Genomic DNA, 54544 nt, shown 5'->3' with positions numbered 1-54544 from the left:
CGCGCTGACCCGGCTGCCGCACTGCGGCGCGGTCGTGGGCCGTAACCAGACCGAGCGGGTGATCCGCCTGGTCAACCGGCTCAAGGGCGAACTCGGCGGCCGTCAGGACCTGTTGGCGGAGAAGGGCTACGCCGACATCGGCGAGCAGCGGGCCGCGGCCCCCGAGGACGAGCGGCTGCCGCACATCGTCGTGCTCCTCGACCGCTGGGAGGGCTGGGTGCCCACCCTCGGCGAGATCGACCACGGCTCGCTGACGGACGAGCTGACGACGATGATGCGGGAGGGCGCGAGCGTCGGCATCCATCTGGTGCTGACCGGCGACCGCACGCTGCTCGTCGGCCGTGTCGCCACGCTCACCGAGGACAAGTACGGCCTGCGCCTCGCCGACCGCAGCGACTTCTCCACGCTCGGCATCCCGGCCCGCAAGGTGCCGGAGGAGATCCCGCCGGGCCGTGCCTTCCGCAACGAGTCCGGTACGGAGACCCAGTTCGCGCTGCTCGCCGAGGACACCACGGGTCAGGGCCAGGCGGCGGCGATCGGCGCGATCGGAGAGGCCGCCACGGCCCGGGACGCGTCCGTGCCGCGCTCCCGGCGTCCCTTCCGGGTGGACAGCCTGCCCAGCCGGATCTCGTTCGCCGACGCCTGGGAGATGCGCGACCCGGAGGCCTCCCGCTCCCGGCTGTGGGCGCTGGCCGGCATCGGCGGCGACGAGATCGTCGGCTTCGGGCCGGACCTGGCCGACGGCGTGCCGACGTTCGTCATCGCGGGCCCGGCGAAGTCCGGCCGCTCGACGGTTCTGATGAACTTCGCCCAGTCCTATCTCTCCCAGGGCATACGGCTGGTCGTCGCGGCCCCGCGTCAGTCTCCGTTGCGCCGGCTCGACGGCACGGAAGGCGTGCTGAAGGTCTTCACCGGCGACGACATCGACGAGGACGACTTCGAGGAGGTCATCGACTCGGCGTCGCTGGAGGAACCGATCGCCGTCCTCGTCGACGACGGCGAGATCCTCGAGGACCTGGACGCCGAGTCCCATATGAAGCGGATCGTCTCGCGCGGCGCCGAACGCGGCCTCGCCCTCGTCATCGCCGGTGACGAGGAGGACGTGTGCAGCGGCTTCTCCGGCTGGCAGGTCGACGCCAAGAAGGCCCGCCGCGGCATCCTCCTCTCCCCGCAGGAGTCGTCGAGCGGGGACCTGATCGGCGTACGGCTGTCCCGGAGCATGGTCGGCGGCCAGGTGGTGCCGGGGAAGGGCATGCTGCACCTGGGCGACGGTGAGCTGCGGACGGTGGTGATTCCCGGGTGAGCGGGGGGTCGGCGAGGCCGGGCCGGGCGAAGGCGGGGCCTGCCTCCCTCCACTACCGGCGGGCACAGGGCCGTACGACCGCCGCGCCCGCCCGCGAGCCACGGCGGCGCCGCTTCGATCGCAACAAGGTGATGCTCGGCGCGGGTGGGTGTCTCCTCGTCGTGGCGATCGTCGGCCTCGCGGCGCTGACGCACTTCTGGGGTCCCCGCATCTGGACCGAGCTCGCCCCCGCCTGGCCCGGCGGCGGATACGGATTCGCCGTCACCGCGGGAGTTCTGGTGCCGTGGACCGCGGCCGCAGCGATCCTGCCCCTGGTCCGCATCGACTGGGACCAGCCCGGCCGACGGTGGATGGTCTGGTTCGCCCGGTCGGTGCCCGGTACGGTGGCAGCAGCCGCCGTCCTCGTAGTGCTCATGGGGGCCAACCGCCCCAAACCCGGTCACCGCGGCGGCTCCTGCTATCGCGTGGGCGGGCCCTGCTGGGTCCACCAGCAGTACCCGCACATCGGGCTCGTCGTCCTCGGCGCCGTCGCCGTCTCTGGCGCGCTGCTGATCCTCTTGCTCAGCGTCTCCGTCAGACGCCGCAGGCAACAGTCGCAGTCGGCTACTTGACCTTGGACATCCGCGAAACCGGATTCCCCTCCGCCGAACTGTCCGACGAGTACTTGAGATCGTCCCCGACCGGCGTCAACTCGACCGAGTGGGGAGCGGGGTTGCAGCCCTCGTGGTTGCCCTTGGCCCCCACCGACGTCGCGACGAGCTGCGTCTTCGTGACCTTCTTCAGGGTGAGGACGTCGGTGCAGACGCCGCCCAGCTGGTCGGTCTGTGTCATACGGCCCAACTCCTGGCCGACGCCTGCCCGGTGGACCGTGAGCCGGAAGGTGCCGATGGGGAGATTGCCGTCGAGGGCGGTGCCCTGGCCCTCCCAGGTGCCGAGGTAGCGGGCAGGGACGGCGGTCGGCGTGCTCGCGGCGTCGCTGGAGGCGGTGCTCGGTGCCCGGGAGTACTCCTGGCCGCTGCCGGCGCCCGAGTCTTCCTCGCCGCCGAGCATCGGGCGGATCACGAAGCCCAGCCCCACGGTCACCGCGGCCAGCGCCCCGGCGACCGCGAGCGCCACCGTGCAGCTCACCCGGCGCCCACGGCCTCCCTCACCCGGAGTGGAGACGGCCGCCACGGAGACGGAGACCTTGCCCGGCCGCTGCTCGGCAGGCACCGCGTCCCGCGGCTCCGGTACGACGGTCGGGGCACCCGGTACGGCGTTCCCCTCCCCCGGCACGAAAGTCGGCGGCCCCGGCGCGACAGCCGAGGACGCCGGCACCGACATGTCCGGTGCCGGTCCGAACTCCCCCGCCGCGGCCGATACGGCTGCCCCCGAATTCCCGCCCACCGACGGACTGCTGAAGCCCACCGGCCCGGACGGCACCGCCTCCGCGGTCTCCAGATTGAGCAGCTGTACGGCGCTCCGGCTGACCTGCTCGACCAGCGTCCCCGGCAGCCACCCGCCGGCAACGAGCCGCGCGGCCCCGTCGGGAGCGAGCCGTCGGCCGACCTCCCCGGGGGTGGGCCGCGCGCCCGGGTCCTTGGTCAGGCAGGCCTCGGCCACCTCCCGCAGCTCACCGCCGAGCGAGCCGAGTTCGGGCTGCTCGTGGACGACCTTGTAGAGCAGGGCGGCCGAGGAGTCCCCGGGAAAGGGCGGCTCCCCGGTTGCCGCGTAGGCCAGGACCGCGCCGAGGGAGAAGACGTCCGCCGCGCCGGTGACCCCCTTGCCCAGGATCTGTTCGGGCGACATGTAGCCGGGCGAGCCGATCGACACGCCGGACGAGGTCAGCGACGCCGTGCCGTCCGTGGCCCGGGCGATGCCGAAGTCGATGAGCAGCGGTCCGTCCAGGGTCAGCAGGACGTTGGACGGCTTCACGTCCCGGTGCACCAGGCCCAGTTCGTGCACCGCCGCCAGCGCCTCGGCGAGGCCCGCGCCCAGCACCCGTACGGAGTGCGCGGGCAGCGGTCCGCCGTCGGTCACGGCGGCCGCGAGGGACGGGCCGGCCGCGTAGGCGGTGGCGACCCAGGGCACGGCGGCCTCCGGGTCCGCGTCCAGGACCGGCGCGGTCCAGGCGCCGCCGACCCGGCGCGCGGCCTCGACCTCGCGGCGGAAGCGGGCGCGGAACTCCTCGTCGAGCGCGAAGTGCGGATGCACGATCTTCACGGCGACCGTGCGGCCGCCCGTGCTCCGCCCCAGGTACACGCGCCCCATTCCGCCGGCACCGAGCCGGCCGAGGAGCCGGTAGGGTCCGACGACGGTCGGTTCGTCGGCTCCGAGCGGCTGCATGGCGTCCCCCTCCCCCTGGGTGCTGTCGTCGTACGACAGGATCTGCGCCTGGCTGCCCAGCAGCGTAGTGATTAGGGCTGGAGCAGATCCACCTTCACATCCGCCGGGAAGCCCGTGGTCGGGCCCACCCGGCGGGCGAACTCCGCGACCGCCGCCAGCTGGGGCTGTCCGAAGCGGAAGTCGAGGGTGGTGAAGTACTGCTCCAGGACCCGCTCGTCGAAGGCCTCCCAGCGGGCCGCCTGCTCGGCGACCTTGCCGACCTCCTCCAGGGAGAGGTTGCGGGAGGACAGGAACGCCTCGTGCACCTGACGGGTGATCAGCGGCTCGCGCTCCAGGTAGTCCCGGCGGGCCGCCCACACCGCGAAGACGAACGGCAGGCCCGTCCACTCCTTCCACAGCGCGCCCAGGTCGTGCACGGCGAGGCCGTAGCGCGGCCCGTCGAGGAGGTTGGCCCGCAGCGCCGCGTCGCCGATGAGCACCGCCGCGTCAGCCTCCTGCATCATCAGGCTCAGGTCGGGCGGGCAGGTGTAGTAGTCGGGCCGTACGCCGTAGCGCTCGGCGAGCAGCAGCTGGGCGAGGCGGACGGAGGTGCGGGAGGTGGAGCCGAGGGCGACCCGGGCGCCGTCCAGTCGCTCCAGGGGGACCTGCGAGACGATCACGCAGGACATCACCGGGCCGTCGCAGCCGACCGCGATGTCGGGGAAGGCGACCAGGTCGTCGGCGTTGCGCAGGAACTCGACGAGGGTGATCGGCCCGATGTCGAGGTCCCCCCGCACCAGCTGCTCGCTGAGCTTCTCCGGTGTGTCCTTGGTCAGCTCGAAGTCGAGGAGGGTGCCGGTTCTCGCGAGCCCCCAGTACAGGGGCAGGCAGTTCAGGAACTGGATGTGACCGACGCGCGGCCGGGTGCGAGAATTGTCCACATCGCGAGACTAGACCCCATGAGGTACGGTGCTGTCTCCGACCCCACGGTCAACCCGGCTCACAGGATCTTCAAACATCCGGGTGACGTGATCTTGACCTCTGTTGCTTTCGGCTGCCTGCATGCTAGGCTCGCCGCAAGTTGCAGTTTGGTTTCCCTTGCAGTACAGAGCCTGCGGAGCATGTGACCGCGGGCTCTCGTCGTTTTCAGACATATGCAGTTGTGCGGCGTTGTTTCACACTTGCAGGTTCTGGAGCAGGGCAAACCCTTTGTGAGCCCAAGGAGGGCTTATGGCTACCGGAACCGTTAAGTGGTTCAACGCCGAAAAGGGCTTTGGCTTCATCGCCCAGGAGGGCGGCGGCCCCGACGTCTTCGTTCACTACTCCGCGATCAACGCCACCGGCTTCCGCTCCCTCGAGGAGAACCAGCAGGTGAGCTTTGACGTGACGCAGGGCCCGAAGGGTCCGCAGGCGGAGAACGTCACCCCCGTCTGATCACTGCCTGACCGCAGAACCTGAGAGCAGTACCTGAGAGCAGTACCCAAGGAGCCCCGCGCCGCAAGGCGACGGGGCTCCTGCCTTTTCCGTTCATTTCCGGTTCACATGTGCTGCATGATCAGTACGAACTTCGTTCCGGCCGTGAGTGCCTCGTAAGCGTGCGGCACGTCCCCGCGGTACGACATGTAGTCCCCGGGCCCCAGTTCGACCGCCTCCCCGCGCGGTCCGGCCTTCACCGTTCCCGCACTGACCACGATGTGCTCCATGGTCCCGGGAATGTGCGGCTCGGAATCCCGTACGGTCCCGGGTTCCAGCCAGACGTAATAGATATCCCTGCGCGCGCCCGGGGGGCTCGCGGACAGCAGCGTGGCCCGATAGCTGGACTGCTCGGAATGCACCGTGGGTCCGGCGCCGGCCCGGATCACCTGCACGGCGGGCGCGGGCGGCTCGACGAGTGCGCTGAAGGGCACCCCGAGGGCCACCGCCAGTGCCCAGATGGTCTCCATGCTCGGATTCCCGCTCGCCGCCTCCAGCTGGGACAGCGTGGACTTGGCGATCCCGGCGCGCTTGGCCAGCTCGGACAGGGACAGCCCGGTGCGGGTGCGCTCGCGCTTGAGGGACGCGGCGATCCACTCCATGGGGAGCCGGGCGGGGGGCTCGGACATGTCGTTCGCTCCATCGGTACGATCGTTCGACTTGACGGACAGAGTGTCTGTTGTTCATTGTAGAAAACATGCGTTCGCCTCTCCGAACACCCGAGTCCGGCTCGCTGGTCCGTGACAGTTCACTCGTCTGGCTGGCCGGCGGAATCGTCGGCGTGTCGTTCGGTGCCATCTCCGTCGCGGGCGGGCTCCCGGTGTGGGTGCCGGTGGTGATGTCGCTGGTGGTGTACGCGGGCTCGGCCCAGTTCAGTACGGTCGGCGTACTGCTCGCCGGGGGCGGCCCGCTGGCCGCGGCGGCCACCGGTCTGCTGCTCAACACCCGCACGGCCGCCTTCAGCCTCGCGGTCGCCGGGATCATCGGCCGGGGCCGGGTGACCCGGTTCCTGGGCGCGCACCTGGTCACCGACGAGACGGTCGCCTTCGCCCTCGCCCAGCCGGATCCGGTACGGCGCCGCAGGGCGTTCTGGATCTCCGGACTCGGCCTGTTCGCCGCGTGGAACGCCGGGGTGCTGATCGGGGCGCTCGCCGGGAGCGCCCTGGGCGACACCGCCCGCTACGGCCTGGACGCCGCCTTCCCTGCCGTACTCGTGGCCCTGGTGCTGCCCGCCCTGCGCGCGGACGCGGCCGTACGACGCTGTGCGCTGCTCGGCGCGGCGGTGGCCCTGGCGGTGACGCCCGCCGTGCCGGCCGGGGTACCGGTGCTGCTGGCACTCGCCGGGCTGCTCCTGCACGGCCGCGGTGAGCGGGCCGCCGTATGAACGCGACCGTGGCCGCGGTCCTGGCGCTGGCGCTGGGCACCTACGCCTTCCGGCTGGTGGGCCCGGTGCTGCACGGGCGGGTGGAGATCCCGGCGCGGGTGCGGGAGCTGGCCTCGGCTGGGGCCGTCGTCCTGCTCGTCGCGCTGCTGGCGACGGGCGCGCTGACCGAGGGCGGGGGCTTCGCGGGATGGGCGCGGCCGGCCGGCGTCCTGATGGGCGGGGTACTGGCGTGGAGGCGGGCGCCGTTCGCGGTGGTGGTGCTCGGCGCGGCGGGCACGGCGGCACTGCTGCGGGCGGCCGGGGTGGCCTGAAGGCGCCGGGCTGTCAGTGCCCTTCGCTACGGTCCCCGTCCATGACCGACGCCGACTTCCTCACCGCCACCCGCACCTTCTACGACGCGATCGCCGACGACTACGCCGACCGCTTCCGGGACGACCTCGCCGCCAGGCCGCTGGACCGGGCCGTGCTCGGCGCGTACGCCGAACTGGTCGGCACCGGCGGCACGGTGGCCGACCTCGGCTGCGGTCCCGGACGGACCACCGCCCGCCTCGCCGCCCTCGGCGTGCCGGTCTTCGGACTCGACCTGTCGGAGTCGATGCTCGCGATCGCCCGCCGCGAGAACCCGGCCATGCGTTTCGTCCAGGGCTCGATGCTGGACCTGGACCTGCCGGACGGCGGCCTTGCGGGGGTCATGAGCTGGTACTCCTCCATCCACACCCCTGTGGAGCTGCTGCCCGCCCTCTTCACCGAGTTCCACCGGGTGCTCGCCCCGGGCGGCCACCTCCTGCTCGGCTTCCAGGCCGGCGACGCGCCGCGCCGCTACGACAACCCGTGGGGCCACCCGGTCTCGCTGGACTTCCAGCGGCGCCGCCCGGAGCGAATGGCGGAACTGCTCGCCGGGGCCGGTTTCGCGCTGCTGTCCCGCACGGTGCGCGAAGCGGACGAGGACCTCGGCGAGTCGTCCCCGCAGGCGTTCCTGATCGCGCGCAAGCCCCTCTAGGGCCTGGGTCCCGTCGTCACATTCCCGTCGTCGCCCGGAGGGCGGCCCTCTCGGCGTCATGGGGGTCCCCCCTGCTCGAGCGAAGCCGAGAGCTTGGGGGAGCGTGCATGGCGTCGCGGGGCAGACGGGAATGTGACGACAGGGCCCAGCGCCACCCGGCGATGTCCAGCGCCGCGACGTACCCGAACGTCATGGCCGGGCCGATCGTCGATCCGGCTCGCGAACATGCCGGGTCCGTCCGAAGCGGGTTTGGGAATCCGGAATGTCGCGCGGGCGGTCCGCCTCGCTGGAACGGGGAGGGGGATCCTCCCGGCGAAGACTCGGATGCACCCTCGTCGGAACCAGGGGGTCAAGAGCTAAGCGTCGGCCAGCACCTCAAGGCAGTCCTGTCGGGCCGGCTCGCTCAGCAGGGCCCGCCAGCGGGTGAAGAGGGCGAGCAGATCGAGGCCGTACTTCGCTCGGAAGGCGGGGTCGCGGCGGGCGAGGTCGAGTTCGTTGGCGGCGGTGAGCTCGGCGAAGTCCCGCAACAGGCTGGAGGCGGGGAGCAGGGTGCCGTGCGTGAAGCGGTCACGGAAGGGGGAGTTGTGGTCCGTGAGGGTCGGATAGGTGGCCTTGCGGTCGCAGCTCGCGTAGAAGTACACGATCGCCTCGGCTTCGGTGCCGATCACCGTCCTGAGCTCGGGACGGCGGTCGAGCGGGAGCAGCGCGGAGGGAAAGCCGTCGGTCCCGTAGGCGGCATGGCACAGGCCGGCCAGCCGGAGGGCGGGGCGGGCGCCCCAGACGGCCAGTCGCTCCCGTACCCGGTCGAGGTGGGCGAGGAGGGTGCCGCCCGGGTGGGCGAGGGTGCCGGCGCCCAACTGCCCCAGGAGTTCCCGTGCTTGTGCCACCGTCCGGTCGTCCATGCGCCGTCTCCCTTCGGTAAGTGCGGTCGGCACCCGCTCCTCTTCCCGGGGGAGGAGCGGGTTGCCGCCTGGGCCCGGAGAAGAGCTTCGTCCTTGCCCCGCATTCCAGTCAATCCTTGGGATTTGTCACCAACTCCAAGTGCTAGCTTGGATGTTGTGACCCTCGACGACCTGCGTGTGTTCGTGGCCGTGTGCCGGGCCGGGAGCCTGAGCGCGGTGGCCCGGGATCTCGGGTGTACGCAGTCGGCCGTGAGCCAGCACGTCAAACGCCTGGAGCGGGAGACCGGAGTGGCCCTGCTGGAGCGGCAGCCGCGCGGGGTCGTGCCGACGCAGGCGGGACGGATACTCGAAGCCGCGGCCGCCGAGGGGATCTTCGGACTCGACCTCGCCGTACGGCAGCTGCGGGACCTGGTCGACGGGCACAGCGGGTATGTGCGCGTGGCGACCGGAGCGACGACCGTACGGCACTTCATGTCGGAGGCGGTGGTCACCTTCCGCCGCCGCCATCCGAAGGTCAACCTGGAGTTCCGGACGGTCAGTTCTGGGCGCGGCAGCTTCGACGCGCTGGCGGACGGCACGCTGGACCTGGCGTGGATAACGCTCGGTGCGCCGGTGCGGGGGATCGAGCAGCGGGCGGTGGTGGAACTGCCGTGGGTGCTGGCGGTACGGGCGGATGATCCGCTGGCCAAACGCTCGTCCCTGGCCGCCGGTGAGCTGGTGGACGTACGCCCGATCCGGCTTCCGCCGAACTCCGCGTCCGCCGCCCATCTGGAGGCCGCGTGCGCGGAGTCGGGGGTGTGCTTCGCCTACGACACCAGCGTCGCCGACTGGGACACGGCGCTCCTGCTGGCGGAACTCGGCGTGGGACGCGCGGTCGTCCCCGCCCTGCCGGGACTCGCCGTCCCCGGCGCCGGCCGGCTCCGGCTGATTCCGCTGCCCGGTCTGCGCCCGCTGCCGGTCGGCTGGGCGGTGCGCCGCTGGGACGCCCTCGGCCCGCCGGCCCGTGCCTTCGCGGACACGGTCGTCGAGAGCGCTCGCGCCCGGGCGGCCTGAGGGGTCCGGGCGACGCGCGCCCCGAACCCCCGCGCCCCGAACCCCCGCCGCCCTCAGCTCACCAGGCCACCGGCAGCTCGATGGGGAACCGCCTGATCGTCTCCGTGTCCCAGCGCACCTCCTCCGGTGCCACCGCCAGCCGCAGTTCGGGGAACCGTGCCAGCAGCCGTCCGATCGCCACCTCCAGCTCCGCCATGGCCAGCGGGACGGCGATGCACCGGTGGCCGCCCCAGCCGAAGGTCATGTGGGGGGCGTTGCGGCCGGGCAGGTCGGGATCGATGACATGGGGTTCCGGATAGCGCACCGGGTCCCGGTTGGCGGCCAGGTACGACACATGGACGAACTCGCCCGCCCGGATCTTCACGCCGTCCATCTCGACGTCCTCCATCGCCACCCGGGGGATGCCGACCCCCTTGCGGAACGGGATGTACCGGAGCATCTCGTGGATCGCGTTCGTCAGGTTGTCCGGGCGCCGCCGCAGATAGTCCGCCAGCTCGGGCCGGGTCAGCAGCAGATACGCGATGTTGCTGATCTGGCAGGTGGCCGTGTCCTGCCCGCTGAGCACCAGGGTCAGGGTCATGACGGCCAGTTCCCTGTCGTTGAGCTGGTCCTCGCCCTCCCGTGCGGCGGCCATCGAGCTGATGATGTCGTTGCCGGGGGTGCGGCGGCGCTGCTCGACCATGGCGCCGAAGTAGTCCGTCAGATCGGTCTTGACCTTGGCCGCCGCCGCCCTGTTGTCCGCGCCGGTGACCAGGAGCCGGTGGACCTGCTCGCGCATCCGGGACCACTCGTCGCGGGGGATCCCGAGCAGATGGAGGATCGTGTGCTGGGGGAACGGGTTCGACAGATGCTGCACCAGGTCCGCCGGCGGTCCCTGCTGTGCCATCTCGTCGAGCAGGGAGTCCGCGAGCAGGACGATCCGCTCCCGCATCCCGTCGACCTGCTGCTGGGTGAACGCCTGGGACGCCAGGCGCCGTACGCGGCTGCTGTGCGGCGGGTCCATGACGTTGATGGACTCGGGGGAGACGATGGGCTCCGGTGTCATCCGGGGATAGTCGTGGCCCATGATCTGCGCCCGGCTGAAGCGCTGGTCGGAGCAGACCTGTTGGACCGAGCGGAAGCCGGTGACCAGCCAGGCGCCGACGTCGCCGTACGGGAGCCGGATGCGGGTGAGGGAGTCGCGTTCCATGATGGCCGCGAGCTCGGGATCGAAGTCGAGGGCGTCGCTGTAGTCGAACGGGCAGGTGATCGACTCGTCGCTCGTGCTCATCAGGCACCTGTCCCCTTCATCGGCGCGACATTGGTGGCGTCCACGACGGGGCGCAGGCGCCGCGCCAGGGTCACGGCGTCGCCGACGGCCCAGTAGTGGACGAAGAACAGGCGGGGCTGGTCGGTGAGGTTGTGGTGGTGGAGCTCGACGAGGTCGGCGCCGCCGCGCCGGAGCCCGGCGAGGACGTCCTGGACCTCGTCGGCGATCACGGCGAAGTCGCCGCTGATCGCGGCCCGGCCGCGGCCGAGCGGCTGGAAGTTGAACGAGGTGGTCGAGCCGAGGCCCGGGGGCAGGAGGAGATGGCCGTCGGTGATGGTCTCCCTGCGGACGAACGTGCTCTGGTAGACGCCGCCGTCGGCGGTGCCCTTCACTCCGAGCGCGGCGTCGATGGCCGCGGTGTCCAGGTCGAAGGGTGGGGCGAAGGGCACGACGGGGGGCACGGCGAAGGCGGCATGGGGCTTCGGGAACGGGGTGGCGGTGCGGTCCAGGGCGGCGCGCAGTCCGCGGGCGACGGCCACCGGGTCGGTGCCGTGGGCGTGGAGGTGACACCACCAGACGTCGGGCCGCTGGGCCAGCAGATGCTTGTGGATCGCGGTCTGCCCGATCCCGTGCTCGTGCAGGGCGTCGCTGAACGGCTGGAGTTCGCGCTCGGTGACCACCGCGTCGCCCATGAGGAGCGAGCTGCCGTCGGCGTACCGGACGAAGGACACATGGGTGCCCAGGGCGAGCGCGGGGGCGACCCTGATGCCCCGGGAGACCACATGGAGGTCCCGGCGCAGCAGGGGCGTGTGGTACATGAACCGCTTCATGCCGCCCGGTGCGCCGAGGGCCGCGCCCACGTCCGCCCAGTCGGCGCGTTCGGTCATCACCGGCGGGATGGGGGTGTGGACCGGCTCGGCCCCCGGGCCGGCGGTCGCGGCGCGGGCGGGGGGAACCGCCCCGATCGCTCCGGTCAGTACGGGCGCGAGGGCGGCGGTGGCCAGCACGCGACGCCGGGACGCTGTCGGTCTGGGGTCGGCATGCTGCTGTCGGTCGTCAGTCATCTCATATGCCTCCTGGCGCGATGGAAGCACGGGAGAACTCCCGGACCCGTGATCTGCACCGGCACATGGGCCCAGGTGGGCTAAGCAGGCTGGAGCGGTCGGATGAGCCCGCCGCACACCGCCGGACGGGCCGGGGACCCTACGCCCTGTCGTACAGCTCCTCGATCTGTGCCGAGAAGTCGCGCATGACCGCCTCCCGGCGCAGCTTCATCGACGGGGTCAGATGGCCCGCCTCCTCCGTGAAGTCGACCGGCAGCACCGCGAACTTTCTGATCGACTCGGGGCGGGAGACCAGCCGGTTCGCCTCGTCCACCGCCCGTTGCAGCAGCGCCCTCAACTCGGGTTCGTCCACGAGGAGTTCCGGCGGGACCGGGTGCCTGCCGTTCATCTGGCGCCAGTGGGTGATGCCGTCGGGGTCGAGGGTGAACAGGGCGGTGACGTAGGGGCGGGCGTCGCCGACGAGCATGCACTGGGAGATCAGGGGGTGGGAGCGGAGCCAGTTCTCCAGCGGGGCGGGCGCCACCGACTTGCCGCCCGCCGTGATCAGCAGCTCCTTCTTGCGGCCGGTGATGGTCAGATAGCCCTCGTCGTCCAGCTCGCCGATGTCGCCGGTCGCCAGCCAGCCGTCGCGGGTCGCGGGGACGACCCCGCCCGCCTGCGGGTCCCAGTAGCCGCGCAGCACATGGTCGCCGGCGATGAGGATCTCGCCGTCCGCCGCGATGCGGACCCTGGTGCCGGGCAGCGGCCAGCCCACCGTTCCCAGCCGGGGCTTCAGGGGCGGGGTCACGGTCGAGGCGCCCGTCGTCTCCGTCAGCCCGTAGCCTTCGAAGATCTCGATGCCCGCACCGGCGTAGAAGGCGGCCAGCCGGCGGCCCAGCGGGGAGCCGCCGCAGATGGCGTACTTGACCCGGCCGCCCATCGCGGTGCGGATCCGGCGGTAGACCAGGGGGTCGTAGAAGGAGCGGGCGGTCTTCAGGGAGCGGCTCGGGCCGTTGCCCGTGCCGGTCTGCCGGGCCTCCAGCGCCTCGCCGTAGCGCTGCGCCACCGACACGGCCCGGTCGAAGGAGGACGCGCGGCCGCCCGCCTCCGCCTTGGCGCGGGCGGTGTTGAAGACCTTCTCCAGCATGTAGGGGATGGTCAGCAGGCAGGTCGGCTTGAAGGCCGCGAGGTCCGGGAGCAGGTCCTCGGCCTTCAGGCTGGGGGCGTGGCCGAGCCGTACCCCGGCCCGGACGCAGGCGATGGCGACCATGCGGCCGAAGACATGGGACATGGGCAGGAAGAGGAGGACCGACACCTCTTCGCCGGACTTCGCCTTGAAGATGGGGTAGAGGAGCTCGATCGCGTTGTCCACCTCGGCGAAGAAGTTGCCGTGCGAGAGGGCGCAGCCCTTGGGGCGGCCGGTGGTGCCGGAGGTGTAGATGAGGGTGGCGAGCGTGTTGGGGACCAACATGCCGCGGCGTACGCCGACTTCGCCGTCCGGCACCGGTGCGCCGAGCTCCGCCAGACGGCTCACATGGCCCTTGTCGATCACCCACATGTGCCGCAGGTCGGGGAGGCGTTCGAGTTCGGGGCCCATGGCGGCGGCCTGCGCCGAGGTCTCCGTGACCAGGGCCACCGCGCCCGAGTCCTGGAGGATCCAGCGGGTCTGGAAGACCGAGGAGGTGGGGTAGACGGGGACGGTGACGAGGCCGGCGGCCCATGCGGCGAAGTCGAGCAGGGTCCACTCGTACGTCGTGTTGGCCATGACGGCGATGCGGTCGCCCGGTACCAGCCCCTCCGCGATCAGGCCCTTCGCCACCGCCAGGACCTCCTGGGCGAACCGGGCCGCCGTCACGTCCTCCCAGTCGCCGCTCGCCGTCTTGCGGCTGAGGACCACGGCTCCGGGTTCCGCCTGGGCGTTGTCGAACGGCAGGTCCGCCAGCGACCCGTGCGTCACCGGCGGGGCGAACGGCGGTACGGAGGCCTCGCGTACGGCTCCGTCCAGGCGGCGTGTCTCGGGCTCCACGAGGATCGGCACGCCGTCGTAGTCGGTCGCCGAGACCGTCGCGCCGGAGGAGAGGGGGGCGTTCGGGTACGGGGTGGACACGGGGCGGCTCCTCGGGCGTGCAGCGGCGGACTGCTTGCTGCATGTCGTACGCGCCTCGCGCACCGAGGCGTTCAGCGGCGGTTCGTCCAAGCATGGGTTACCGCCGGTCAGGCAGGCGATCGTACGGGGCCTCTGTGGCGGGCTTGTGCGCTTTCGGGAATGGTCCGGGGACGGGGCTGTGCAATCTCGCGGGTTGCGTGACGGAGGTTCAGGTTCCTGGCGGGATCGCCGTGACGTAGGCTTACCTCCGGTAACCTTACTCCAGAGTAAGCAAATCCGACCCAGTCTTGCGGGAGTTGGAGACATGGCCGACCGCTATCTCAGCTTCACCGGCACCGCGCCCGGCCGCTTCCTGGCCCGCCGGCTCGGACTTCCACAACCCGCACGACTCTGCCGCCGGTCGACCCAAACCCCTTCCCTGACCAGCCCTTTGCTGCATCACACGGCGGCCAGGTCCGACCTCGACCTCGCGCCGGTCCTGGCCCGCACGGGACTCGCCCCGGGCAGCGACGCCCCCGCCGCCGTCGTCCTCGACGCCACCGGGGTGCGGGACCTCGACACGCTCGCCGAGGTGCACTCCGCCCTCCACCCGGTCGTCCGGTCCGTCGCCCGAAGCGGCCGTGTGCTGGTCCTCGGCGCCCCGCTCGACCCCGCCGACCACCACCAGGCCGCCGCCCAGCAGGCCCTGGAGGGATTCACCCGGTCCCTCGGCAAGGAGATCGGGCGCGGCCGGACCGTCAACCTCGTCCGGCTCACCGACGCGGCCGCCGCCGAGTCCACCCTGTGCTTCCTGCTCTCCCCCGGGTCCGCCTGCATCAGCGGCCAGGTGATCGAGGTCGGCGCGGGTGCGGTCACCGAGCCCGGCGACTGCGACCGGCCGCTCGCCGGACGCACCGCGCTGGTCACCGACGCCGCCCGCGGGATCGGCGAGGCGGTCGCCCGGACGCCGGCCAGGGGGTGTCGTCTGGATCAGGCCGGCCGTGGCCAACGGAGTGGGCCGGCCGACCCGAGCGGGGTCATGGGGGTGCCCCCTGGTCGAGCGAAGCCGAGAGCTTGGGGGAGCGTGCGGCTGCAAGGCGGAGGAGGGCGTCGACGCGATGAGGATCCCCCCTGTTCGAGCGCAGTCGAGAACTTGAGGGAGTCGGCAACCGACGACAACGCCGCTGGGGGGTCCCCCCTGCTCGAAGAGCTTGGGGCAGCGCGTACCAGGGCCCGCGACGCCGGGATGATCCAGACGACACCCCCTGGGGACGGAGCCCAGGTCGTCGTACTCGACGTGCCCGCCGCCGAAGCCGACGTGCGCAGGGTCGCCGAGCGGCTCGGCAGCACCGCCCTCGCCCTCGACATCACCGCGGCCGACGCCGGTGGGCGGATCGCGGCCGCGCTGCCCGACGGGCTGGACGTGCTCGTGCACAACGCGGGTGTCACCCGGGACCGACGGCCGGCCAACATGCCCGCCGAGCGGTGGAGTTCGGTCCTGGAGGTCAATCTCGGGAGCGTGCTCCGTACGACCGACGCACTGCTCGCGAGCGGCACCCCGCGGCCCGGCGGACGGATCGTGGCCACCGCCTCCATGGCCGGGCTCGCCGGCAACGCGGGGCAGACGAACTACGGCGCGAGCAAGGCCGGGGTCGTCGGGCTGGTGCGGTCCCTCGCGCCGCGGGCGGCGGCCCGGCACGGGGTGACCGTCAACGCGGTCGCGCCCGGCTTCATCGAGACACGGATGACCGCCGCGATACCGCTCCTCGTCCGGGAGGCGGGACGCCGGATGAACTCCCTCACCCAGGGCGGGCTGCCCGTCGATGTCGCCGAGACCACCGCCTGGCTCGCCCACCCCGCCTCCGGCGCGGTGAACGGGCAGGTCGTGCGGGTCTGCGGCCAGAGCCTGCTGGGGGCCTGATGTCCGCCGCCGTCGTCCTCACCGGCTCCCCCGCCCTCGCGCCCCTGCTCGCCCGGGGCGCCCTGCGCTCGCCGTTCAAGCGGCCCCGGCCCGACGCCGGCTTCCCGCGCACCCGGCTGGTGCTGCCCGGCGTACGCGTCGACCTGGCCCGGCTGGCCGCCTACGAGCGGGTGTGCGGCTTCGCCACCGGTGACGACTCGCTCCCGGTGACCTATCCGCACGTCCTCGGCTTTCCGCTGACCATGCGGCTGATGAGCCGCCGCGACTTCCCGCTGCCGCTGCTCGGCCTGGTCCACACGTCCATAGAGATCACCCGGCGCTCAGGACTTGCGGCCACCGGGGAGTACGAACTCTCCGTGCACGTCGACGGGTTGGCGCCGCACCGGCGCGGGACGGAGGCGACCGTGGTCACCGAGGTGCGGGGCAGCGGGGAGGTCGTATGGGAGTCACGGAGCACCTATCTCGCCCGGCACCGGACCGGTTCCGGCGCGCCCCGGCAGACCGGCCATGAGCGGGGGCCGCTGCCCGCCGTCGCCGAGTGGCGGATCGCGCAGGACGTCGGGCGGCGGTACGGGGCCGCGTCCGGCGACCGCAACCCCATCCATCTCCACCCGCTCACCGCCCGTCTCTTCGGCTTCCCCCGGGCCATCGCGCACGGCATGTGGACGGTGGCCCGCTGCCTCGCCGCACACGGCACGCCCGGGGCGGTGCGGGTGCGGGCGGAGTTCCGCGCCCCGGTGCTGCTGCCGGGCACCGTGCGGTACGCGGCGGACGACGCGGGCGGCTTCGAGCTGCGGGACGGCGACGGACGGCACCTCCATGTGACCGGCGAGGTGCGCCCGCTCACCGCGTGAACAGGGGGCGAACAGCAGGTGACCGGTCACCGGTGACGGCCGGACACAGCCCGGCAAGCCGGACGGCCTCACGGCCGGCTCAGAGGAATGTGCCGGTCTTCCCATGTTCCTCTCAGCCGGCCCTCATCACCGCTTCCTGTCTTTCCCCTCATGCCTCCCGGACCCCGACGCACCGTCGTGCTCACGGACTCGGACACCCGCTGGAAGTGGGGTGCCTCCGTGGCCCGGCAGATCGCTCCCGAACACGCCCTGGACGCCGTCTTCCTGAACGCCCCCTCCACTCCCACCGAACGGCAGCTGGCCGAGGTCGGGATCGTGCCCGACACCCGGCGCGAACTGTCCGCCGCCGGGCTCGTCGACGACGAGGAGCTCGCGGACCCCGACCTCGTCGTCATGGCGCTCACCGGCGGCGCTGTCCTCGCCCTCACCCACAGCCTGGGCCTGGCATGGGAGGGGCGGGCGCGGCGCCCGATCGTGGTCACCGGATACGTCGGCGTCGTCTACGGATCTATCTCACCGGTCTGCTGGAACAGCACGGCTTCGACGAGCGGGGCCGCCCGCTGCCCGGTGGGGCGGGCACGGCCGGTTCGGGACGCGTGCAGACGGCCGTACGGAGGGTCGCGCGCAGCGGCGCGAAGAGGCTGTACCGGGTGGGGCGTCAGCGGGTGGCGCCGGCGCTGCGGCGGTGGGGAGCGGCGTAGGCCACGGCTAGTCGGCGGTGAGGGGCGGGGACCAGGGCCGGCCCTCCATCAGGTTGCCGAGCCCCGCCCACGCGAAGTTCATGAGGGTCGCCGCGGCCTGGCGGGCGGTGACGCCGGAGGTGACGTTGGCCCAGGCGGCGAGGGACTCGGCGGCGCCGACCAGGGCCTCGGCAAGGCCGGCGACCTCCCGCTCGGGCAGATCTGGGGCCTGGGGGTCCCTCCCCGCTCGAGCGCAGCCGAGAGCTTGGGGGAGCGCGGCACGGGCGGCAACGACGATGAGATGGGTCACAAAAGCGACGAGCTCCTCGCGCATCGCGGCGACCTCGGCGGCGAAGGGCTCGCCGTGGGTGCGGGCCTGGAGGTGCAGGATCGACCAGCCGTCGGGGTGTTCCGCGGTGTGCGCGAAGAACGCCTGGAGCCCGTCCCAGAGTTGGCGGTCGGCGGGCAGCCCCGACCGGACGCCGTCCCGCACCGCCTGTGTCAGCGCCTTGCCCTCACGGCGTATGCACGCCGTGAACAGGTCTTCCTTGGAATTCAGGTACAGATACACCAACGGCTTGGACACGCCCGCCAGTTCGGCGATCTCGTCCATCGACGCGGCCATGTACCCCCGCTGGCCGAAGGTCCGTACGGCGGCGTCGAGCATCTGCTGCTCCCGCACCGCCCGCGGCATCCGCTTGGTCTTCACGGCACCCATGGGGGCAAGCCTAGTTGGGCCCCCGGGCGGTCAACGCGGGGAAGGCGCTAGGAAGTCTGGCCGTGGGCCCGCGCGGTGTCGTCCGCCACGTCCTCCTGGTTGCGGTTGGCCTCCAGGTTCGACTTCATCCGGTCGACCTTCTGGACGATCCGGACGGACGCCCGGTCCCGCTCCTTGCGCAGCACCACCCAGCTGATCGGCGCCGAGAGCACCATGGCGAGCAGGAGGACCCACAGGAAGTTCGAGTCGCCGAAGCCGCGCGGGAAGACGCCGACGTAGACAGCGCCCCAGACGACCAAGAAGCAGCCCGCGAAGATACCGAGCCGCATCAGCGTGTAGCGGAGCATCTCAATCCACACTTCCGTTTCGAACGGTCCTTACGCCACAAACGGGCACCGTCCAGTGAAGCACGTCCGGGACCCGATCTTGCACGGGGGTCGTGCGGACCCCTCACACGAGCGGCAGCAGCATGGTGATCTCGTCCCGGTCGTCCCCGGGGGCGACACGGACCGCGCCCGGCACCCGGCCGACCTCCTTGTAGCCGCAGGAGCCGTAGAACCGCTCCAGGCCGTGACCGCCCCGGCAGCCGAGCCGTATGGCGTCGATGCCCTCGAAGCCACGGGCCGCGTCGGCGGCGGCCGCCAGCAGGTCCCGGCCGTGTCCCTTGCCCTGGTGCCGCGGGTGGACCATCACGGTGCACAGCCACACCCAGTGGTTCATCAGCCGGTGCGTGTTGAAGGCGAAGAACACGGTCGCGGCCACCTCCCCCGCCTCGTCGTGCCCGACGAGCAGCCGGACCCGCCCCTCGGCCATCGCCACGAGGTGCTTCACGAGCTCGGGCCGTATCTCCTCCCGCCCCACCGGCGCCACGAACCCCACGGCGCCGCCCGCGTTGGACACATCGGCCCACAGATCGAGAACCCCGTCACGGAGGGCAGGAGTGACGGAGGGGTCGAGAGTGAACGTAAGGGGCATGCGCGCCGGGCCCTCAGACACGCATGGGCTGCGGGGACTCGCGCCGCGCCGGGTCCGGGCCCTCGTACTCGCGGATGATCTCGTAGCGGGTGTTGCGCTCGACCGGACGGAAGCCCGCGTCGCGGATGAGGTCCAGCAGGTCCTCGCGGGTCAGCTTGTTCGGGGTGCCGTAGTTGTCGGCATCGTGGGTGATCTTGTACTCGACCACCGAGCCGTCCATGTCGTCCGCGCCGTGCTGGAGGGCGAGCTGGGCGGTCTGCACGCCGTGCATCACCCAGAAGACCTTCACGTGCGGGACGTTGTCGAAGAGGAGCCGGGAGACGGCGAAGGTCTTCAGCGCCTCCGCACCGGTGGCCATCTGGGTCCTGGCCTGGAGCCGGTTGCGGATCTTCCCGTCCTTCATGTCCACGAAGTCGTGCTGGTAGCGCAGCGGGATGAAGACCTGGAAGCCGCCGGTCTCGTCCTGCAGCTCACGCAGCCGCAGCACGTGGTCGACGCGGTGGCGGGGCTCCTCGATGTGGCCGTACAGCATGGTGCACGGGGTCTTGAGGCCCTTCTCGTGCGCCAGGCGGTGGATCCGGGACCAGTCCTCCCAGTGGGTCCGGTGGTCCACGATGTGCTGCCGGACCTCCCAGTCGAAGATCTCCGCGCCACCGCCGGTGAGGGACTCCAGGCCCGCGTCGATGAGCTCGTCGAGGATCTCCGAGGCGCTGAGCCCCGAGATGGTCTCGAAGTGGTGGATCTCCGTCGCCGTGAACGCCTTCAGCGACACGTTCGGGAGCGCGGCCTTCAGCTCGCGCAGCGAACGCGGGTAGTAGCGCCACGGCAGGTTCGGGTGCAGGCCGTTGACGATGTGCAGCTCGGTGAGGTTCTCCGACTCCATCGCCTTGGCGAGCTTGACGGCCTCCTCGATGCGCATCGTGTACGCGTCCTTCTCGCCCGGCTTGCGCTGGAACGAGCAGTAGGCGCAGGAGGCCGTGCACACGTTGGTCATGTTGAGGTGGCGGTTGACGTTGAAGTGCACGACGTCGCCGTTCTTGCGCGTCCGCACCTCGTGCGCGAGGCCGCCCAGCCAGGCCAGGTCGTCCGACTCGTACAGCGCGATGCCGTCCTCGCGGGTCAGCCGCTCACCGGAGCGGACCTTCTCCTCCAGCTCGCGCTTGAGCCCGACATCCATGCCCACACCTTTCTACGACAGCCCGACCAACCGTACGCCTACACCTCTTCGGGCAGTTCCCCGACCCGGTTCTCCCACTTCGTGGACAACACGATGGTGGTACGGGTCCGGGAGACGCCCTTGGTCCCGCTCAGCCGCCGGATGGTCTTCTCCAGCCCGTCCACGTCCGTCGAGCGCACCTTGAGCATGAAGGAGTCGTCGCCGGCGATGAACCAGCAGTCCTCGATCTCCGGCAGGTCCTTCAGCCGGCGGGCCACGTCCTCGTGGTCGGCGGCGTCGGAGAGCGAGATGCCGATCAGGGCGGTGACGCCGAGGCCGAGGGAGGCGGCGTCCACCGTGGCGCGGTAGCCGGTGATGACGCCGGCCGCCTCCAGCCGGTTGATGCGGTCGGTGACGCTGGGCCCCGACAGGCCGACGAGGCGTCCCAGCTCCGCGTAGGAAGCCCGGCCGTTCTCTCTCAGGGCCTGGATGAGCTGCCTGTCCACCGCGTCCATGCGATCGAAGCCTTCCGCTGAAGAGTTCCAGAAGTAATGAGAGTTGCTGCGACTTGCTCAGATGGCGATCACGCCGTGCGGGTTCCGCCGCCCAGTTCGCCCGCCCAGCGGCGGTAGAGGCCGTGTGCGACGCCCGCCGCGTCGAGGACCCGTCCGGCGACGAAGTCCACCAGGTCCTGGATGTGGGTCGCCCCCGCGTAGAAGGCGGGCGAGGCGGGCACCACGGTCGCGCCCGCGTCGTCCAGGGCGACCAGGTGCCGCAGGGTCTGGCCGTTCAGCGGGGTCTCCCGTACGGCCACGACCAGCTTGCGGCGCTCCTTGAGGGTGACGCTCGCCGCACGCTGGAGCAGGTCCTTCGAGAGGCCGAGCGCGACGCCCGCCACACAGGCGGTGGAGGCGGGCACGATGAGCATCCCCTTCGTGGGGTACGACCCCGAGGACGGCCCGGCCGCGAGGTCGCCCGCGTTCCAGTACCGCACCCCCTCGACGTCCGCATCGAAGGTCCCGGGCTTTCCGTCCGCCCCACGGGCCAGCCACTCCCGCAGGTCAGCCTGCCAGTGGGCGTCCCGGAAGGAGATCCCCGTCTCGTCGAGCAGGGTGAGCCGCGAGGCCCGGCTGACCACCAGGTCGACGCTCTCACCGGCCGCGAGCAGCGCACGCAGCACAGCGGCCGCGTACGGAGTCCCGGATGCTCCGGACACCCCCACGATCCAAGGCACGCGCTGCGTTTCTCCTGCGTTCACACCTTGAGCGTACCGGTGGGGTGGGGTGTGCTCAGGACCGGTCGGCTGCCTCGGGGTCCACGGGGAGACGACCGGTGTCGACCGTGAGACGCCCGAGCTTCGTGTCCACGTCGAGCTTGTCCCCGTAGGGAAGCGTGTCCCGTCCCCGGTATCCGTCCGGGCCGGGGTTCCAGAGCGTGACGAGATGACCTGTGCGCGGATCGAAGATCAGGTAGTTCGGGATACCGCGAGCCGCGTACTGCCTGTTCTTGATCTCGTAGTCGTTGCGGACGCTGCTCGGAGAGACCACTTCGATGGCCAACTCGATCAGATCGGGCGCGTAGGAGGTGAGATTGCGGTTCTTCTCGACCTCGGGAATCACCGCGAGACCGGGGCAGAACTCGAAGTCGTCACTGAACGGGATGGCGACGTCGCTGATAAAGCCCCACTCCGGGCCCACCTGGGGTTCGAGCTGCGTCCACAACCTCATGATCGTCTCGTTGTGGAACGGCCTGAGTGGACTCATCACGATGTTGCCCTCGACAATCTCCATCCGGTATCCGCGGAACATGTCCTCGTACCGGGCGAGCTGCGAGTGCAGGCGGTCGCTGTCCGAGACGGTCACGTCGGCCTCCCTCTGTCTGCACTCGATGGTAGGCCGCACCGTACTCAAACGGTCAGACCCCGAACCAGGAGATCCAGCAGCGCGCACACGAACAGGGCAATGCCGATGAAGCCGTTGACGCTGAAGAACGCCCTGTTCAGGCGGGACAGGTCGTGTGGGCGGACGATCGTGTGCTCGTAGACGAACGCGGCCACGACGATCAGCAGGCCCAGCCAGAAGAACGCGCCGGCGCCGGTGAGTACGGCGTACCAGACGAACAGGGCCGTGGTGAGGGTGTGGCAGGCGCGGGCGCCCCAGATGGCCGCGGGGATGCCGAAGCGGGCCGGGACCGACATGACGCCGATCTCGCGGTCGGTCTCGACGTCCTGGCAGGCGTAGATCAGGTCGAAGCCGCCGATCCAGATGCCGACGGCGAGGCCGAGGACCACCGCGTCCCAGGACCATGTGCCCGAGATGGCGAGCCAGCCGCCGACCGGGCCCATCGCCTGGGCGAGGCCCAGGATCGCCTGCGGGAAGTTCGTGAACCGCTTGCCGTAGGGGTAGACCACCATCGGGATCACCGCGATGGGGGCCAGGGCCAGACAGAGCGGGTTCAGCAGGGCCGCCGAGCCCAGGAAGATCACCAGCGCGATCAGCGCGCCGGTCCAGGCGTGCCTCACCGACATCGCGCCGGTCACCAGCTCACGGTGGGCGGTGCGCGGGTTACGGGCGTCGATCTCGCGGTCGATGATCCGGTTGACCGCCATGGCGAACGTACGCAGGCCCACCATGCAGATCGTGACCAGCAGCAGCCGGCCCCAGTGGATGTTCCTGTCCCACTCGAACATCGCGGTCAGCGCGGCGATGTACGCGAAGGGAAGCGCGAAGACCGAGTGCTCGATCATCACCAGACGCAGGAACGCCTTGGTGCGTCCCGGCTGCGGGAGTGCCGCGGAGGCGCTGCTCACAGGCCGTACTCCTTCCAGCGACGGTCCACCAGGGCCGCCGTATCCGGGTCCGACAGGACCATCTCCGGCCATCCGCCGTCCCTCGTGTAGCCCTCCTCGGGCCACTTCCTCGTCGCGTCGATGCCCGCCTTGCCACCCCAGAACTGCTGGTAGGAGGCATGGTCGAGATGGTCGACGGGCCCCTCGACGACCGTGAGGTCACGGGCGTAGTCCGTGTTGCCGAGGGCCCGCCAGGCGACCTCGTGCAGATCGTGCACATCGCAGTCGGCGTCCACGACGACGATCAGCTTGGTCAGGGACATCATGTGGGCCCCCCAGATCGCGTGCATCACCTTCTGGGCGTGCTTCGGGTACTTCTTGTCGATCGAGACGATCGCGCAGTTGTGGAAGCCCCCGGCCTCGGGCAGGTGGTAGTCCACGATGTCCGGGACGATGATCTTGAGGAGGGGGAGGAAGAAGCGCTCGGTGGCGCGGCCCAGCGGGCCGTCCTCGGTCGGGGGCCGGCCGACGACGATCGACTGGAGCAGCGGCCGCTTCCGCATCGTCACGCAGTCGATCTTCAACGCCGGGAAGGGCTCCTGCGGCGTGTAGAAGCCGGTGTGGTCGCCGAAGGGACCCTCCGGGAGCATCTCGCCGGGCTCCAGCCAGCCCTCCAGGACGACCTCGGCGTTCGCCGGGACCTGGAGCGGGACCGTCTTGCAGTCGACCATCTCGATGCGCCTGCCCGCGATGAAGCCGGCGAACAGGTACTCGTCGATGTCACCGGGGAGCGGGGCGGTCGAGGCGTAGGTCACGGCCGGGGGGCAGCCGAAGGCGATCGCCACCGGGAGGCGCTCCCCGCGCCTGGCCGCGACCTGGTAGTGGTTGCGGCTGTCCTTGTGGATCTGCCAGTGCACGCCGATGGTGCGCCGGTCATGGCGCTGGAGGCGGTAGAGCCCGAGGTTGCGGACCCCGCTCTGAGGGTCCTTGGTGTGCGTGAGCCCCAGGTTGAAGAAGGAGCCGCCGTCCTGCGGCCAGGTGAACAGCGCGGGGAGCATGCCGAGGTCGACGTCGTCGCCCTGGAGGACGACCTCCTGCACCGGAGCGTCCTTGACCTTCTTCGGCGGCACGTGCGTCATCGAGCCGAGCTTCCCGAACGCCTCGCGCACCCCGACGAAGCCGTGTGGCAGCTCGGGCCGCAGCAGCCCGCCGATCTTGTCGCTGATCTCGCCGTACGACTTCAGGCCGAGCGCCTTCAGCAGGCGCCGGTCGGTCCCGAAGACGTTCATCGCGAGGGGCATCGCGGAGCCCTTCACGTTCTCGAAGAGCAGCGCCGGACCGCCGGACTTCTGCACCCGGTCGACGATCTCCCCGACCTCCAGATACGGGTCGACCTCGACCTTGACGCGCTTGAGGTCGCCTTCGCGTTCCAGCGCCCTGAGCAGGGACCGAAGATCGTCGTAAGCCATGTGACCCAGTATCGGCCACGGGCTAACCTGGGCCCGTCACCGGGGCCGTCTCACTCTGTCGAGGGATCTCACGCCAATGCTCAGGTATCTCCCCTTCCTGCTGGTCCTGGCGCTGTGGATCTACGCGTTCGTGGACTGCCTCAACACGCCCGAGGAAGAGGTGCACGGGCTGCCGAAGGTGGCGTGGGTCATCATCATCCTGCTCTTCGGCGAGGTGCTGGTCGGCCCGGTCGCCTGGCTGATCGCCGGCAAGGTGCGAACCCCGGCTCCCGCCGCCTGGGTCGCCCCCGACGACAACCCCGAGTTCCTGAAGTCCCTCAGGAAGGACGAGCCCGAGGCCGAGTGATGGAGCTCCGGCTGCTCGTCACCTTCGAGAAGGTCGCCACCGTCCTGAGCTTCACCGGGGCCGCGGCCGAGCTGAAGTACGCCCAGTCCAGCGTGACCGCCCAGATCCGCGCCCTGGAGTCGGACCTGGGCGCGGAGTTGTTCGACCGGCTCGGCAGCCGTATCCGGCTGACGGAGGCGGGCGAGCGGCTGCTGCCCTACGCCCGGCGGATGATCGAGCTGGCCGAGGAGGCGCGGACGGTGGTGGCCGACGCGGACGAACCGGCCGGAACCCTCACCATCGGCACGATGGAGTCGCTGACCTCGTACCGTCTGCCGCCGCTCCTCGAACTGTTCCACCACCGCTACCCCGGGGTGCGGCTCTCGCTGCGCACCACCATCGGCGACGAGACCCGGCAGGCGCTGCGGCAGGGCACGTACGACCTGGGCTTTCTGATGGAGGAGCAGACCGAGCACGCCGGGCTGGAGGGCGTGGTGCTGGCCGAGGAGCCACTGGTGCTGGTGGCCGCGCCCGGACACCCGCTGGCCGGGAAGCCGGTCGCGACGGCGGACCTGGTACGGCAGCCGCTGCTGGCGACCGAGCCCGGCTGCGCCTACCGGGACCTGTTCGAACGGGAGCTGACCGCCCTCGCCCCGGTGGACTTCATGGAGTTCGGCACGATCGAGGCCACCAAACGCGCGGCGGCGGCCGGCCTCGGGAGCGCGCTGCTGCCCGAGGTGACGGTCGCCGCCGAACTTTCGGAGGGTTCTCTCGTACGACTGGCGTGGGAGCCGTCGTTCACGCTTCGCACGCAGCTGGCGTGGCGGGCCGGGAAGCGGCTTCCGGCGCATGCGCGGCTGTTCGTGGAGCGGGCGCGGCAACTGGTCGTCGAGCAAGGGTGACCTTCAGGCTCGCGGTCACGATCAGCGGTACGCCCAGCGCCTGGACGAGGCCGATGTGGTGGCCGTACACCGCCCAGTCCATGACCATCGCGACGGCCGGGTAGACGAAGGCGAGGACGGCGATCTTCGAGGTGGCCAGCCGGGCGTAGGCGGCGTACATCAGGACGTACATCACCCCGGTGTGGATCAGCCCGAGCCCGGCCAGCCAGCCCCAGTCCCAGCCCGTTCCGCTCATCGCGCCGAAGTCGGCGAAGGGGAGCAGCAGCGGGATGCCGACGAGGACCTGGACGAGGGCGATCAGGTGCGGGCGTACCCCGGTGATGCGCTTGGTGACCAGGGTGGACAGACCGTAGAGGAGGGCGGCGAGCAGGGCCTGGCCCACGCCGACGACATACGAACCGCCGCCCGTGAAGTCGCCGGGCGTGACGCCCGAGACGAGGATCAGCCCGGCGAAGGCGAGGGCGATCCACCCCACCGTGGCGGCCGTGATCCGCTCGCGGAACAACAGGGCGCCCAGCAGGACCACGTAGAACGGCTGCGTGTGGTAGACCACCGTCGCCACGGAGATGGACGTGTTCTCGTACGACTGGAAGAGCAGCACCCAGTTGAAGACGATGAACACGCCGCCCAGGACAGCCAGTCCGAGGGTGCGCGGGGTGAAGCCGTGGTCGCGCAGCCAGCCGCGGGCGACGATGTAGCCGCCGAGGGCGAGGGCGCCGAACAGGACGCGGAAGAACACGACGTCGAAGGGCGAGGCGCCCGACTCGACGACGAAGACGCCGAGGGTGCCGGAGAGCACCATCGCGATCGTGAGCTGGGCCGTGCCCTTGTTCTCTGGGGTCATGCCGTCGAAGCTACGAGCGGGCACCGGTGCCGGTCCACGCGGCGGTGGGGCGTCCTGCCGATGGGCTCATCGGCACCGCCGATGAGCCCGGGTCAACCGGCGTCAGCGCAGGCGGGACGAGGACAGGATCGACAGCAGGTGGGCCGGGACCATCACCCAGGTGATCACGGCGAGCGCGCCCAGCGCCCAGCGGGTGGGCTCGATGCCCCCGGTGACCTCGCCGGCGAGCGCGGCGACGAGCAGCACCAGGGACGCCTCGATGCCGTTGGTGACGCGGTGGATCTTGAAGGCGGCGGCCAGCCTGCGCACCGTCGCGACGCCCTGCGAACGCGGCCGGGTCGCCTCGTCGTCGGCCACGGTCAGTCCGCGCCGGGCGCGTGCCACGTCCACCAGGTCGGTGGAGGCCTTCAGCAGGACGACACCGAGCGCGGTGGCGATGCCGACCGACACCCAGCCGCCGTAACCCGAGCGCGCCGCGTGGAAGCCGGCGCCCGCCATCAGCGCGGCGTCCGCGAGATAGGCGCCGAGGCGGTCGACGTAGATGCCCGTCGCGCTGTTCTGTCCTTTCCAGCGGGCGACTTCGCCGTCCACGCAGTCGAAGAGGAGGAACAACTGCATCAGCACCGCGGCCAGGACGGCGCCCGTCAGACCGGGTATGAGCAGGGCCGCGCCGGAGGCGATCCCGCACACCACCATCGTCCAGGTCAGCTGGTCCGGGGTGACCGGAGTACGCACCAACTGCCGGGTGAACCGCAGCGAGATCTTCCGCATGTACAGCCGGCCCGCCCAGTGCTCGCCGTTGCGGCTCGCCAGCTTGGCCTGCGGCTGTACGACCTCCCGCAGCTCCTCCAGAACCGGAGCGGCAACCATGACTTCCTCCCACCACCGGGGGCCGACTGCCGCTTCGCGCGGCGATTGATCGGGCCAGGGTACAGAGTGGGTTTCCCGGCGCTTTACCGAGGCCATCCCTGAAGGCCCCCGTACGTTGGGCATGTTGTCCCGGTGCCGGCGCCCGTGCCCGAGGAGAGTGAACGCATGGATCAGCAACAGGCCCGCGCCTGGCTCGCCATCGCCGTCGCCGAGGCCCGCGCCGGGCTCGCCGAGGGCGGCATCCCGATCGGCGCGGCCCTCTACGGCGCCGACGGCACCCTCCTCGGCCGCGGCCACAACCGCCGTGTACAGGACGGCGACCCCTCGATGCACGCGGAGACGGCCGCCTTCCGCGCGGCGGGGCGACAGCGGTCGTACCGGGGCACCACGATGGTGACCACCCTCTCGCCCTGCTGGTACTGCAGCGGCCTGGTCCGCCAGTTCGGCATCTCCCGGGTCGTGGTCGGTGAGGCGGCCACCTTCCACGGCGGCCACGACTGGCTGGCCGAGCACGGCGTGGAGATCGTGCTCCTGGACGACCCCGAGTGCACGGCACTCATGCGTGAGTTCATCGAGAACAACCCGGCCCTGTGGAACGAGGACATCGGTGAGTGAGCCCCGGCCCCGCATCCCGACGATCGACCTGCGCCCCTGGCTCGACGGCGGCCCCGAGGCGCGCGGGGACATCGCCCGTACCGTCGACCGGGCCCTGCAGACCGCCGGATTCCTGCTCGTGACCGGGCACGGGGTGGAGCCCGGGCTGCGCTCGGCCGTCCGGGAGGCCGCGCGCCGGTTCTTCACGCTGCCCGTCGAGGCCAAGCAGGCGTACGAGGCGAAGGTCGGCGGACGCGGGTGGCTCGGGCCGGGGGCGGAGGCCAACGCGTACGCGGAGGGGACCGAGACCCCGCCCGATCTGAAGGAGTCCCTGACCTTCGCGACGCACGAGCCGTTCGAGGACCCGGTGGTCAACGCCGAGTGGTACGCGCCCAATGTGTGGCCGGGCGAGGTTCCCGAACTCCGGCCGCTGTGCGAGCGGTATCTGGGGGAGATGGCCGCGCTGGAGAAGCGGCTCCTTTCCCTGCTCGGTCACGCCCTCGGGCTCGAACCGGACTTCTTCAGCCGGCACATGGACCATCCGACGTATGGCTTCAACATCAACTGGTACCCGGGGACCGAGGTGATCGGCGAGCCGCTGCCGGGGCAGTTCCGGATCGGTCCGCACACCGACTTCGGGACGGTCACCATCCTGGACCGGCAGGCGGGCAGGGGCGGGCTCCAGGTCCACACGGACGAGGGCGGATGGCGGGACGCGCCCTTCGACCCCGCCGCCTTCACCATCAACATCGGTGATCTGATGGCCCGTTGGACCGGAGACCGATGGCGGTCGGGGCGGCATCGCGTGCTCCCGCCGCCCTCGGACGCACCCACCGAGGAGCTGATGTCCCTCGTCTACTTCGGCGAATGCACCCCGGGCACACTCGTCGAGTCCGTCCCGGCCCCGGTGGGACGAGTGGTGCACCCGCCCGTCGACTCACACGTGTACCTGCGTGAGAAGCTGGACTCGATCACCGTCGATTGATGGGCCTGATCATGTCGACAGTTTCGTAATCCAACGGACACCACGCGATCTGGTACGAAGCAACTCCCCCTTCCTACACTGGTGTTGAGGGGGGATGCGGTGCACAGACGTCTGCACGGACGGGGGGCCCTGTTCGACACAGATCCGGCCGGCCTGGCTCCGAGGCTCGTGGGTCTGCGCCCCTACCAGCACCGTGCACATCCGTTCGAGCACCCGGCGGAGCCGCCCTTCGTCATGCTCACCGGCGCGCGGGGCCTGGGCAAGAGCGCGGTGCTCGGCGAGCTGCGGGAGGCCTACAAGGGCCACACGCCGGTCGCGTTGGTCGACTGTGCGGACGCGCAGTTCGCGGGGCCGCCCGCGGACCGGCCCGCCGAGTCCTGGTCACCGGTGGCGCAGGCGCTGCTGGTCATCGCCGAGCAGCTCGCTGAGCCGGTGACCGGAGCCGGCCGGATCACCTTTCCCCGGCTGATGTCGGGCCTGGTGGCGGTGGCGGCCGGCGGCTGGAGCGACGCCGACTCGGAGCGGATCCGGCGCGAGGTCGAGCGGATCCTGCTGCTGAACGAGAGCGGGTCGTGGATCAGCGGCTTCGCCGGGCGCTGGGCCGGGAAGGTGGCGGCCAAGGTGGTCGCCGCGGCGACCGGCAGCGGGCCGTTCCTGTCGGGGGCGATCGAGGCCACGCTGGAATCCGTCGCGGAGGGCTTCGCGAGCCGCCGGCACCAGAAGGCGTCGGTCTGGTACCGGACGTATCCGAACGCGGGCGGGCACGCCCAGCGCGGGCTGATCCTGCTCTCCGGGCACTTCCGGGCGGGCGGCACCTCCCGGGAGCACGCCGAGCGCCATCTGGTGCGGGCCCTGCTCGCCGATCTGACGGAGGCGTACGCGGGCGTGCTGCCCCGTATGCAGCGGCTCGGGCGGCCGCTCGTGCTCATCGACAACGCGCAGATCGCGCCGGGTCCGGGGCTCATGGAGGCGGTGCTGCGGGACCGCTCCGAGGGCATGACCGACCAGGTGGCGTTCATCGGCGCGCTGCGCGGCGACGGGCGGGAGAGCTTACGCAACGCCGTACGGCATGCGCTGCCCGAGGTGGCCCGGCGCAGCGACTGGACCCCGGACGCCGCCGTGCCGTCCTCGCGGGCGCTGCTCGTGTCGCTGCCGCCGCTCACCCCCGACGACACCCTGCACATCGTGGGCGCCGTCTGCGACGAGACACCGGTACCGCCCCAACTCCCGCACGCCACCCACCGGCTGACCGGCGGCAACCCGCTCGGCATCGTCCTGCTCGCCGAGTCTGCCGCGCAGAACCTGCCGCAGGCGGCTTCGCTCGGCGAACTGCTCACCGCGGACGTCCGGCTGCACGAGGACCACGCCGGCTCCCCCACCTATCTCGAACTCCTCGACCGGCTGGTGCCCGCCGACCGGCTGGACGAGCTGACCGTGCTGGCCGCGGCCCACGACCACGACTCGGCCTGCGCCCTGGCCGCGGTCCTGCTCCCGGACGACTTCGGCCCGGCGGACGTACGGGCCCTGCAGACCCGGCTCGCCCAGGAGGGACTGCCGGGCGCGCCGGGCCAGTTCGTCGGCGATCCCTTCGTACGGACCCTGCTGCTGCTCCGGCTGCATCTGCGGGAGCCCGACCACGGGCAGTGGCGCACCGCCCACGAAACCCTGATCGCACACTACGAGCAGGCCACCGAGCCCACGGACGCCTTCCGGCTGCACCACGAACTCGCCCTGGGAACCACCGAGTCGGCGGTCGCCCAGCTGCGCGACACCTTCCACTCCCTCGACACCCGTGCCTGGCTGCGCACGCTCCGCTTCGTCGCGTCGGCGCCCTACTTCCACGCGCACGACGCCGAAGGCCGCGACTTCGGCGGCCGGGGCGACCGGCGGGCCGCCGTGGCCCTCGGCCGCACGGACGCCGCCCAGGATGTGCCGGAGGGCGTGGACGCCGTACTGCACCTGCGGATACGGCGGTTGCTGCACGCGGTGTGGCAGCTGGCCGATCCGCTGGTGCTGCCCGATCCGAGGGTGTGCGACCGGCTGCGGTTCGAGCTGGAGCAGTTGTCCAATCTGCGGCCCGCGGGCAACGCGCTGCTGTGGCGGGCCTCGCGGGACTGGCCGGCGGCCGCGCTCGCCGGGCGGGCGCCGGCCGGGCCGGACGACGAAGACGACCCGAATGACCCGGACGACCGGAGCGGGGGGGCGTGATGGCACGCAGGGGTCTGGGCACATGGCTGCGCGAGGGCGTCTGGGAGATCCCGCTCCGCCGCTATCTCGCGCTCCTGGTCGCGGCATGCCTGGTGACCGGCCTGGTCCTCGCCGTGCGCACCCTGACCCACGACGACCGCTCCTGCGCGCCCGGAGTGGCACGCCCGAAGGACAGCGACGAGTGCGTGGGCGTGGCGACGACGGCGTACGACTTCGGGCATCCCGAGCTCCGGGACACGGTACGGGCGATCGAACGGGAGAACGGCCGCCTGAAGCCAGGGAGTTATGTGACGGTGGCGATGATGCTGCCGTACACCGCGACCGCCGCGGCCAGCCTCAGCGACATACAGCACGAGTTGCAGGGCGCCTATCTGGCGCAGTACCGGGCGAACCACGACTCCAACGGTGAGGCCCCGGCGATCCGGCTGGTGCTCGCCAACCCGGGCGCCACCGGCGCCCATTGGCGGCAGATGGTCGACCGGCTGGCGCACATGACGACCACCTCGGACCGGCTGCGGGCGGTCGCCGGCGTGGGGCAGAGCACCGACAACAACAAGAAGGCCGTCAGGGAGCTGACCCGGCTGGGCATCCCGGTGGTCGGCTCCTCCATCACCGCCGACGACCTGGCCAACGGCCAGGGCGACAAGGACCCCTTTCCGGGGCTGGCCCGGGTCTCGCCGACCAACACCGACGAGGCCCGCGCGCTGGCCTCCTTCGCCAAGGTCGGCGCGGGCAAGGCGCTGCTGGTGTACGACAAGCCCGGTGACCCGTACACCCGGACGCTGCAGAAGTCGTTCGCCGCGCTGATCAAGGGGTCGCCCTACGAGCCGCAGCCGTTCACCCCGCCGGCCGACCGCACCCAGGAGGGCACGACCGCCAACACCTTCCGGCAGATCACCCACCTGGTGTGCGACACGTCCAAGGAGACCGACACGATCCTGTTCGCGGGCCGGCACACCCAGCTGCGGCAGTTCATCAACGCGCTGGGCGGACGGGGCTGCCAGGAGCGGAAGTTCACGGTGCTGACCGGGGACGAGGGCTCGTATCTGACCGGCGAGAAGGACCTGGACCGCGCCGCCCTCAGGCACAACCTCGCCGTCCGCTACACCGCCCTCGCGCACCCGGACGCCTGGGTGAGGGATCCCGCGAGGACGGGGGGCTCGGCGGCGGACGCGCAGGTGCTCCAGCAGCAGCTGGCGAGCGGCAAGCGGCGGCCGGTCGGGCCGATCGGGCCGGTCGCCCTGGACGACGGGCAGCTGATCATCGCGTACGACGCCGTCCAGCTGGCCGTGCACGGCATCCGCGAGGCGGTCCCGGACGGACGGAAGATCCCGGCGCTCGCCGATGTGGGACTGCAGTGGCCGCAGGTCAAGGGGTCGCTGCGGGTCGACGGGGCGAGCGGCTGGATCTGTCTGGACGTGCACGGCAACCCGTACGACAAGGCCGTGCCGATCGTGGAACTCTCCCCGGAGGGCGGCTCGCGGTTCGTGCGGATCGCCTGGCCGGAGGGGAAGCCGCCGGCGAAGGAGTGTCTGCCGCCGTCCTAGGCCGCGCCCGCCGTCCTAGGCCGCACCCTCCACGACCTCGATCAGGCGTTCGAATCGGGTCCGCCAGCGCAGCTCCGACTCCCCGTCCCCCCGGAACTCATGGGTGAAGCGCAGGGCGCTCCCCGTCTCCCCGTCCCGCTCCAGATGGAAGCGGACCCGGCCGGCGCCCTCCAGCGTGTACTCGGCGACCCGGTCCACGTCCCATGCGGTGATGTGCCCGCTGCCCAGGTCACGCAGGGTGACCGAACCCCCCAGCCGGGGTTCGAGGACGTCGGCGACGGTGAACCAGCCCGCGAGCCCCTCCGGGGTGGCGAGCGCGGGCCAGACCGTGTCCATGGGCCTCGGGAGCCGCACCAGGAAGTGGAGGATGTGCGTGTTCCCATGGGTCTGGCTGATGCCCTGTTCGATGGAACCGCTCATGACACCAGCCTGACCCGTCACGCAGGGTTCCGCACTTACACGCCCGCGTAGGAGTGCTTGCCGCTCACGAAGATGTTGACGCCGTAGTAGTTGAACAGCCAGCAGCCGAACGCGATCATCGCGAGGTAGGCGGCCTTGCGGCCCTTCCAGCCGGCCGTGGCACGGGCGTGCAGATAGCCGGCGTAGGCGACCCAGGTGATGAAGGACCAGGTCTCCTTGGGGTCCCAGTTCCAGTAGCGGCCCCAGGCGTCGCCCGCCCAGATCGCGCCCGCGATGATCGTGAACGTCCACAGCGGGAAGACGGCCGCGTTGACGCGGTAGGCGAACTTGTCCAGCGAGGCGGAGGCGGGCAGCCGCTCCAGGACCGAGGTCGCGAACTTGCCGGGCTTGCCGCCGCTGACGAGCTTGTTCTCGTACGAGTCCTTGAACAGGTAGAGGATCGTGGCGACCGCGCCGACGTAGAACACCGCGCCGCAGAAGATCGCGGTGGAGACGTGGATGTACAGCCAGTACGAGTGCAGGGCCGGGACCAGCTGGTCGCTCGCCGTGTACAGGACGGTCACCGCGAGGCCCAGGTCGAGCAGGACCGTGGTGATGAGGAACAGGCCCATCCAGCGCACGTTCTTCTTCAGCACCAGCAGCCCGAGGTACACGCCGACGGCGACCGTGGAGAACGTGATGTTGAACTCGTACATGTTGCCCCACGGCGCCCGCTGCACGGAGGCCGCGCGGGCGACGACACCGCCGAGCTCCACCAGGAAGGCGAGCACGGTGAGGGACACGGCGATACGGCCGTAGAGGTCGCCCTGCTCGTCACCGCCGTGGGCGCCGGGGCCGTCCGGCACGTCCCGGGCGCCGGCCGAGGACCGGACGACGACCTTGGGCCGCTCCAGGACGGCGGTCCCGCCCGCCCGCTGCACGGTGACCGCGGGTGCGGCCGCCTTCTTCGACGCGTCGGCGGTGAGCGCGGCGGCCGTACGGCCGACCTTGCTGCGGCTGCCGAGCAGCCACTCGGCGATGTACGCGAAGAAGGCCAGGGTGTAGACGGCCATGGACGAGTAGATCAGCGTGTTGCTGATGCTCGCCAGATGCTCATTGGTCGCGATGGCGAGATCGGTTGCGGCGGCGAGAGTCACTTCTCAGCCCCTTCGGCAGGTACGACTTCGGGGTCGGGGGATTCTGCAGGGTCGTCGGGGTCGGGTGCCCCCGGCGCCTGGTCGTAGAGGTTGCCCGCGAGGTCGCCCAGTTCCTCGGGCACCTTGGCGGACTCGCTGCGGCCGAGGCCGGCCATCTCGACGACGGTCACGCCGTCGGCGCCGCGCACGGCCCGCACCCAGACGCGGCGGCGCTGGATGAACAGGGACGCGGCCAGACCGAAGATCGCGGCGAGCGCGCCGCCGAGCGCCCAGCCGCTGCCGGGCTCCTGGACGATCTCGAAGCCGGCCCACTCCTTGATGTCCTTCTCGAAGGTGATCGAGCCGGCGCCGTTCGGGAGCTGCGCGGTCTCGCCGGGCTTCAGATTGACCCTCAGCTGCCGGCCCTTGGCGTCCTTGAAGGCCTTCATATGGGTCTTGTTGAGCTGGTACACGCTCTGCGGCAGACCCGAGTTGACGCCCAGGTCGCCGTGGTACGGCGCGAGGTTGAGCACCGGGTTCAGCAGCGACGGGAACTGCGAGAGCACCGAGGCGCCGCCGCCGTAGGTCGGCAGGAAGAAGGCCTGGATGCCCAGCTGCTCGCCGGTGCCCTTGGCGTCCTTGTAGCCGTCCATGACCTTGACCACGCCGTTCGAGGTGACGTTGCCGTCGAGCGGGAGCAGCGGCACGGCGTCGCGGTAGACGACGGTGCCCTTGCCGTCCCGGACCGTGATGACCGGCGCGTAGCCATGGCTGACCAGGTAGACCTTGGAGTCGCCGATCTTCAGCGGCTCGTTGACCTTGATGGTGGTCGACTTCTGCTTGCCGTACGCGCCGTCGGTGTAGGTGATGCCGGCCTGGAAGGTGCGCGGGGTGCCCCGGGTCGGGCCGGTGAGCTCGTAGGTGGCCCGGAAGTCCTTGAGGTCGAAGCTGAACGGCACCAGGTCGTCGGTGGTGAAGAGGCTGCCGGACTTGAAGTCGTCGTACTGGATGATCGAGTTGGCGAAGCCGTCGCCCTCGACGACCAGCTTGGTGCCGTCCGACTTGTACAGCTGGCCCGAGGCGAAGGCCACCAGCATCACGATCAGCGCGATGTGGAAGGCCAGGTTGCCCAGCTCACGCACATAGCCCTTCTCGGCGGCGACGGCGTCACCCGCGACATGGGCCCGGAAGCGGCGCTTCTTCAGCAGGGCGAGCGCGGACTCGCGGACCTGCTCGGGGTCGGCCTCGGTGCGCCAGGTGGTGTAGGCGGGGAGCCGGGTCAGCCGCTTGGGCGCGGCCGGCGGGCGGCTGCGCAACTGGCCGACGAACTGCCAGGTGCGGGGCACGATGCAGCCGATGAGGGAGACGAACAGCAGGATGTAGATCGCGGAGAACCACACCGAGCTGTAGACGTGGAACAGGCCGAGCTTGTCGTAGACCGGCGCGAGCGTCGTGTGGGTCTTGCGGAAGTCGTCGACCTTGGTGGCGTCGGTTCCGGCCTGCGGGATCAGCGAGCCGGGGATCGCGGCGAGCGACAGCAGCAGGAGAAGGAGCAGCGCGACCCGCATGGAGGTGAGCTGCCGCCAGAACCAGCGGACCCAGCCGATGACGCCCAGGGAGGGCAGGTTCGGCAGCTCCTCCCGGGGTGCCGTGGACAGCTGGGAGCCGGCGGCGCCCAGGTCCTGGTCCTCGGCGCCGGCCGCGGAGTTGTCCGTTGTGGTGTTGCTCATCGGTCAGATCCCCACATTGAAGCCGGTGGACCAGGTCTGCATCTGGCTCACGAGACTGTCCCACGCCCCGGTCAGCAGCAGCACACCGGTGGCGACCATCATCGTGCCGCCGATGCGCATCACCCACACATAGTGGCGTTTGACCCAGCCGAAGGCGCCGAGGGCCTTGCGGAAGGCGACGGCGGTGAGGACGAAGGGCACGCCGAGGCCCAGGCAGTAGGCGACGGTGAGTACGGCGCCGCGGCCGGCGCTCGCCTGCTGCGAGGAGAGGGCGACGACGGAGGCGAGGGTGGGACCGATGCAGGGGGTCCAGCCGATGCCGAACAGTGCGCCGAGGAGGGGCGCGCCCACCAGGCCCGTGGCGGGGCGCCGGTGGAAGCGGAACTCACGCTGGGTCAGCCAGGGCATCATCCCCATGAAGAAGACGCCCAACAGGATCATGAGGACGCCGAGCACCTTGGACAGCGTGTCCTTGTACTCCTGCAGGGTCTGCCCGAAGTAACCGAAGAGCGCGCCGCCGGAGACGAAGACGGCCGTGAAGCCGAGCACGAACAGCGAGGCGCCCGCCACCATCCGGCCACGGCGGGCCTCGCCCAGGTCGGTACCGGTGACCCCGGTCACATAGGAGAGGTAGCCGGGGACGAGGGGCAGGACACACGGCGAGAAGAACGAGACCAGGCCGCCGAGCACGGCGATCGGCAGGGCCAGCAGCAGGGCGCCGCTGTAGACGGTCTCGTTCTTGCCCACCAACTCCGCGGCGAGCGGGACAAGCGCACTCACGTCACTTCTCCGCGAGGACCGGCTTGAGCATCTTGAGCAGGTTCTCCTCACTGAGCGCCTCCAGGGCCCGCGCGGCGATCTTCCCGTCCCGGTCGATGACCAGCGTGGAGGGGATCAGCTGCGGGTTGAGCGTGCCCTTCTTGAAGCGGAGCATCAGCTTGCCCGTCGGGTCGTACAGGCTGGGGTAGGTGATCCCCTGCTCCTTCTCGAAGGCGATCGCCGGGGTGGTGCTGGTGTCCCGGGTGTTGATGCCGACGAACTGGACGCCCTTGTCCTGGTAGTCCTTGGAGACCTTGGCGAAGTACTTGCCCTCGGCGCGGCACGGACCGCACCAGGAGCCCCACACATTGACGACGACGACCTTGCCCTTGTAGTCGGCGACATCGAGGGTCTTGCCGTCGATGGTCTTGCCGGACAGGTCGGGCGCCGGGGAGCGGTGGCCCTTGGCGGCTGTGTCGATGCCGTTGTTGCCCGTGACGAAGTTGGTGTTGCCGCCTCCGCCGGAGGTGCCGCCGGAGGTGCACGCGGACAGGGTCAGCGCCGCTGCGGCGGCCGCGGCGGCAAGCAGGAGGCGGCTACGGGAGGTCATGTGAAAAGTTTCGCATGTCCGTTCCGAGGATCTTGGGCACCCCCCTTGCGGGCGGAAACCCGCATTTCAGGCCGCGTTCGAGGCGGCTCCGGAGGCCAGGAAGGTCTTCCAGCCGCCGACCGGCTGCTGCCCGACGTCCAGCGTACGCAGCTTGCCGAGCACCTGCGGCCGCTGTACGTCCAGCCAGTCCACGAACTGCCGGAAGGAGACCATCCGTACGTCGGCGCCCTTCTCCTTCTCGCGCGCGATGTGCTTGAACGCCTCCTCGACGGCGTCCATGTAGATGCCGCCGTTCCACTGCTCGAAGTGGTTGCCTATGAAGAGGGGTGCGCGGTTTGTCTCGTACGCCCGCTTGAATCCGGATATGTAGGCCTGCGCCGACTGCTGCCGCCAGCCCGGGTAGTTGTGGGCGGGCGCCTTGGTCGAGTTGACCGACTGATTGGCGAGCATGTTGTAGTCCATCGACAGGACCTCGAAGCTGCGGCCGGGGAAGGGTATCTGCTGCAACGGCAGGTCCCAGATCCCCAGCTTCTTCTGCGGCCACACCTGACGGCCGCCGGGCGAGGAGGCGTCGTAGCGCCAGCCGAGCTCGCGGGCGGTGGGCAGCAGGTTGTTCTGGCCGAGCAGACAGGGGGTACGGCCGCCGGCCAGCTCCTTGTCGTAGTCGAACGGCAGCGACGGCAGGTCGGTCCATCCGCTGTTGGTCCGCCACTCCTTCACAAAGGCCTTGGCCTGCTGGATCTCGCTCTTCCACTGCTGCGGGGTCCAGTTGCCGACGGTGCCGCTGCCGGAGCAGAAGTGGCCGTTGAAGTGGGTGCCGATCTCATGGCCCTCCAGCCAGGCGCGGCGGACGTTGGTCAGCGTGGCCTTGACGTGGTCGTCGGTGAGGTAGCCGATGTCGGAGGCACCGCGCGGGTTGTTCGGCGGGTTGTAGAGCCGCTTCTTCGACTCCGGCAGCAGATACAGCCCCGAGAGGAAGAAGGTCATGCTCGCGCCGTGTTCCTTGGCGAGGTCGAGGAAGCGCGGGAAGAGACCGTTGCCGACCTCGCCCGCTCCGTCCCAGGAGAAGATCACGAACTGCGGCGGGGTCTGCCCCGGCTCCATCGGCTCGGGCTTGGCGGGCTGATGGGGCTGCTTGCCCGTGAAGGACGTGGAGCCGTCCCCGATGGGCCGGCCGGGACGCCCGCCGCCCTTGCCGTCGTTTTTGCCCCCGGAGCGGCCCCCGCCGGAACCTGATCCGTGTCCGTCCCCGTCTGAGGCGGTGAGAGTGCCGCAGCCCGCGAGACCGGCGGCGGCCGCGGCGCCCGCGCCGAGGCCGAGTATTCCCCTCCGGGAGAAGGTGCGCATTGAGAACCCCGATTCATCACGTCCTGCTGGTGGTCACCCACTCAGAGGGCATGACGAACCGGTAGGTTCCATCACTTGTTCTATATTTCGCAACGAACGCGACAAAACCGTCCTAAGGGGCCCCGGAATGGGGCCCCTTGACGGAGTGTCAGGCGGTCAGGCGCCGAACGCCTTGCTCTGCCCCTTCACCGGCTTGGCGCCGGAGAGCAGATGGGCGGGGACAAGGTCCCGCGCCGGCTCGGAGTAGCCGACGGACACGATCTTGTCGCCCTGGTAGGTGAAGGTCGTCAGCGAGGCGAGCGTGCACTGCCGTCTGCGCGGGTCGTGCCACAGCCGCCGCCGCTCGACGTACGACCGCACGATCCAGATCGGCAGCTGGTGGCTGACGAGCACGGCCTCGTGCCCGCGCGCCCGGTCCTTGGCCGCGTCGAGCGCGCCCATCATCCGTACGACCTGGTCGACGTACGGCTCGCCCCAGGACGGCCTGAAGGGGTTGACGAGGTGCTTCCAGTTGCCGGGCTTGCGCAGGGCGCCGTCCCCGACGCCGAAGGTCTTGCCCTGGAAGACGTTCTCGGCCTCGATGAGCCGCTCGTCGGTGTCGAGGTCGAGTCCGTGCGCCTTGGCGATCGGGGTCGCGGTCTCCTGCGCCCGCTCCAGCGGGGAGGCGACGGTATACGTCACGTCCCGGGGGGCGAGGTGCTCGGCGACCCGGTCGGCCATCTGCCGCCCGAGCTCGGAGAGGTGGTAGCCGGGCAGACGCCCGTACAGCACCCCGTCCGGGTTGGCTACCTCGCCGTGCCGCATGAGGTGGACGACGGTGATGTCGTTGCTGCTGCTCACGCGGTGGCCTCCGCGGCTGCTCGGGCCGCCGCCGGCAGGGCGTCGGCGATCTTCTGAATGGCCCGCTCGTCGTGGGCCGTGGACACGAACCAGGACTCGAAGGACGACGGCGGCAGATAGACACCGCCCGCCAGCAGCGAGTGGAAGAAGGCGGTGAAGCGGAAGGACTCCTGCGCCTTGGCGTCCTCGTAGCTGCGCACGGGGCGGTTGGTGAAGAAGACGGAGAACATGTTGGAGGCGGTCTGCAGCTGGTGCGCGACGCCTTCCTTGGTGAGGGCCTCGGTGACCAGACCCTGGATCTGCGCGGAGACGGCGTCGACCTTCTCGTACGCCGCGTCGTCCAGGAGCCGCAGCTGGGCGAGGCCCGCGGCGGTGGCGACCGGGTTCCCGGAGAGGGTGCCGGCCTGGTAGACGGGCCCGGCGGGCGCGAGGTGCGCCATGACATCGGCGCGCCCGCCGAAGGCGGCGGCGGGGAACCCACCGCCCATGACCTTTCCGAAGGTCATGAGGTCGGGCCTGACCCCGTCGATCCCGTACCACCCGGAACGGCTGGTCCGGAACCCGGTCATGACCTCGTCGGAGATGAAGAGGGCCCCGTTGCGCTGGCAGGCGTCCTTCAGCCCCTGGTTGAACCCGGGCGCCGGCGGCACGACACCCATGTTGCCGGGCGAGGCCTCGGTGATCACACAGGCGATCTCGCCGGGGTGCCGGTGGAAGGCCTCGTGCACGGCCTCCAGGTCGTTGTACGGCAGCACGATCGTGTCCCCGGCCTGGGCGCCGGTGACGCCGGGCGTGTCGGGCAGCGCGAACGTCGCGACGCCGCTGCCCGCCGCGGCGAGCAGCGAGTCGACGTGGCCGTGGTAGCACCCGGCGAACTTGATCACCTTGGCTCGCTGGGTGAACCCGCGCGCCAGCCGGATCGCCGACATGGTGGCCTCGGTCCCGCTGGACACGAGCCGCACCTGCTCGACGGGCTCGACGCGCGCGACGATCTCCTCGGCGAGAGCGACCTCGCCCTCACCGGGCGTGCCGAACGACGTACCGTGCGCGACGGCCTCCTGGACGGCGGCGATGACCTCGGGGTGCGCATGCCCGAGGATCATGGGCCCCCAGGAGCAGACGAGATCGACGTACTCCCGCCCGTCGGCGTCGGTCAGATACGGACCGGTGCCGGACACCATGAACCGTGGCGTACCGCCCACGGCCCGGAAGGCGCGCACCGGGGAGTTCACGCCGCCGGGCGTGACGGCGGCCGCACGGTCGAACAGAGCCTGCGAGGCAGGTGCTTCGTACGGATAGGGCATTTCGCTCATGACGTGCGACTTCTCCGACTTCTCGGACTCCGGATGCGTAGTGACCTCATCAGGGTAGGACGCCCTAGTCACCGCTCCGACAATCACGTCGCCGTTGCCGGGCCGACCCGGCGCCATCTGCGAGACTGGGAGCTGATACACACAGCTGATACACACAGCTCAAGACACAGCTCATACGGCTCATGGTGTTCAGAGGCTGCGAAGATCCCGCGGACTGGTGTTTCAGCGCACGTTTCGGCGGGCGGCCGTGGGGGAGGTCACTGACACGATGATCGGGTTGCGCGGCGGGGGCCACGCGTCCTAGAAAAGCAGTCGGGTGGAGATATGCATCGCGGTGGCGGACTGGGCGAGGGGACTGATGACCTGGGTCCTCGACGTGCCCGGCGGGGAAGGCACCGACGCGACGCGGAGGAGACCGAGGCACGTCAGTCACACGGGGCACCGGGTGAGTCGGAGCGCGACGAGCGACGTATCGAACGACGGATCGATCCGCTGAGAACGGGGAGCAGGAATGGTGGTCGGGTGGGGGTGACGTACAAATACTTCGGCGCGCCCGACGGCGCGACCGCGGCCCGCGTCCCGATCTCGATGCGCCCCGAGGAACTCGGCGGCGACGAACTCGGCATGAACGGCATGTTCACCAAGATCAAGCCGGAGACGATGGCCGCGATGGTGCTGACCGGCATCGAGGGCGTCCCCCTGCACAAGGTCCCGCCCCTGGAGCTGGTCGTCCTGCACCCCGACTACGCCGTCGTAAAACTCCCGATGACGGTGGTGGACCCGCTGCGGGGCATAGGCGAGGAAGCGGTGGGCGCGGCGGCCTTCATCTGGTCCACGGTCCCGGACCGGGGCGGTCCGCGGGACGCGTTCAACGTGTACCAGCTGCTGCACGAGTGGCAGGACTTCAGCCACCGCTTGCATGAGGCGGGGCATCAGCCGTACTGCCTGGTGTGGCCCTGAACTGGGGTTTCACTGATTTCGGGCGGGGTTTTCGGACCCCGCCTTTGTTATGTGCCGGGAGCGGGCGTCAGGCGGCCAGGGCACATGGGTTTGGACGAGGGCATTGATGACGCGCCCTGGGCGTCCAGCCCGGCGTCCTCGGTGAAGGCGTCGTCGATCGCCTTGGGGGGCGACCTGATCATCCCCATCGATCTACCGCGCACTCGGCCGCACTCCTGGCCGCGGGACCGCCGGCCTCCCCGCCAGGCCGAACGTGACTGGTCGCCGGAGCGGCGCGGTGCTGTCATGGGTAGGGAAGACGGCGTGGACGAGCCGGCAGGGGCGCAGGGGCCAGCGCGCGCATGGTCCGCCCGGGCGGTCCGACCGCGGCCGCCCGTCGCAAAAGCGGAGGAGGCCGATGCCATGCTGTACCGCCGCACGGTCGGTGACGTGATGACCGAGGAGGTCGTCACCGTCCGCCCCAACACACCGTTCCAGGAGGTCGCCGCCCTGCTGGACGCGAACGACATCGTCGCGGCCCCGGTCGTCGACGACGACGGCGCTCCCGTCGGCGTCGTGTCCGCGTCCGACGTGCTGCGACACGAGACCGGCATGCCCGATCCGCAGGGTCAGGACGGGAACGACGAGCGCTCCTGGGGCAAGGCCCGGGCCCGAACCGCGGGCGCGCTCATGAGCAGCCCCGTCTTCACCGCCCACGCCGACTGGACGATCTCCCGGGCCGCGCGGGAACTCCGCAGACGGCACGTCAAGCAGCTGCCAGTGGTCGGCGACGACGGGCTTCTCACCGGCATCGTCACCCGCAGCGACCTGCTCGACGCCTTCGTCCGCTCCGACGTGGAGATCCGCGGCGAGGTCGAGCAGGACGTCCTGGGGCGCATTCTTGGCCTGGACGAGGGCACCGTCGCGGTCGAGGTCCGGGACGGGGTCGTCACCCTTCGGGGACACGTCCCGGAACCGCGTCTCGTACCGGTGGTCGTGGGCCTCTGCCAGGGCGTTGACGGTGTCGTCGCCGTGGACGCCCACCTCGCCGCCGCCCGGGCGGGCTAAGTGTTCTGCCCCGGGAGTCCGGCCGCGGCAGCGGCAGGCCGACCACCAGGTGCAGTCGAGCAGATCCCGGCACGAGACCGTCCCCACCCACGATCACTCTCCGTCTATCGCATCTGATGCGAGAATTTCGCATCAGATGCGACCCGGGGCGTCTTCGCAGCTCAATCGCCCGATGGAGTGATGCACCCGCAAAGGCGCCGCCACGACGGCTGTCGTGGTTCCGCGCGATGCCGAGGTCAACGTCCCTGGTGGGACCGCTCCCCCGCGGTTCGGAGGTGACCTCCAGGTCGGGTGTCGCCTATTCGCATCCGATGCAATTGACGCCGGTAGGAACATCGGTACAGCCATTGGCACTGAGAACGATCATGGTCCGGCTGTAGCCGGAGGGGCGTTCATGCGGCCACGGAGCCTCCGCGAAAACCCGTTGGCGGGCCACGGCGACCGCTGCTACTTTTCCGGAGGCCGTGCGAGAGAACGAGGAGGTGGTACCCGTGAACGCAGTATCGACATGGGTGCTCCCCTCCGGGGTCACGGTCGGGCGATAGGTCGTCCGGGAGCGCCGTTCAAGCGCACTCCCGAAAGGCACGACCATGCATTTCACTTCCGAACAGCGCCTCGACGACGGCGTCCTGGAGCGCGAGTTCACCCTCGGCGAGATCCCCGGCACCCTGTGGACGCCTGGATCCGCATCCGCATCCGCACCGGTCCCGCTGATCCTGATGGCCCACAACAACGGCCTGCCCAAGGCGCAACCCCGGCTGGTGGCCCGCGCCCGGCTCTCCGCGGCGTACGGCTACGCGGTGGCCTCCATCGACGCCGCCGGGTGCGGTGACCGGCCCCGTTCCGCCGCCGACGAGCAGGCTCGCGCCGACCTCCGCCGGGCGATGCAGGCCGGCGAGCAGGTCGACGAGATCTTCGAGTCCTTCGTCGGCCCGCTGGTCGAAAAGGCGGTCCCGGAATGGCGGACCACCCTGGACGCCCTCCTTGAGCTGCCCGAGATCGGCGGCCCGGTCGGGTACTCGGGGTGGACCGCCCTCGGCATCCGCCTTGCCGTGGTCGAGCCCCGCATCGCGGCCGCCGGCTTCTTCGCCGGGGGTTACGTGCCGCTCGCCCAGCGCGAGGAGGCCCGGCAGGTCACCGTTCCGCTGCTGTTGCTGCTGCAGTGGGACGACGAAGGGAACCCCCGGCAACGGGCCCTGGACCTGTTCGACGCCTTCGGCAGCAAGGAGAAGACCCTGCACGCCAATCTGGGCGGCCACCTCGGTACCCCGTGGTTCGAGAGGGAGGACGGGGACCGGTTCTTCGGCCGACACCTGAAGTGAGGCCGGACCGTCAGGCCGGCAGCCGACCGTATCTGCAAGATCCGCGTCCTCATGCACGAAGGGGCGGACGAATCCGATGGTGGACTGGCCTCAAGGACTGACCAGTTGGGCGAACCCGGCCACAGCAGCCAGGCTCACCGTCCGAACTGCCACCGGAGTCACGAGCGGGGGCCGGCCTCGATGGACCGTTTGGCGCTGAGCCGCCCCGGTAAGGCCTTGCGGCGGTGGTGCGGAGCGAGCCGTACCACCGCCGTTCGGCGAGGGTGTCGCTATGACGACGTGATCGACTCCCGGCCGCGGGCCCGGCGTTCGCGGAGGAGGGCGAAGATCACTACGCCGATGGCCACCAGGGTGGACAGGATCACCTGGTCGCGGCCGCCGCCGTCGGCCGTGTCGGTGAGCATGTAGCCCAGTACGAAGGTGATCAGGGCGATGGTGGCCCAGGTCAGGTAGGGGTACAGCCACATCCTGACGATCAGCTTCTCCGGTGTCTCCCGCTCGATGATCTTGCGCATCCGCAGCTGGGAGAAGCAGATCACCATCCAGACGAACAGGGCGATCGCGCCGGAGGAGTTGAGCAGGAACTGGAAGACCGTGTCCGGCCACAGGTAGTTGAAGGCGACCGCGACGAAGCCGAAGACCACCGAGGCCAGGATGGCCGCCCGCGGCACGCCGCGCCCCGTGGCCCGTCCGAAGGAGGCCGGGGCGTCGCTGCGCCGGCCGAGGGAGAAGGCCATGCGCGAGGCGGTGTAGAGGCCCGAGTTGAGGCAGGACAGGACCGAGGTCAGCACGATCGCGTTCATGATCTGGGCCGCGTGCGGGATGCCGATGGAGCTGAGGGCCGCGACGTACGAGCCGTCCTTGAGGATGGCCGGGTCGTCCCAGCGCAGCAGCGAGACCACGATCAGGATCGAGCCCAGGTAGAACACCGCGATCCGCCAGATCACGCTGTTGGTGGCCTTGGTGACGGCGGCCCGCGGGTCCGCGGTCTCCCCCGCCGCCAGCGTGACGATCTCGCTGCCCATGAAGGAGAAGACCACCATCAGGACGCCGGTGAGGATGGCGCCGGGGCCGTTCGGCAGGAAGCCGCCGTGCGCGGTGAGGTAGGAGAAGCCCGATGCGGGGTGGTCGGAGCCGGGCAGCAGGCCGAAGATCGCCAGGCCGCCGATCACGATGAACACGGCGATGGCGACGACCTTGATGCCGGCGAACCAGAACTCGAACTCGCCGTAGGAGCTGACCGAGGCCAGGTTGGTGGCGGTGAGGACGGTCATGACGATCAGTGCCCAGCCCCACTGCGGGACCGCGGGTATCCAGCCGGCCAGGATCTTCGCCCCGGCGGTCGCCTCGACCGCGAGCACCACGACCCAGAAGAACCAGTACAGCCAGCCGATGGTGAATCCGGCCCAGCGGCCCAGCGCACGGTCCGCGTACGCGGAGAACGAGCCGGAGCTCGGGTTGGCCGCGGCCATCTCACCGAGCATGCGCATGACCAGGACGACGAGGACGCCGACGAGCGCGTAGGAGACGAGGATGCCGGGGCCCGCGGCGGCGATGCCGGAGCCGGAGCCGACGAACAGGCCGGCGCCGATGACACCGCCGATCGCGATCATCGAGAGGTGGCGGTTCTTCAGTCCGGCCTGCAGACCGGAGTCGGCCGGAGCGCTCTCGGCGGTCGTCACCGGGCCGGTGTCCGAAGGGGCGGGGACGGGGGGACGTGTGGTCATCTCGACATCCATGGAGGGAGTGCGGACCAGGGCGTCTGGAAATTAGTTCAGTACGATCCAAAAGAACAAGACTTGTTTAAGTGTTCACCTTGCTCTATTTTTCGTGCAGCGCGCGGAGCCGCATCGTTCGCTGCGGCCACCGCGTCGTCCCCGTGTTCCGGCCCCTGTGGAGCCCCCATGCACAACAGCGCGGCATGGTCGCGAGAACCTCCCGCACGGTTGCCGTCGCCGCGGGCCAAGTCCCCGCTCGGCAGGCCGTTAGGGTGGCGTCGTGGTGAATGCAGCGGGCAAGTTCGGTCCCTACAACCAGCCGGGTCCCGCACGGCCCGCGCCGGTCGCCGGGGTATGGGACACCCGCGTCCTGACGGGCCGGGGCCCCACCGGCTCGGAGCTCGTCCGCTCGCGGATCGCCCTAAGGGTGCGCCTGAAGTCCGTGGCACCGGGAGACCGGCTGCCGGACGCCGGCGTCCTCGCCGAGGAGCTGGGGATCAGTGAGATCACCGTGCGCCGCGCGCTGGAGGGCATGTGCCAGGACGGCCTGCTCGACCGCCGCCGGGGCCGGGCCGGCGGGACCTTCGTCGCGGCGGACTGGGACACGGTCATCGCCCTGATGCACGACGCCACCGAGGCGGCCGCGCTGGACGCCTTCCATCTGCTGCTCGAATGCGGTCTCGTCGCCCACACCGCCGGCGAGGTCCCGGACGGCGGGCTCGACGAGCTGCGGGCACTGGTCGACGAGATGAACCAGGTCGACGAGGAGGCCCGGCTGCTCGAACTGGAGACCCGCTTCCACCTCGACCTCGCACAGACGCTCGGCGGCGCCGGCATCCGTGAGTTCGCCGCCGATCTGCTCGGCCGGCAGTGCCTGCTGCGGCCCGCTCCGGCACCCGCTGTCATACGGGCCCGGAACCGCTGCCACTCCGACCTGCTGGACGAGCTCGCCCGCGGCGCGATGGCCCCGGCGGTAAGAGCGGTGAAGGCCCACCAGCACGCCGTCCCGGACTGACACCCGCTCGCGTCGGCCAGCCCCCTTGCCTCCCCTGCCCGTGCCGCCACCCCGAGAAGGAGCCGTCGCCATGCCCGACCCCGGAGCGGTCGGCCCGTCCCCGACGTCGGGCCAGGCCGACGGCGCGCCCCAGCGGCTGCGCGGCGGCGTCCTCGGCATGGCGGACATCGCCGCCGCCACGATGGCCAACGTCGGCCCGGCCATGAGCTTCTTCTTCGGCTTCGCCTTCCTGGCCACCACCGCGGGCGTCGCCTCCCCGCTGACCATCGCCGCGGCGGGCGTCGCCGTCGCCCTGCTGGGCAACACCCTCGCCGAGTTCTCCCGCGCGCACCCCTCGGCGGGCAGCTTCATCACCTTCGTCGGCAAGACCTTCGGGCCCGTCAGCGCGGTGACCACGGCGCTGCTCGCCGGCCTCGGCTACATCATCGCGATGGGCTCCGTCATCGCGATCTCCGGCGGGTTCGTGCAGATCACCCTCAACCACTACACCGGCGTCGACCTGCCGTGGATCATCTGGACGCTGCTGCTGACCGGGCTGGCGGTGGTACTGATGCTGCGCGGGATCGTGGTGTCCACCAAGTGGGCCGGCTACTTCTTCGTCGTGGAGATGCTGGTCCTGGTCGTGGTCTCGATCGCGGCCCTCGTCGAGCACCGCGGCCACCTCTCGGCCGACCCGTTCCTGCCGGGCCACATCACCCACGGCCTCCAGGGGCTGGCGGCGGGCTTCCCGCTGGCGGTGTATCTGTTCATCGGCTGGGAGAACTCGGCGGCGCTGGCCGAGGAGACGGAGAACCCACGTCGCAACGTCGGCCGCGCGGTGTTCTCCTCCGTCGCGATCATGACGGTCAGCTACATCCTCTTCTCGTACGCCACGGTCACCGGCTTCGGCTACGACGTGGAGCGGCTCGGCGACTCCCCCATCCCCTTCATCGACGTCGCCCGCCACACCCTCGGCGCGCTCGCGTTCGTCGCCTACGTCGGAGGCCTGACCTCCACCCTCGGTGTGCTGATCGCGGGAATCAACTCCCAGGCGAGGCTGGTGTTCAACGCCGGACGCGAGGGGCTGCTGCCGTCCTTCTTCGGCTATGTGCATCCCACGCGCCGTACGCCGACCAACGCGATCGTCACCTTCGCCGTCACCGCCCTGCTGATCATCGCGGGCTGGGGCCTGGGGCATCTGCTCGGCGGCAAGGGCTCGATGGACCCCGTGGTCTTCTTCACCGAGTCCTCCAGCCTGGGCGCCATCCTGATCCTGCTGGTCTACCTCGCCTCCAACATCGCCCTGCCGCTGTACTACCGCAGATACCGGCCGCAGGAGTTCCGGGTGGTACGGCACCTGGTGCTGCCCGCGATCGGCACCCTGGCCATCCTGGTTCCGCTCTACTACCTCGCCAAGCCGGGACAGCCCGCGCCGTACAGCTGGTTCCCCTACGCGGCACTGGCCGCGCTGCTCGCCTCCGTCGGCTACGCGTCCCTCCTGGTCCGCCGCGACCCGGGGCTTGCCGAACGCGTCGGGTCGGTCGTCGCCGACGTGGAGTGAAGGCCTGAAGCAAGGACGGGGAAGGAACGGAAAGGAGTCCGTGTGCTGACTGACCAGGAGGCCGCCGCCCTCGGCTCGGTCGACGAGGAGGCCGTCGGCCGCACCCTGCTCGAGCTGCTGGCGATCCCCAGTGTGACCGGGAGCGCCGCCGAGTCGGAGATCCAGCATCACCTCGCCGGGCGGCTGGAGCGGCTCGGGCTCGATGTGGATCTGTGGTCCATGGATCTGCCCGAGCTGCTCGCGGACCCGGACTTTCCCGGCATGGAGGTGCCGCGCACGGAGGCCTGGGGGCTGGTGGGACACACGGCGGGCGGGGACGACGGGCCGACGCTGGTGCTGCAGGGGCACGTGGACGTCGTACCGCCCGGAGACCCCGCCGCGTGGGAGGGCGATCCGTTCGTGCCCAGGGTGACCGGGGACGTCGTGCACGGGCGCGGGGCCTGTGACATGAAGGCCGGGCTGGTGGCGCACCTCGCCGCGCTGGCCGCCGTACGGGCGGCCGGGGTACGGCTGCGCGGCCGGGTCGCCGTGCACTTCGTCGTCGGCGAGGAGGACGGCGGGATCGGTGCCTTCGGGACGCTGCGGCGCGGGCACCGGGGCGACGCCTGTGTCATCACGGAGCCCACCGCCGGCACGCTGATCACCGCGAACGCGGGTGCCCTCACCTTCCGTGTCGCCGTCCCCGGCAAGGCGGCCCACGCCAGCTCCCGGGACGCGGGCGTGAGCGCGATCGACGCCTATGTGCCACTGCACTCGGCGCTGGCCCGGCTGAAGGCCGCCCGCAACACCGACCCGGATCCGCTGATGGCCGAGTACCCGATCCCGTACGCGCTCTCGGTCGGGACCGTGCGCTCGGGCGACTGGGCGAGCAGCGTGCCCGATCTGCTGATCGCCGAGGGGCGGCTCGGTGTCCGCCTGGACGAGGATCCGGCGCACGCCCGCACCGAGCTGGAGCGCTGTGTGGCCGAGGCCTGCGCCGCCGACCCCTGGCTGCGGGACCACCCGGCGACCGTGACCTGGCCGGGCGGCCGGTTCGCCGGCGGGCGCCTGCCGCAGGGGCATCCGCTGCGGGACGCGGTGCGCGACGCCTGCACCGACGCCAACGGCTGGGCCTCCCGGCCCCGCGAGCGCGGGGCGCCGTACGGGAGCGACCTGCGGCTCTACGCCGGGGCCGGGATACCCACGCTGCAGTTCGGGCCGGGGGACGTGCGGGTGGCGCACAGCGCCGAGGAGCGGGTGTCGGTGAGCGAAGTGGTGGGCGTCGCGCGGACGTTGGTGCTCACTGTGCTGCGGACGGTGGGGACGAGGTGACCTCCTCGCAGGGGGTCTGCTTGCGCCGGGTGAAGGACGGGAGCGCGGGTGGCGTGAGGAAGCCCTCCGCCCGCGCGCTCGCCAGCCCGATGCGCGGGATGTCGCTGCTCTTGGCGAAGAGCAGATAGCGCGGCTCCCACAGCGGGCGGTACTTGGCGTTGGCGCGGTACAGGGACTCGATCTGCCACCAGCGTGAGAAGAAGGTGAGGATCGAGCGCCACAGGCGCAGGACCGGGCCGGCGCCGAGGCGGGAGCCGCGTTCGAAGACCGAGCGGAACATCGCGAAGTTCAGCGAGACCCGCTCGACGTCCAACTCCTTCGCCCGCAGCAGGAGTTCCACGACCATGTACTCCATCAGGCCGTTCTCGCCCTCGCGGTCACGGCGCATCAGGTCGAGGGAGAGGCCGCGCTCGCCCCAGGGGACGAAGCTGAGCAGGGCGCGCGGCGCGCCGTCGGCGTCCCGGCACTCCAGCATCACGCAGCGGCCGTCGGACGGGTCGCCGAGGCGGCCCAGGGCCATGGAGAAGCCGCGCTCGGTGGCACCGTCGCGCCAGTGGTCGGCGCGCTCGACGAGCAGGGCCATCTCGTCGTCGGGGATGTCCTCGTGGCGCCGGATGCGGACCGTGTACCCGGCCCGGCGAACGCGGTTGTGCGCCTGCCGTACGACACGCATGGCGCGCCCTTCGAGGGTGAAGTCGGCCAGGTCCACGATCGCCTCGTCGCCGAGTTCCAGGGCGTCCAGGCCATGGCGTGCGTAGATGGTGCCGGCCTCCTCGCTCGCGCCCATCACGGCGGGCGTCCAGGCGTGCCGGCGCGCCTCGGCGAGCCAGGCGTCGATGGCGCCGGGCCAGGCCTCCGGGTCGCCGATCGGGTCGCCGGAGGCGAGGCTGACGGCGCCGACGACGCGGTAGGCGATGGCGGCCTTGCCGGTGGGCGACCAGATGACGGCCTTGTCGCGGCGCAGCGCGAAGTAGCCGAGGGAGTCGCGGGCGCCGTGCCGGTCGAGCAGCCGGCGCAGCCGCTCCTCGTCCTCCGCGCTGAGCAGCCTGCGCCCGCGGGGCGAGCGGAAGCAGGCGTACAGGACGAGGCAGAAGGCCGCCGCGAGCAGGAAGTTGATGGCGATGTCGGTCCAGCGGGGCGCGTGCACGGCGTCGATGCGGTCGGCGAGCGGGCCGACGCTGATGCCCCGCAGGAAGGTGTAGGCGATCTCGTCGGTGACGGTCGCGCCGGGGAGCTTGTTGGTGGCGTTCACGAGCAGTGTGCCGAGAGCGCCGGTGACGAGGATGCCGCCCGCGCCGACGGCCAGGGCCAGCTTCGGGTTGGAGGGATCGCCGACGGCGTTGAACTCTCGGCGGGCGACGATCAGGGCGGCCACGAAGAGTCCGGTGAGGCCGGCGGAGACCCAGTTGAAGACGTGCTCGCGGTATTCGGGCTGGGTGAGGGCGAGGACGTAGAGGCCGAAGAGGGGGCCGGCGAGCAGCAGGTTGGACACCCAGGCGGCCCGCTTGCGGCGTCGCATCACCAGCGCGAGGAACAGCGCGAGCGCGGCCGAGACGAGGCCGGCGGTGGCCAGGTACGGGGTGAAGAACTGGCCGGCGTGGTGTGTGTGCTGACGGTGGATGTCCAGGATCCGGCCGGTGTTGTGCTCCTGGACCTCCTCGCGGAACGGCAGCGACATGACGGCCACGATGTTGAACACGACCATCAGCCGCAGGTACCAGACCGTGGCCGTGGCGGCCCAGCCCCTGAGCGGGGGCGGGTCGGCCTCGTTGGTGCGCTGTCGGGAGTTGCGCTGAGCGGGCACCTGTGGGGAAATCAGGGGCGGCCGCTGTGCGGGTGCGGGCATGGTGACTGGTCACCTTGGGGACGGGGACGGGACTAGGCTGACCCTACAGCTTGTAGGGAAGTCGGCATATGGGCCGAGCGGCACTCACCCGGTTCGGTCCGATCCCCGCCGCGCCGCGGCCAGATGCCAGGCCAGGTTGCCCACGGCCGCGCCGGCCGCCACGACGGCGACGATCACACCGCCCGTGGCGAGCCCGTCACTGAAGAGATGCGGGCGCCGGTCGAGGCTGTGCAGCCCGAAGCCGGACAGTTCATACACCCCTGTGGCGGCAATCACAAGGCTCACGACGAGCACGGCGAGCGTGGGCGCGAGACTGACCCCCGCCTGCGAGAGGAACCACCGGGACCGTCGGGCCTGCGGTGTCTCGGTGCCCTGCATGGTTCCCCCCGGTGGACAGACGAACGGCCGTCGGCAGATGGGAACCTACAGTACGTAGGGTCAGCTTGGCCTCAGACCATGAGAACGCGACGGTTCACTGATGGCCGAGGACGTGAAGCCCGCCGTCCGGGGCGCCGGGGGCGGCGGCCGCCACCAAGGTGCTCGGTACGACACCGGACGGCCCCTGCGCAACCTCCTGCCCGAGCCCCCGCACCCGGTCACCCACCTGGTCACGGGCAACCCCGACCGGATGACGCCACCGAAGGACCCGACCCGCGCCGCCACCGCGGTCCGCGTCGACCACCACTCCCGACCCGGCCAACGAGACCGCACCCGCTCAGGCCACCGCGGCGACCCACGGCATTCCGGTCATCGCCCTCACGGGTGACGACGCGCGCCGCACGGAGGCGACAGCCCACAGCGAAGCCCTCGTCACCGGCCCGCTGAAGCACACCCACGGCAGCTTCGCCGCCGAGCCCCACCCCGCGACCGAGGCGAGGCGGGCGGGCGGGGCTGGCTACCACGGCGGCCTCCGCGTTCCGGGCGTCGCCCTCACGGGTGACGACGCGCGCCGCGCAGAGGCGACAGCCCACAGCGAAGCCCTCATCACCGGCCCGCTGAAGCACACCCACGGCAGCTTCGCCGCCGAGCCCCACCCCGCGACCGAGGCCGGGCGCGGGCGAAGCCGGACGCGGTGACCACGGTGCCGCCCCGGGCGCCGATACGCCTCGCCCGCCCGCTCCGCCCGCCCCGAGCCGCGTCAGCCGAAGCGGCCCGCCACATAGTCCGCCGTTCGCTGGTCCACCGGGGATCCGAACATCTGTTCAGTTTCGCCGTGCTCGACGATGCCGCCCGGGGTGCCCTGTTCGGCGAGGAAGAACGCGCACTGCTGGGAGACGCGGGCGGCCTGCTGCATGTTGTGGGTGACGATCACGACGGTCACCTGGCCGGCGAGCTCCTGGATCGTCTCCTCGACCCGGCGGGTGGAGGTGGGGTCGAGCGCGGAGCAGGGCTCGTCCATCAGCAGGACCCGGGGGCGTACGGCGAGCGCGCGGGCGATGCACAGCCGCTGCTGCTGGCCGCCGGAGAGCGCGCCGCCCGGCTGGCGCAGCCGGTCCCGCACCTCCTTCCACAGGCCCGCGCGGCTCAGCGACTCCTCGACCAGCTCGTCCTTCGTACGGCGGTTCACGCGCGTGCCGGTCAGCCGCAGGCCCGCCACCACGTTGTCGTAGATCGACATCGCCGGGAACGGGTTGGGCTTCTGGAAGACCATCCCGATCCGGCGGCGGGCGTCCGTCAGCCGGCGCTCGGGGGCGTAGATGTCCTCGCCCTCGAAGAGCACCTCGCCGCCGAAGGCCGCGCCCGGGATCATCTCGTGCATCCGGTTCAGGGTGCGCAGGAACGTCGACTTGCCGCAGCCGGAGGGGCCGATCAGGGCGGTCACCCGGCCCGCGGGCATCGTCAGCGAGACCCGGCTGAGCACCTGGTGGGTGCCGAACCAGGCCGAGACGTCGCGGGCCTCCAGGGTGGCGGGGTCGGCGGCCGGGTCCGCGTGGACGGGGAGTACGGCGGTGTCGGTCACGGCGTCGGTCACGGGGTCGGTCACGGTCTCGGTCACGGTGTCGCTCACGGTCGGATACCTCGGTTCACAGCAGATTCGGCAGGAGTTCGGTGGTGCGCGTGGCGACCTGGAGGCCGAGCACCGCGACGACCGGGGCGAAGACGATCCACGTCTGGTGGCGACCCCAGCGGTGCCAGGCCCAGACAGCGGCGACCGCGGCCAGCAGCAGCGCCTGCAGCCACATCACCAGCGGCCACGGCACGCCGGAGGGGCGGGCCAGCGGCTCCTCGGACTCCGGCAGCGTGCCGGAGCGGATGACGGCCGCCGGGGTCTGGAAGGGCGCGGAGACCAGATCGGCGTCGACGCGCAGGACACCGGACGGCATGAAGCGGGGGCCGGTGGCGGTGACGAGGACGAGGCGGCTCTTGCCCGAGGCCAGCGCGCCGGGAGCCGGGTCGCCGGCCCGCCGTACGTCGGCGACCTGGTACTTGGCTCTGCCCTGACCGGTGGTCACGGTGAAGGTGTCGCCCTCGGCCAGGTCGGCGAGGTGCGCGAACGGGGCGCCGTAGGCCGCGGCCCGGCCCATCAGCACGCTGGTGCCCGCCTGTCCGGGCAGCGGGGTGTCCCGGCGGTGGCCGGGGCCGTCGGTCATCACGGACGAGTCGGTGCCTTCGAGGACGACCTGGCTCAGGTCCAGCGCGGGGATCTCGATCAGCGCGACCGGGGTGCCGGGGGCCAGCAGCCTGCCCTGCTGGTCGGCCTGGGACACCGGGGCCGTGCCCAGCGCGAGCTGCTTGCGCAGGTCGTCGAAGGCGGCATGCTGGGCGGAGTGTTCCTGGGCGCCGCTGATCAGGAGCAGCTGGGCGGTGATGCCGAGCAGCAGGGCGGCGAGGCTGAGCAGGCCGCCGCGGGCGAGATGGCGGACGGCGGTGACGCCCCGGACGCGCATGCGCGGCACGGCCGGTGCGAGCGTGGACTGTGCGGCGACGGCCACGGCGGCCCGCCTCCTTCGCTGGAGTTCGAGGGGCTGCCGGGGAGACAGGGGCGCTCTCCCCGGCAGCCGCGGGTGGATCAGGTGG

56 protein-coding genes and 2 pseudogenes (2 of these 58 running past the window's edge) are annotated in these 54544 nt (G+C 71.0%); 25 read left to right on the top strand and 33 right to left on the bottom strand.

Annotation, left to right across the window (positions count from 1 at the left end; genetic code table 11):
* A protein-coding gene (locus tag ACZ4EG_RS36085) for an FtsK/SpoIIIE domain-containing protein (protein ID WP_467793589.1) crosses the window boundary here: on the top strand, positions 1–1303 show its end. 3299 nt of this gene lie to the left of the window's left edge; the window shows 1303 of its 4602 coding nt (coding positions 3300–4602); its start codon lies off the left edge, out of view; it ends in the stop codon at positions 1301–1303.
* Positions 1300–1914 carry a hypothetical protein gene (locus ACZ4EG_RS36080; protein ID WP_467793588.1) on the top strand — a complete coding sequence of 205 codons (615 nt, stop codon included), beginning with the start codon at positions 1300–1302 and terminating at the stop codon, positions 1912–1914. The genes ACZ4EG_RS36085 and ACZ4EG_RS36080 overlap by 4 nt, the downstream gene beginning before the upstream one ends.
* Here the strand turns inward: ACZ4EG_RS36080 and ACZ4EG_RS36075 are convergent.
* Positions 1907–3628 carry a serine/threonine-protein kinase gene (locus tag ACZ4EG_RS36075; protein ID WP_467793587.1) on the bottom strand — a complete coding sequence of 574 codons (1722 nt, stop codon included), beginning with the start codon at positions 3626–3628 and terminating at the stop codon, positions 1907–1909. The two genes, ACZ4EG_RS36080 and ACZ4EG_RS36075, sit on opposite strands and share 8 nt — an antisense overlap.
* 71 nt (positions 3629–3699) lie before the next feature.
* Positions 3700–4548 carry a menaquinone biosynthetic enzyme MqnA/MqnD family protein gene (locus ACZ4EG_RS36070; protein ID WP_467793586.1) on the bottom strand — a complete coding sequence of 283 codons (849 nt, stop codon included), beginning with the start codon at positions 4546–4548 and terminating at the stop codon, positions 3700–3702.
* A 289-nt stretch (positions 4549–4837) separates the two neighbouring features.
* Between ACZ4EG_RS36070 and ACZ4EG_RS36065 the strand changes: the two genes are divergently transcribed.
* Entirely contained in the window at positions 4838–5041 is a 204-nt protein-coding gene (locus tag ACZ4EG_RS36065) for a cold-shock protein (RefSeq protein WP_004984723.1), read from the top strand.
* 104 nt (positions 5042–5145) lie between these two features.
* Here ACZ4EG_RS36065 and ACZ4EG_RS36060 read toward each other — a convergent pair whose 3' ends face one another.
* Positions 5146–5709, bottom strand: coding sequence for a helix-turn-helix domain-containing protein (locus ACZ4EG_RS36060; protein ID WP_467793585.1), 564 nt, complete (start codon positions 5707–5709; stop codon positions 5146–5148).
* Positions 5710–5777: 68 nt separating this feature from the next.
* Here ACZ4EG_RS36060 and ACZ4EG_RS36055 point away from each other — a divergent pair, with 68 nt between their 5' ends.
* Genes ACZ4EG_RS36055 through ACZ4EG_RS36045 form a run of 3 tightly spaced genes read left to right on the top strand, consistent with a single transcriptional unit; the run spans position 5778 to position 7464 of the window.
* Positions 5778–6464, top strand: coding sequence for an AzlC family ABC transporter permease (locus ACZ4EG_RS36055; RefSeq protein ID WP_467793584.1), 687 nt, complete (start codon positions 5778–5780; stop codon positions 6462–6464).
* A complete protein-coding gene (locus ACZ4EG_RS36050) occupies positions 6461–6775 on the top strand; it encodes an AzlD domain-containing protein (protein WP_453560055.1) in 315 nt (104 codons plus the stop codon). The genes ACZ4EG_RS36055 and ACZ4EG_RS36050 overlap by 4 nt, the downstream gene beginning before the upstream one ends.
* Positions 6776–6816: 41 nt before the next feature.
* Positions 6817–7464 (top strand): class I SAM-dependent methyltransferase, encoded by a 648-nt coding sequence (locus tag ACZ4EG_RS36045; protein ID WP_453560051.1) that lies wholly within the window; start codon positions 6817–6819, stop codon positions 7462–7464.
* Positions 7465–7820: 356 nt separating this feature from the next.
* On the opposite strand, the gene ACZ4EG_RS36040 is transcribed toward ACZ4EG_RS36045, so the two are convergent.
* Positions 7821–8366, bottom strand: a complete 546-nt coding sequence (locus tag ACZ4EG_RS36040; protein WP_453559461.1) for a DUF6817 domain-containing protein — start codon at positions 8364–8366, stop codon at positions 7821–7823.
* Positions 8367–8522: 156 nt separating this feature from the next.
* Here ACZ4EG_RS36040 and ACZ4EG_RS36035 point away from each other — a divergent pair, with 156 nt between their 5' ends.
* Positions 8523–9419: a LysR family transcriptional regulator gene (locus tag ACZ4EG_RS36035; protein WP_467793583.1), complete on the top strand. Its 897-nt coding sequence runs from the start codon at positions 8523–8525 to the stop codon at positions 9417–9419.
* Positions 9420–9477: 58 nt separating this feature from the next.
* Here the strand turns inward: ACZ4EG_RS36035 and ACZ4EG_RS36030 are convergent, their stop codons facing one another.
* The 3 genes from ACZ4EG_RS36030 to ACZ4EG_RS36020 all read right to left on the bottom strand — a co-directional run bounded on the left by ACZ4EG_RS36030 (position 9478) and on the right by ACZ4EG_RS36020 (position 13818).
* Complete coding sequence (locus ACZ4EG_RS36030) at positions 9478–10689, bottom strand: cytochrome P450 (protein ID WP_467793582.1); 1212 nt, start codon at positions 10687–10689, stop codon at positions 9478–9480.
* Positions 10689–11732 (bottom strand): DUF1259 domain-containing protein, encoded by a 1044-nt coding sequence (locus ACZ4EG_RS36025; protein WP_467793581.1) that lies wholly within the window; start codon positions 11730–11732, stop codon positions 10689–10691. The genes ACZ4EG_RS36030 and ACZ4EG_RS36025 overlap by 1 nt, the downstream gene beginning before the upstream one ends.
* Positions 11733–11871: 139 nt before the next feature.
* Positions 11872–13818: an AMP-dependent synthetase/ligase gene (locus ACZ4EG_RS36020; RefSeq protein ID WP_467793580.1), complete on the bottom strand. Its 1947-nt coding sequence runs from the start codon at positions 13816–13818 to the stop codon at positions 11872–11874.
* A 304-nt stretch (positions 13819–14122) separates the two neighbouring features.
* Between ACZ4EG_RS36020 and ACZ4EG_RS36015 the strand changes: the two genes are divergently transcribed.
* From ACZ4EG_RS36015 to ACZ4EG_RS36000, 4 genes and pseudogenes are all read left to right on the top strand, one after another.
* Positions 14123–15718 carry a 3-oxoacyl-ACP reductase gene (locus ACZ4EG_RS36015; RefSeq protein ID WP_467793579.1) on the top strand — a complete coding sequence of 532 codons (1596 nt, stop codon included), beginning with the start codon at positions 14123–14125 and terminating at the stop codon, positions 15716–15718.
* Positions 15718–16572 (top strand): MaoC family dehydratase, encoded by an 855-nt coding sequence (locus ACZ4EG_RS36010; protein ID WP_467793578.1) that lies wholly within the window; start codon positions 15718–15720, stop codon positions 16570–16572. The genes ACZ4EG_RS36015 and ACZ4EG_RS36010 overlap by 1 nt, the downstream gene beginning before the upstream one ends.
* Before the next feature lie 87 nt (positions 16573–16659).
* Positions 16660–17016: pseudogene (locus ACZ4EG_RS36005) on the top strand (DUF6716 putative glycosyltransferase); the annotation flags it as partial.
* Between the two features lie 2 nt (positions 17017–17018).
* Complete coding sequence (locus tag ACZ4EG_RS36000) at positions 17019–17273, top strand: hypothetical protein (RefSeq protein WP_467793577.1); 255 nt, start codon at positions 17019–17021, stop codon at positions 17271–17273.
* 7 nt (positions 17274–17280) lie between these two features.
* On the opposite strand, the gene ACZ4EG_RS35995 is transcribed toward ACZ4EG_RS36000, so the two are convergent.
* From ACZ4EG_RS35995 to ACZ4EG_RS35955, 9 genes are all read right to left on the bottom strand, one after another.
* Entirely contained in the window at positions 17281–17970 is a 690-nt protein-coding gene (locus ACZ4EG_RS35995; protein WP_467793576.1) for a TetR/AcrR family transcriptional regulator, read from the bottom strand.
* 47 nt (positions 17971–18017) lie between these two features.
* Complete coding sequence (locus tag ACZ4EG_RS35990; RefSeq protein ID WP_453559437.1) at positions 18018–18317, bottom strand: DUF4229 domain-containing protein; 300 nt, start codon at positions 18315–18317, stop codon at positions 18018–18020.
* A 103-nt stretch (positions 18318–18420) separates the two neighbouring features.
* A complete protein-coding gene (locus ACZ4EG_RS35985) occupies positions 18421–18945 on the bottom strand; it encodes a GNAT family N-acetyltransferase (protein ID WP_467793575.1) in 525 nt (174 codons plus the stop codon).
* A gap of 13 nt (positions 18946–18958) precedes the next feature.
* A complete protein-coding gene (gene mqnE, locus ACZ4EG_RS35980; RefSeq protein ID WP_453559432.1) occupies positions 18959–20122 on the bottom strand; it encodes an aminofutalosine synthase MqnE in 1164 nt (387 codons plus the stop codon).
* Between the two features lie 38 nt (positions 20123–20160).
* Positions 20161–20616, bottom strand: a complete 456-nt coding sequence (locus ACZ4EG_RS35975) for an Lrp/AsnC family transcriptional regulator (protein WP_363299771.1) — start codon at positions 20614–20616, stop codon at positions 20161–20163.
* A gap of 68 nt (positions 20617–20684) precedes the next feature.
* A complete protein-coding gene (locus ACZ4EG_RS35970) occupies positions 20685–21335 on the bottom strand; it encodes a UbiX family flavin prenyltransferase (protein ID WP_390711599.1) in 651 nt (216 codons plus the stop codon).
* A 55-nt stretch (positions 21336–21390) separates the two neighbouring features.
* On the bottom strand, positions 21391–21963 hold the full coding sequence (locus ACZ4EG_RS35965; protein WP_467793574.1) for a Uma2 family endonuclease: 573 nt from the start codon (positions 21961–21963) through the stop codon (positions 21391–21393).
* 44 nt (positions 21964–22007) lie between these two features.
* Entirely contained in the window at positions 22008–22910 is a 903-nt protein-coding gene (gene mqnP, locus ACZ4EG_RS35960) for a menaquinone biosynthesis prenyltransferase MqnP (protein WP_467793573.1), read from the bottom strand.
* Entirely contained in the window at positions 22907–24358 is a 1452-nt protein-coding gene (locus tag ACZ4EG_RS35955; protein ID WP_467793572.1) for a menaquinone biosynthesis decarboxylase, read from the bottom strand. The genes mqnP and ACZ4EG_RS35955 overlap by 4 nt, the downstream gene beginning before the upstream one ends.
* A 76-nt stretch (positions 24359–24434) precedes the next feature.
* On the opposite strand from ACZ4EG_RS35955, the pseudogene ACZ4EG_RS35950 reads away from it, so the two are divergent.
* Positions 24435–24701 (top strand): annotated as a pseudogene (locus ACZ4EG_RS35950) (PLD nuclease N-terminal domain-containing protein); the annotation flags it as partial.
* Positions 24702–24703: 2 nt separating this feature from the next.
* Positions 24704–25585 (top strand): LysR family transcriptional regulator, encoded by an 882-nt coding sequence (locus ACZ4EG_RS35945; RefSeq protein WP_467793641.1) that lies wholly within the window; start codon positions 24704–24706, stop codon positions 25583–25585.
* Here the strand turns inward: ACZ4EG_RS35945 and ACZ4EG_RS35940 are convergent.
* Both ACZ4EG_RS35940 and ACZ4EG_RS35935 read right to left on the bottom strand, forming a co-directional pair.
* Positions 25482–26429 (bottom strand): DMT family transporter, encoded by a 948-nt coding sequence (locus ACZ4EG_RS35940; RefSeq protein WP_467793571.1) that lies wholly within the window; start codon positions 26427–26429, stop codon positions 25482–25484. The genes ACZ4EG_RS35945 and ACZ4EG_RS35940 overlap by 104 nt on opposite strands.
* A gap of 102 nt (positions 26430–26531) precedes the next feature.
* Positions 26532–27299 (bottom strand): CDP-alcohol phosphatidyltransferase family protein, encoded by a 768-nt coding sequence (locus ACZ4EG_RS35935; protein ID WP_467793570.1) that lies wholly within the window; start codon positions 27297–27299, stop codon positions 26532–26534.
* A gap of 165 nt (positions 27300–27464) precedes the next feature.
* Between ACZ4EG_RS35935 and ACZ4EG_RS35930 the strand changes: the two genes are divergently transcribed.
* From ACZ4EG_RS35930 to ACZ4EG_RS35915, 4 genes are all read left to right on the top strand, one after another.
* Positions 27465–27914 (top strand): nucleoside deaminase, encoded by a 450-nt coding sequence (locus ACZ4EG_RS35930; RefSeq protein ID WP_467793569.1) that lies wholly within the window; start codon positions 27465–27467, stop codon positions 27912–27914.
* Positions 27907–28878: an isopenicillin N synthase family dioxygenase gene (locus ACZ4EG_RS35925; protein ID WP_453559410.1), complete on the top strand. Its 972-nt coding sequence runs from the start codon at positions 27907–27909 to the stop codon at positions 28876–28878. Before ACZ4EG_RS35930 ends, ACZ4EG_RS35925 begins: the two co-directional genes overlap by 8 nt.
* A gap of 99 nt (positions 28879–28977) precedes the next feature.
* Positions 28978–31086, top strand: coding sequence for a hypothetical protein (locus ACZ4EG_RS35920; RefSeq protein ID WP_467793568.1), 2109 nt, complete (start codon positions 28978–28980; stop codon positions 31084–31086).
* Positions 31086–32633 (top strand): type 1 periplasmic-binding domain-containing protein, encoded by a 1548-nt coding sequence (locus ACZ4EG_RS35915; RefSeq protein WP_453559404.1) that lies wholly within the window; start codon positions 31086–31088, stop codon positions 32631–32633. The genes ACZ4EG_RS35920 and ACZ4EG_RS35915 overlap by 1 nt, the downstream gene beginning before the upstream one ends.
* A 15-nt stretch (positions 32634–32648) precedes the next feature.
* On the opposite strand, the gene ACZ4EG_RS35910 is transcribed toward ACZ4EG_RS35915, so the two are convergent.
* From ACZ4EG_RS35910 to hemL, 8 genes are all read right to left on the bottom strand, one after another.
* Positions 32649–33053 carry an SRPBCC domain-containing protein gene (locus tag ACZ4EG_RS35910; protein WP_467793567.1) on the bottom strand — a complete coding sequence of 135 codons (405 nt, stop codon included), beginning with the start codon at positions 33051–33053 and terminating at the stop codon, positions 32649–32651.
* A gap of 35 nt (positions 33054–33088) precedes the next feature.
* Positions 33089–34189: a c-type cytochrome biogenesis protein CcsB gene (gene ccsB, locus ACZ4EG_RS35905; protein ID WP_467793566.1), complete on the bottom strand. Its 1101-nt coding sequence runs from the start codon at positions 34187–34189 to the stop codon at positions 33089–33091.
* Positions 34186–35898 (bottom strand): cytochrome c biogenesis protein ResB, encoded by a 1713-nt coding sequence (resB, locus tag ACZ4EG_RS35900; RefSeq protein ID WP_467793565.1) that lies wholly within the window; start codon positions 35896–35898, stop codon positions 34186–34188. Before resB ends, ccsB begins: the two co-directional genes overlap by 4 nt.
* Before the next feature lie 3 nt (positions 35899–35901).
* On the bottom strand, positions 35902–36678 hold the full coding sequence (locus tag ACZ4EG_RS35895; RefSeq protein WP_453559392.1) for a cytochrome c biogenesis CcdA family protein: 777 nt from the start codon (positions 36676–36678) through the stop codon (positions 35902–35904).
* A 1-nt stretch (position 36679) separates the two neighbouring features.
* A complete protein-coding gene (locus tag ACZ4EG_RS35890; protein WP_467793564.1) occupies positions 36680–37267 on the bottom strand; it encodes a TlpA family protein disulfide reductase in 588 nt (195 codons plus the stop codon).
* A 66-nt stretch (positions 37268–37333) separates the two neighbouring features.
* Positions 37334–38614, bottom strand: a complete 1281-nt coding sequence (locus tag ACZ4EG_RS35885; RefSeq protein WP_453559386.1) for a polysaccharide deacetylase family protein — start codon at positions 38612–38614, stop codon at positions 37334–37336.
* A gap of 156 nt (positions 38615–38770) precedes the next feature.
* Positions 38771–39418: a histidine phosphatase family protein gene (locus ACZ4EG_RS35880; protein WP_467793640.1), complete on the bottom strand. Its 648-nt coding sequence runs from the start codon at positions 39416–39418 to the stop codon at positions 38771–38773.
* Positions 39419–39450: 32 nt separating this feature from the next.
* Positions 39451–40767: a glutamate-1-semialdehyde 2,1-aminomutase gene (gene hemL, locus ACZ4EG_RS35875; RefSeq protein ID WP_467793563.1), complete on the bottom strand. Its 1317-nt coding sequence runs from the start codon at positions 40765–40767 to the stop codon at positions 39451–39453.
* 324 nt (positions 40768–41091) lie between these two features.
* Between hemL and ACZ4EG_RS35870 the strand changes: the two genes are divergently transcribed.
* On the top strand, positions 41092–41727 hold the full coding sequence (locus ACZ4EG_RS35870; RefSeq protein WP_363299752.1) for a hypothetical protein: 636 nt from the start codon (positions 41092–41094) through the stop codon (positions 41725–41727).
* Positions 41728–41774: 47 nt separating this feature from the next.
* Here ACZ4EG_RS35870 and ACZ4EG_RS35865 read toward each other — a convergent pair whose 3' ends face one another.
* Positions 41775–41909 (bottom strand): hypothetical protein, encoded by a 135-nt coding sequence (locus ACZ4EG_RS35865; protein ID WP_467793562.1) that lies wholly within the window; start codon positions 41907–41909, stop codon positions 41775–41777.
* A 220-nt stretch (positions 41910–42129) separates the two neighbouring features.
* Between ACZ4EG_RS35865 and ACZ4EG_RS35860 the strand changes: the two genes are divergently transcribed.
* Together ACZ4EG_RS35860 and ACZ4EG_RS35855 are read left to right on the top strand one after the other, a co-directional pair.
* Positions 42130–42774 carry a CBS domain-containing protein gene (locus tag ACZ4EG_RS35860; RefSeq protein ID WP_467793561.1) on the top strand — a complete coding sequence of 215 codons (645 nt, stop codon included), beginning with the start codon at positions 42130–42132 and terminating at the stop codon, positions 42772–42774.
* Positions 42775–43364: 590 nt separating this feature from the next.
* Positions 43365–44096, top strand: a complete 732-nt coding sequence (locus ACZ4EG_RS35855; protein WP_467793560.1) for a dienelactone hydrolase family protein — start codon at positions 43365–43367, stop codon at positions 44094–44096.
* A gap of 269 nt (positions 44097–44365) precedes the next feature.
* Here the strand turns inward: ACZ4EG_RS35855 and ACZ4EG_RS35850 are convergent, their stop codons facing one another.
* Positions 44366–45823: an amino acid permease gene (locus ACZ4EG_RS35850; protein ID WP_453559375.1), complete on the bottom strand. Its 1458-nt coding sequence runs from the start codon at positions 45821–45823 to the stop codon at positions 44366–44368.
* A 271-nt stretch (positions 45824–46094) separates the two neighbouring features.
* On the opposite strand from ACZ4EG_RS35850, the gene ACZ4EG_RS35845 reads away from it, so the two are divergent.
* The 3 genes from ACZ4EG_RS35845 (at position 46095) to ACZ4EG_RS35835 (ending at position 49680) form a co-directional block, all read left to right on the top strand.
* The gene (locus tag ACZ4EG_RS35845) at positions 46095–46829 is read left to right on the top strand and encodes a FadR/GntR family transcriptional regulator (protein WP_467793559.1); all 735 of its coding nucleotides are present in this window, start codon (positions 46095–46097) and stop codon (positions 46827–46829) included.
* Positions 46830–46899: 70 nt separating this feature from the next.
* Positions 46900–48369, top strand: coding sequence for an APC family permease (locus ACZ4EG_RS35840; RefSeq protein WP_453559369.1), 1470 nt, complete (start codon positions 46900–46902; stop codon positions 48367–48369).
* Positions 48370–48411: 42 nt separating this feature from the next.
* On the top strand, positions 48412–49680 hold the full coding sequence (locus ACZ4EG_RS35835) for an ArgE/DapE family deacylase (RefSeq protein ID WP_467793558.1): 1269 nt from the start codon (positions 48412–48414) through the stop codon (positions 49678–49680).
* Here the strand turns inward: ACZ4EG_RS35835 and ACZ4EG_RS35830 are convergent.
* Together ACZ4EG_RS35830 and ACZ4EG_RS35825 are read right to left on the bottom strand one after the other, a co-directional pair.
* Complete coding sequence (locus tag ACZ4EG_RS35830; RefSeq protein WP_467793557.1) at positions 49649–51526, bottom strand: phosphatidylglycerol lysyltransferase domain-containing protein; 1878 nt, start codon at positions 51524–51526, stop codon at positions 49649–49651. The two genes, ACZ4EG_RS35835 and ACZ4EG_RS35830, sit on opposite strands and share 32 nt — an antisense overlap.
* 84 nt (positions 51527–51610) lie before the next feature.
* Positions 51611–51904: a hypothetical protein gene (locus ACZ4EG_RS35825; protein ID WP_467793556.1), complete on the bottom strand. Its 294-nt coding sequence runs from the start codon at positions 51902–51904 to the stop codon at positions 51611–51613.
* Between the two features lie 100 nt (positions 51905–52004).
* Here ACZ4EG_RS35825 and ACZ4EG_RS35820 point away from each other — a divergent pair, with 100 nt between their 5' ends.
* The gene (locus tag ACZ4EG_RS35820) at positions 52005–52292 is read left to right on the top strand and encodes a hypothetical protein (RefSeq protein ID WP_467793555.1); all 288 of its coding nucleotides are present in this window, start codon (positions 52005–52007) and stop codon (positions 52290–52292) included.
* Entirely contained in the window at positions 52267–52602 is a 336-nt protein-coding gene (locus ACZ4EG_RS35815) for a hypothetical protein (RefSeq protein WP_467793639.1), read from the top strand. The genes ACZ4EG_RS35820 and ACZ4EG_RS35815 overlap by 26 nt, the downstream gene beginning before the upstream one ends.
* Positions 52603–52664: 62 nt before the next feature.
* Here the strand turns inward: ACZ4EG_RS35815 and pstB are convergent, their stop codons facing one another.
* The 3 genes from pstB to ACZ4EG_RS35800 all read right to left on the bottom strand — a co-directional run.
* Complete coding sequence (gene pstB / locus ACZ4EG_RS35810; protein WP_467793638.1) at positions 52665–53429, bottom strand: phosphate ABC transporter ATP-binding protein PstB; 765 nt, start codon at positions 53427–53429, stop codon at positions 52665–52667.
* A gap of 121 nt (positions 53430–53550) precedes the next feature.
* A complete protein-coding gene (locus tag ACZ4EG_RS35805; protein ID WP_467793554.1) occupies positions 53551–54459 on the bottom strand; it encodes a sortase in 909 nt (302 codons plus the stop codon).
* Between the two features lie 77 nt (positions 54460–54536).
* Positions 54537–54544, bottom strand: partial view of an Ig-like domain repeat protein gene (locus ACZ4EG_RS35800; RefSeq protein WP_467793553.1) — the 3' portion only. 1987 nt of this gene lie beyond the right edge of the window; 8 of the gene's 1995 nt are visible here — the last part of the coding sequence; its start codon lies beyond the right edge, outside the window; its stop codon occupies positions 54537–54539.

Source organism: Streptomyces sp. NPDC025638 (assembly GCF_055558775.1).
The sequence above is the reverse complement of the archived record's forward strand: the minus strand, read 5'-3'. Positions and strand labels throughout refer to the sequence as shown.

What these genes read in the sequence shown, in the direction of transcription:
- ACZ4EG_RS35880 (WP_467793640.1), bottom strand. Translation starts at nt 39,418, where the DNA reads ATGCGGCACGGCGAGGTAGCCAACCCGGACGGGGTGCTGTACGGGCGT.
- ACZ4EG_RS35945 (WP_467793641.1), top strand. Translation starts at nt 24,704, where the DNA reads ATGGAGCTCCGGCTGCTCGTCACCTTCGAGAAGGTCGCCACCGTCCTG.
- ACZ4EG_RS36050 (WP_453560055.1), top strand. Translation starts at nt 6,461, where the DNA reads ATGAACGCGACCGTGGCCGCGGTCCTGGCGCTGGCGCTGGGCACCTAC.
- ACZ4EG_RS36040 (WP_453559461.1), bottom strand. Translation starts at nt 8,366, where the DNA reads ATGGACGACCGGACGGTGGCACAAGCACGGGAACTCCTGGGGCAGTTG.
- ACZ4EG_RS35990 (WP_453559437.1), bottom strand. Translation starts at nt 18,317, where the DNA reads ATGCTCCGCTACACGCTGATGCGGCTCGGTATCTTCGCGGGCTGCTTC.
- ACZ4EG_RS36055 (WP_467793584.1), top strand. Translation starts at nt 5,778, where the DNA reads ATGCGTTCGCCTCTCCGAACACCCGAGTCCGGCTCGCTGGTCCGTGAC.
- ACZ4EG_RS35915 (WP_453559404.1), top strand. Translation starts at nt 31,086, where the DNA reads ATGGCACGCAGGGGTCTGGGCACATGGCTGCGCGAGGGCGTCTGGGAG.
- ACZ4EG_RS35825 (WP_467793556.1), bottom strand. Translation starts at nt 51,904, where the DNA reads ATGCAGGGCACCGAGACACCGCAGGCCCGACGGTCCCGGTGGTTCCTC.
- ACZ4EG_RS35955 (WP_467793572.1), bottom strand. Translation starts at nt 24,358, where the DNA reads ATGGCTTACGACGATCTTCGGTCCCTGCTCAGGGCGCTGGAACGCGAA.
- ACZ4EG_RS35930 (WP_467793569.1), top strand. Translation starts at nt 27,465, where the DNA reads ATGGATCAGCAACAGGCCCGCGCCTGGCTCGCCATCGCCGTCGCCGAG.
- ACZ4EG_RS36065 (WP_004984723.1), top strand. Translation starts at nt 4,838, where the DNA reads ATGGCTACCGGAACCGTTAAGTGGTTCAACGCCGAAAAGGGCTTTGGC.
- ACZ4EG_RS36000 (WP_467793577.1), top strand. Translation starts at nt 17,019, where the DNA reads ATGGGAGGGGCGGGCGCGGCGCCCGATCGTGGTCACCGGATACGTCGG.
- ACZ4EG_RS35850 (WP_453559375.1), bottom strand. Translation starts at nt 45,823, where the DNA reads ATGACCACACGTCCCCCCGTCCCCGCCCCTTCGGACACCGGCCCGGTG.
- ACZ4EG_RS35975 (WP_363299771.1), bottom strand. Translation starts at nt 20,616, where the DNA reads ATGGACGCGGTGGACAGGCAGCTCATCCAGGCCCTGAGAGAGAACGGC.
- ACZ4EG_RS35860 (WP_467793561.1), top strand. Translation starts at nt 42,130, where the DNA reads ATGCTGTACCGCCGCACGGTCGGTGACGTGATGACCGAGGAGGTCGTC.
- ACZ4EG_RS36060 (WP_467793585.1), bottom strand. Translation starts at nt 5,709, where the DNA reads ATGTCCGAGCCCCCCGCCCGGCTCCCCATGGAGTGGATCGCCGCGTCC.
- ACZ4EG_RS36015 (WP_467793579.1), top strand. Translation starts at nt 14,123, where the DNA reads ATGGCCGACCGCTATCTCAGCTTCACCGGCACCGCGCCCGGCCGCTTC.
- ACZ4EG_RS35885 (WP_453559386.1), bottom strand. Translation starts at nt 38,614, where the DNA reads ATGCGCACCTTCTCCCGGAGGGGAATACTCGGCCTCGGCGCGGGCGCC.
- ACZ4EG_RS35985 (WP_467793575.1), bottom strand. Translation starts at nt 18,945, where the DNA reads ATGCCCCTTACGTTCACTCTCGACCCCTCCGTCACTCCTGCCCTCCGT.
- ACZ4EG_RS35855 (WP_467793560.1), top strand. Translation starts at nt 43,365, where the DNA reads ATGCATTTCACTTCCGAACAGCGCCTCGACGACGGCGTCCTGGAGCGC.
- ACZ4EG_RS35995 (WP_467793576.1), bottom strand. Translation starts at nt 17,970, where the DNA reads ATGGGTGCCGTGAAGACCAAGCGGATGCCGCGGGCGGTGCGGGAGCAG.
- ACZ4EG_RS35870 (WP_363299752.1), top strand. Translation starts at nt 41,092, where the DNA reads ATGCATCGCGGTGGCGGACTGGGCGAGGGGACTGATGACCTGGGTCCT.
- ACZ4EG_RS36030 (WP_467793582.1), bottom strand. Translation starts at nt 10,689, where the DNA reads ATGAGCACGAGCGACGAGTCGATCACCTGCCCGTTCGACTACAGCGAC.
- ACZ4EG_RS35890 (WP_467793564.1), bottom strand. Translation starts at nt 37,267, where the DNA reads ATGACCTCCCGTAGCCGCCTCCTGCTTGCCGCCGCGGCCGCCGCAGCG.
- ACZ4EG_RS35865 (WP_467793562.1), bottom strand. Translation starts at nt 41,909, where the DNA reads ATGATCAGGTCGCCCCCCAAGGCGATCGACGACGCCTTCACCGAGGAC.
- ACZ4EG_RS36010 (WP_467793578.1), top strand. Translation starts at nt 15,718, where the DNA reads ATGTCCGCCGCCGTCGTCCTCACCGGCTCCCCCGCCCTCGCGCCCCTG.
- resB (WP_467793565.1), bottom strand. Translation starts at nt 35,898, where the DNA reads ATGAGCAACACCACAACGGACAACTCCGCGGCCGGCGCCGAGGACCAG.
- ACZ4EG_RS36025 (WP_467793581.1), bottom strand. Translation starts at nt 11,732, where the DNA reads ATGACTGACGACCGACAGCAGCATGCCGACCCCAGACCGACAGCGTCC.
- ACZ4EG_RS35910 (WP_467793567.1), bottom strand. Translation starts at nt 33,053, where the DNA reads ATGAGCGGTTCCATCGAACAGGGCATCAGCCAGACCCATGGGAACACG.
- ACZ4EG_RS35840 (WP_453559369.1), top strand. Translation starts at nt 46,900, where the DNA reads ATGCCCGACCCCGGAGCGGTCGGCCCGTCCCCGACGTCGGGCCAGGCC.
- ACZ4EG_RS35940 (WP_467793571.1), bottom strand. Translation starts at nt 26,429, where the DNA reads ATGACCCCAGAGAACAAGGGCACGGCCCAGCTCACGATCGCGATGGTG.
- ACZ4EG_RS35820 (WP_467793555.1), top strand. Translation starts at nt 52,005, where the DNA reads ATGGCCGAGGACGTGAAGCCCGCCGTCCGGGGCGCCGGGGGCGGCGGC.
- hemL (WP_467793563.1), bottom strand. Translation starts at nt 40,767, where the DNA reads ATGAGCGAAATGCCCTATCCGTACGAAGCACCTGCCTCGCAGGCTCTG.
- ACZ4EG_RS35830 (WP_467793557.1), bottom strand. Translation starts at nt 51,526, where the DNA reads ATGCCCGCACCCGCACAGCGGCCGCCCCTGATTTCCCCACAGGTGCCC.
- ACZ4EG_RS35935 (WP_467793570.1), bottom strand. Translation starts at nt 27,299, where the DNA reads ATGGTTGCCGCTCCGGTTCTGGAGGAGCTGCGGGAGGTCGTACAGCCG.
- ACZ4EG_RS36045 (WP_453560051.1), top strand. Translation starts at nt 6,817, where the DNA reads ATGACCGACGCCGACTTCCTCACCGCCACCCGCACCTTCTACGACGCG.
- ACZ4EG_RS36075 (WP_467793587.1), bottom strand. Translation starts at nt 3,628, where the DNA reads ATGCAGCCGCTCGGAGCCGACGAACCGACCGTCGTCGGACCCTACCGG.
- mqnE (WP_453559432.1), bottom strand. Translation starts at nt 20,122, where the DNA reads ATGGATGTCGGGCTCAAGCGCGAGCTGGAGGAGAAGGTCCGCTCCGGT.